This is a genomic window from Scytonema sp. PCC 10023, assembly GCF_963920835.1.
Lineage (GTDB): Bacteria > Cyanobacteriota > Cyanobacteriia > Cyanobacteriales > Nostocaceae > Kalymmatonema.
On sequence record NZ_CAWUDP010000031.1, the window covers coordinates 1 to 57,671 of the forward strand.

A 57,671-nucleotide genomic window follows, 5' to 3' on the forward strand; every position below is an offset into this window, starting at 1 on the left:
CGAAACTCGCGTAGTGAGTTAGAACCCCCTGCATTTATGCATGGGGTATCTCAGAGATATCTGCTGTCTAGCTTGGGCAAAGACGCTGCTGATCAGCTACTGATTACCTTGTTGACGACGAGCACGCATTTCGTCCCGATATTTTTGCAGTTGCTGTTTTTGCTCTGGAGTCAGGACTGCATCAATCTGGGTTTTCTGTGACTGCATGACTTGACGCATTTGGTTTTTCTGCTCTTCAGTCAGATTCAAAGCAGCAAACGCACCCCGCTTTCCCTGGCGGTTTTGCATAGCGGTTTTTAACTGTTCTCGTTGCTGTTCAGTGAGAATTTTCTCCATTTCAGCGCGGGTACTGCTGCGGATTTCTTTGATTTTGGCTTTTTGTTCATCCGTCAGTCCCAAACGTTGCAGTGGTCCCCCTTTTTCCTGAGATTGTGCAACAACTAAAGGTGAAGAGGAGTTCGCCTCTGCTTTGACTGCTAGGGAAGTTGCACTTAAACTGAGGGCGATCGCTGCACCAATGAGTGATAAGTTTTTGAGTTTCATAAAGTACCGCTGGGTTTCTCCTGCTTGATACCACTATCATAAAAATTTAATTTTAAGGGTTACATGAGGAGAAAGTCACGAATACACCCATGACTTTAGTCATGGTCTATACAAGGATATTCATCAGCCAACCTTGAAGTCTTTCGTTTGTTAGCTTATCAATCTCTAATATCAAGTCCGGATAATTAGTTATTATTTATATTTGACCTCTCCCCGCCTTTGACTGGCGTCAAAGTCGCCCCTCCCCTACTAGGGGAGGGGTAGGGGAAGAGGTCACTTATTATAAGTATTCAAGCGAACATGATATAAAATAAACCCTGTTTATCAGAAAAATTAGGTTTTTAGGCTTACCATAAAAACTAGTTGAAATTGGGTATATTTTTGTGACCCGTCCAATTCAATTCAAGAATCATCCTTTTCGATTTCTCCTTTATTTGGAGTGGACATTGCTAGCGTCTGCCGCTTTGACAGCAGCGCTACCATCTCACTCATACCGGTTTCAGGCTAGGTTTCCCGAACTGACAATTTGTAGTCTGACGCTTTTTGGTTTAATGGGCTTAAGATTGCCCACTCGTAACCATATAAATAAAATACTTTACACTGCTGCAGAAATATTCTTAATTTTAATAACTGGCTTTTTTGGAGGAAGAACTGCTCGGCTTTTCCCCTTTCTTTACGTCATTTTAGTGACTCGGAGTTGCTTAATTTTTCAGTTACCAGGTCGCTTGGTAGTGACTGCTTTATCATTTCTTTTATTTTTGATAACATTTAGAAGGCGATTTGCACGCATAGCATTATCACCTGCATCACAAGAGCGTTTTTTGTTTTTTACTTTAAGCTTTGTGCTGGTATTCGGATTAGCTTTATTGTTTGTTTTACTGTTGATGAATGCAGTTTTATCTGAGCGAGAAAGTCGAGAAAAACTAGCAATTGCTAATGAAAAACTCCGTCAATATGCTCTGCAAATTGAAAATCAAGCGACTCTTGAAGAACGCAACCGTATTGCTCGTGAAATACACGATTCATTAGGACACTCTCTGACAGCTTTAAATTTGCAATTAGAAACTGGTTTGAAGCTTTGGCAATCTAATCCAACAAAAGCGCAAGCTTTCTTGGCAAAGGCAAAAGAGTTAGGTTCTAAGGCGCTACAAGATGTGCGTCAATCAGTTTCTACTATGCGTTCTCATCCTTTGCAAGAGCAATCTTTAGAACAGGCGATCGCCTCGCTTGCAGAAAATGTTCAGCGTTCAACTGGTGTCGCACCAATTTGTCAAATTCACTTATCTCACGTCCCAGTTGAAATTAGCACTGCTATCTACCGCATCGTCCAAGAATCATTTACAAATATCTGTAAGTATGCCCAAGCCACAGAAGTTAAACTAGAAATAACCACAACTAAAAACAGTTTGCAGTTGAGGATTTCGGACAATGGTATAGGGTTTGATTTAACGCAAAATACCACAGGTTTTGGACTTCAAAGTATGCGCGATCGCACTATGGCATTAGGAGGCTATTTTAATATTAACAGCGCTCCTGGTTCCGGTTGCAAAATTACAGCTACTATTCCTCTTTCCAGGTTTTTACTAACTCCAGTAGATCATGACTAACATAATTAAACAGAGTAAGCGCATCAGATGCGCTTACCCTGGAGGTTATTGTAGTTTAGATGTATACTTGCCTTCCTCATATTTAATTCTTTAAGGTTTACTTTGTGATTTAGAAGTATTACTAAGTAACCAAGGAACAAGATTAGCTACTGTAGCAGCAGCAAAGGAGAACAGCGCAACAATAGCATCACGGGGTAAAACGCCATCTAGCCAGCTTCGCTGAATTCTGATGACAGGAAAATCTTTATCTAGACCGATTGTTATTTGTTTATCTGTACCGGAAAAGCGGACTTCTAAACCCTGTTTCGGAATAATTTCAAGATTGCGTATTCGTTGAATGTTGAGAGGAATATTTGGATTTTCTCCCATGAGAAACTGATTTTTTTGGATTTCTTTTTCTTCTCCTGCCATGCGAATTTTGCCTGACACGATGGTAGAAACTTCTAATTCATCTTTAATGTCACCATTTCTATCTAAACGTTGAAATTGAACGTTCTCGGTTTCTATTTTGCCTCGGAACCATTTTTGCTTCTCAAAAATTGGAGTTTTTTTTAGAGTAATATACAGACTATTCTTTTGTGTCATCTCTAAGTTAAATTGTTTATTATCTGGATTGTAAATAAATTCTATTGGTGTTTGCTCGCCAGGAGGAGTTTGTAAATTTAACTCTGGAAATTTATAACCTTCTAGAGTAACTTTAATTGGTTTATCTCCTAAATAAATTTCTAGCGTATTCGATTTCTTATCAGGTGCTGCTGTTGATAATCGTTGTAGAGATAAAGCCAGTTGTTGACGAAAAAAGTCATAATTTAATCGAGTTACTTTTGTATTTGGTTGTAGTTGCAGTGAATCCAGGGAAATTTCGCTGTCCAATTTGGGATTTTCAGGAGCGATAATCAATTTACTCTTGCCGTTAGTTAGCTCAACTTTTAGAAAGTCTAATTGATTAAGTTGTGGCAAATATTTACTTTGAAAGTTTCCTGTGAAAGTTACGGTTTGAATACCTTCACTTTCTAAGTTACTAATGTCACGAATTGATTCGAGAAAACGTTTGGGTTGCTTACCATTGTAGGTAAAACCCATTTCTTGAACAGTGATACTACCTTCAAAGATATGATTTCTGGGCAAAATAGCGGAAAAAGTCACAAGACTAAAACAGAGAAGCAATAGCAGAACAAAAACAAATCTTTTTTTCTTGATTAAATATTTTCCCAAAGGCTGCAAGCGCTGGCGAACTTTATTGGCATTTGTACGAATAGAAGCTGCCAATTTGGTCGCGTTTAAATTCCTGTGTCCTCTGAGGATAGTACTGATATTGGGAGATTTTTGCGCCCCTTGTTTCCGATTTCCCATGATTTATCTCAGCCAATTTGGGTTATGTTCAAAAACAATTTGTCTTGGTGGAAGACGGTAGGTGCCTAAATCTCTTTGGTCAATTTTGGCGATATAGTGGATTTCATATCGTCCGGCTGGTGTGTTGCGTCCATCCCAAGTAAAGATGATTTCGCCGCTACTTGGGTTAGGACGAGAAGTTGTGTAGATAGGTTTTTGACCTCCTTTACGAATGATTTTAAAGGTCGTAAATCGAACGCGATCTCGGGAATAAAAGACAAATTCATACTCACCGGAGGTTTGCCCCACTATGACTGGAACATGGACAGGTTGGGAACCAAAATTATATGAAGCCACAGCACGAAGGCTGTTTTCTGGTATTTTTGATTTCCGAAGAATATTAGTATCCCAAGTGAAGTTGAAGCGCGAAGCATTGCCAGATAGTGGAAAGTCATCCAACTGATACTGATAGTTGTCTCCAAAAGATTTCACTCTCACCTCAGGATTTTTACCACCTTTAATCCGAGGAATTTGTAATGTTAGATTATTGTCATAACTTCTAAGGTTGCGAGTAGCAATGGAAATTAGACTTAGGGGAGTTCCGCTAATCGGTTCTACTTTGAGACCTTCGCAACGCTTGGGTGGTTGACGACGGATATAATCAGTAGAATCAGGATTCCCTTCTGGGCAAGAACCTTGTGCGGGAAGATAGCTAAAGCTAAGAATTAACAGGCTGGCAAAGATAATTTTACTGTTCATAATTTCTCTAAAGAACTTTCCAAGTACGCAGTTTTTCTAAAATCACGGACATAGGATAGGCAAAACTTTTTTGTTCGCCTCTTCGTCCAAAGACAATGCCTAAGAGCCGATTTTGCGAGTCAATCACAGGACTACCGGAATAACCAGGTACGAGTACAGGTTGAGATATCTGCATGTTCTGTTTGTCACTGCTGCTGATTTCCCTTGATTCCACAAACCAAAACAAGTTCTCTTCCCTGCTGGCAGAATGACCGATAATACGAGTGGGTATTTTTGGGGTAATTGGAGTTGAGGAGATGGGTAAAGGCTGAATATCTTCTGGCAGATTTCCAATAACTTCCAAAACAGCTAAATCGACTTGTTCCTTGTCAGAGGTCGTTTTCACGAGCTTAGCATCTCGTCGCATTCGGACTCGGTTTTTAGGTGGCATACTGAAAAATTCCACTTGGATATTTTCACCCAATTTATTGCCCTCAAAAATAACATGACGATTGGTGAGAATTAATGTCCGGTTGGCTTTTCGCTGAATTACTATGCCTGTGCCAACTTCAGGTCCCTGACGTTCACGGGTAAAAGATTTCGCACTGATGGGTACCACAATGTGTACCACAGAACGTTTAACGGGTACGCTAGGATCATCCTTAGGTAACCATTGTCTATCATCGTCAACTTTCCCCAGGGCATTAAGTAGGGTATTCCGCAAATTCTCTGTTTCGTTATAGTTGTTACTGGCATAGACGAAACTTGGGTCAATATCTTCTGCCTTGCCAAACTCTACAAGGGCTGCATCTAATTTCACAATGGCTGCATCTAATTTCCCTTGTTGTAATTTCCCTTGTTGTTGGAACGCAAAACCCAAGCCATTATGAGCAAGAGCACGAGATCTGGGTGGAGTTGTGGAACTCTGTTCTTGTAACGTTATGGCTTTTTGGAAGGCGGCGATGGCTGCATCAAATTTTTTCTGGTATCCCATACCAATGCCGAGGTTGTAGTAAGCATCAGCATAGTTAGGGTCAAGTTGAATCGCTTTTTGGAACTTCGTAATGGCTTCTGTAAATTTATTCTGGTCATACAGGGCAATGCCGAGACCGTTGTAAGCATTAGCAAAGTTAGGTTTAAGTTGAATCGCTTTTTGAAAGTTCCTAATGGCTTCATCTAATTTCTTCTGGTCTCTGAGGGCATTACCGAGACCGTTGTAAGGATAAGGATGCTTAGGGTTAAATTGAATCGCTTTTTGGAAAGCGTCAATGGCTTCATCTAATTTCTTCTGGTCATACAAAGCATTGCCCAGACCGGTGTAAGCATAAGCATGTTTAGGGTAAAGTTGAATCGCTGTTTTGTAGGCAGCGATCGCTTCATCTAATTTTTTCTGGTCATAGAAAGCATTGCCGAGACCGTTGTGAGCATCAACAAATTTAGGGTTAAGTTGAATCGCTTTTTGGAAGGCGTCAATTGCTGCATCTAATTTCTTCTGGTCTGTGAGGGCATTGCCGAGACCGTTGTAAGCATAAGCATGGTCAGAGTCAAATTCAATCGCTTTTTGAAAAGCGTCAATGGCTTGATCTAATTTCTTTTGGTCATACAAAGCATTGCCGAGACCGTTGTAAGCATCAGCATAGTTAGGGTCAAGTTGAATCGCTTTTTGGAAGGCGTCAATGGCTTTATCTAATTTCTTTTGGTCATATTTTCTCTGATCATACAAGGCATTGCCGAGACCGTTGTAAGCATCAGCAAAATTACCGTCAATTTGAATCGCTTTTTTGTAGGCGTCAATGGCTTTATCTAATTTCTTCTGTTGCCGCAAAGCATTCCCCAAATTGTTATAAGCGTTGCTATTATTAGGTTCAAGTTGCAGAACTCTACGCCAAATATTTTCAGCTTGAGAGTAATTACCGACAGATTCAGCAGCATTAACTTGTTTCAATAACTGTTCGATACTACTTTGCGCGGCTACCAATCCAGGAGTCACAGCCAAACATAAAGTTAGAACTATAACAAATATTGTCTGATGACGTTTAATTTCCACAGCCAATCTAAATCATCCAAAGACTGATGCTTAAGTAATCAAGCTCATTTACGGGTTTTCCGGTTAACTTATTTTATTTTGTTAAAAAATATACTGCTCAGCCCTTCGGGCAAGGCAGAGGGCATTCGTGAAGAAAATTGTTGAAGGCAAATTGCTTGATACTATTCTGATACTGCTGTAGGTCAACTTCGGAAATATACCCCAGGTGCTTGCGTTCCTACTTGCCATTTGTTTTCAGCTTGGGTTGACAGGGCAAACGCATCTAAATACTGGCAGCCTGACAGGTTATAGTGGGAGGGTGCGGCTCAGGAACACTTTTCTGTTTTGGCGATGCTGCTTTGGTAGTCGCCCCAAGAAGGTGACGAGTGTGGAACGTCCAGCGTAGGCGACGGGTTATATTTACTATCTTAATCGCCTAGCATTAACGAATTTTCTTATTTAATGCACGTTTTCAGAAACTTAATTGGTGAGTTTTGTGTTGAAATAATACAGTCATAGAAAATTTCGGTTTTTGATAAAAGTTGTTTATGTATTCTCCGGAAATAGGAATGATTGCTGTAATTTCAAGCAATTTTACAAGCTACATCAATAATTAAGATGCGTTTGCCCTGCATGATAAAAGTCTTACTTGTAGATGACCAGAGTTTAATTCGTCAAGGATTAAAAGCTTTATTGGAATTAGAACTGGATTTAGAAGTCGTAGGAGAAGCGGAAAATGGGGAAATTGCAATTCATTTCATTGAAGAGTTGTCCCCAGATGTGGTACTCATGGATATAAGAATGCCTGTTATGGATGGTGTTGCAGCCACTCGGGAAATTCAAAAGCGTTTTCCCGGAGTTAAAGTTTTAGTGCTGACAACTTTTGATGATGATGAATATGTGAAGGCGGCGTTACAAAATGGAGCAATGGGTTATTTGCTCAAAGATACACCTTCAGAAGAGTTAGCTGTTGCTATTCGTGCTGTCTACAAAGGATACACTCAATTAGGACCAGGAATAGTTAAAAAACTTTTAACTCAATTTTCTAGTGTAACGCCGACTCAGTCAACGCCTCCGCCACCTAGCTTAGCTGAACTTACTCCTAGAGAAAAAGAAGTTTTGCGCTTAATTGCTACGGGTGCTAATAATCGAGAAATTGCACAGCAACTTTATATTTCTGAAGGGACCGTGAAGAACCATGTCACGAATATTTTGAATCGTTTAGATTTGCGCGATCGCACCCAAGCTGCAATTTTTGCTAATTCTTTTTTGCCCTATTTAAATGACGCTACTTAAAACCTGATAAGCTACTTAAATAATTTTAGACACTCTTCTCTTAAAACGCCTCTTTGCACCTTGATTTTTCTAAAGCTTTTAGCAATCACCTCTTCGCATGATATGTTGATTTGAGATTGATGAACAGAAACTAAATCTTCAATAGAAGCACCATAGACAATTTCTGATATACCCGTCCAAACGCAAGCAGTTGCACACATCGGACAAGGTTCACCAGTGGTATATATGGTATAACCTTCTAAAGAAGGGTTTTGAAGTTGAGCGGTTAAATTGCGAATGACATTAATTTCTGCATGGGCAGAAGGATCGCTGTCTCGCTTCACAGTATTATAAGCTAGGGCAACCACTTGGTTATCTTTGACGATCACAGCACCGTAAGGCGCATCTCCTTTCTTTGCTTCTTCCAGCGCCAAACGCATAAATTCTTCTGAGTTCATATAAGCTTGAGAGGAGAATTTTATTAGTATTAAAAATATACCACATTCAAGAAACCTCCTGTAAAAGTGACTTTTTTGAAAATGAAACCACAGATGAACAGTAAATAAAAGTTTTCCTCTGTCTTCCACCCTCTTGCAGGGGGAAATGAGGGGGGTGCACACAGATAATTAACTCGTGTTAATCTGTGTGCATCTGTGGTTTTAAATATCTATAGCAAACCAGTTTTATTTTTGAAAACATTTAAGTATTTGTAGGGTGGGCAATGCTTCCCAAAACCCAGATATAACCCAGATATAGTCGCCATTGCACACCCTACGTGTATTTCAAAAATAAAATACGAATCCTATATTAATCATACTTTTGCCAGAGGCATCATGAACAGAGTTGACAAGCATTGAATGAAAATTTCCTTCCCTAGTCTCCTTGTCCATTTTCAAGTGAAATCTAATGTTATTGCCTTCAGCAGTGCTAAATCATCAGCCTTGAGGTAAAAATAAGAAATGACAGGCTCAGCACTTGGTACTCATGACTATTGTGCTGCATTTGTTAGACGTGGCTTTTGTGAATTATGTTACTGACCAGAGAAAAAACAGCATTTTACTTGCAAGATCTAGAGACACCAGTAGGTAAATCTGTGAATTTAACCATTGCTGGTCTGGTTTTTCTATCTTCAGTAAGTTTTGTAGTACAAACTTATAAGATTCCTGACAATTTTCGGCTACTTTTAGATGGTATAGACCAGGCAATTTTGTTAATTTTTGCAGCAGAGTACTTACTGCGGCTGTGGAGTGAAGAAAATAAAATTAAGTATTTCTTTAGTTTTTATTCAATCATTGACTTAATGGCAATTTTGCCATTTTTTCTAGGTGCAGATGCTATCAGTTTTATCCGACTGCTGCGATGGTTCCGAATTTTACGGTTAATTAGGTTTCTAGATAAGAAATTTATATTTGGTATTAGTACAGAAGATAGTTTAATCTCTGCACGGATATTATTTACGTTATTTGCAATTATCTTTGTATACTCTGGTTTAATTTATCAAGTAGAGCATCCGGTTAACCCAAAAAATTTCGCTACTTTTTTGGATGCTTTTTATTTTTCCATAGTGACAATGACAACTGTGGGTTTTGGCGATGTCACTCCAATTTCTGAACTAGGTCGCCTGCTAACAGTGTTGATGATTTTAACAGGTATTGCCCTCATTCCTTGGCAAGTAGGTGATTTGATTAAGCGATTAGTTAAAACCGCTAATCAGGTGGAAACCGTTTGTTCTGGTTGCGGTTTGTCTTTCCACGATGCAGATGCTATCTTCTGCAAGAATTGTGGAACGAAGTTGAGAAAAGATTGACTAAAAAAGAACTGAGAAATCAGAACTCAGAAGGTTTTTTGCTTGTGTATTGAGATTGCGATCCACAAGCTGGCAAATAACTGGGTGTAATCAGCTTCTCTAATAAAAATAAGCGGCTATTTGCTAGTTAAGAGTGCGACTGGAAAACTTGACTTAAGTAATATATTATACTTGTATAGTCAGATGCATCAAAAATTTTTACATTTAAAGTTCAAGGAATTTCATTTTTTCTGACTTAAGATAGATGTTAAAATTAATATTATATTGTAAAGGTAGTTTTGCTGTCTTACAAGTGTGATTTCAGCACTTTGCATCTGCCATTTTTATCAGCACCGTCAGGTGACTTGTCAAGATTTTTCGCTCTCCATGAGTTCACCCCACTTGATGGGTGCCTTAGGGGTACTCATGGTTTACTTTTGATTTCACAAGTATCCAGTTTCAGGTTAATGAGGTTAATTATAGATGCTCCTGGCAGATGTGGCGATGAGTAGCACTTACGATCCACGGCTTGTGGCGCTTTCGATAGTGATAGCTGTCCTTGCTTCGTACACCGCTGTTGATTTGGCTGGGCGGGTAACGCTCACTCAGGGACGGGCTAGAGTTGTATGGTTAATTGGGGGCGCGATTGTCATGGGAATGGGCATCTGGTCGATGCACTTTGTTGCTATGCTCGCCTACAATTTCCCGAGACCGATGAGCTATGACGTGTTGATTGTGCTGCTGTCAATATTGCCTGCTATTATTGCCTCGCTTGGCGCACTTTTCCTTGCAAGTCGCCAGTTCTTGAGTCAGCGGCGATTGCTAATTGGTGGAGTGTTAATGGGCATTGGCATTGCGTCGATGCACTACGTTGGTATGTTAGCAATGCGAATGCAAGCAGCGACTCGGTATCAGCCTGTGCTGTTTATACTTTCTATAGTCATCGCTATGAGTGCGTCGATAGTAGCGCTGTGGATTGCCTTTCACCTGCGTTTGCAGATTGGTAAAGGCAGTATACGACCCAAGATTTTGAGTGCGTTCGTGATGGGGGCTGCAATTTCCGGGATGCACTACACAGGGATGGCTGCTGCCTCTTTCACACCAACTCAGGTGAGGAGTGCAGGCACAACAGCAGCCCAGGAAATGCACGGTTCCTTCACTTGGCTGGCTGTGGGCATCGGCATTGCTACGCTGATTATCTTGAGTTGTACGCTGCTCACTGCCTTCATAGATCGGCGAATGGTGACTCAAGCAATGCTCCTCAAACAGCAACAAGCAGAAGCTGAGCGCTCGCAACTTTTTACAGAAGTCACCCTCCGCATTCGGCGCTCTCTTAAGTTGGAAGATGTCCTCAACACAGCCGTCACTGAAGTCAGGAAAGCACTCAATCTAGACCGCGTTATCGTCTACTACTTCAATCCAGATTGGAGCGGCACGATCATCGCCGAGTCTGTAGCAGAGGGTTGGATGAAAACCTTAGGCAAAACAGTTGATGATCCGTTTCGTGAAGACTACATTCAAATGTACAAAAATGGTCGAGTCCGAGCTACAAATAACATTTACGAAGCGGATTTTACAGATTGTCACCAGAAAATTCTAGAAGGCTTTCAAATTAAAGCGAATGTCGTTGCACCTGTTTTACAAGATAATGAGCTTTTGGGTTTATTGTGCGGTCACCAATGTTGTGGACCTCGCATGTGGCAGAAGTCAGAAATTGATTTATTCGGGCAATTAGCCATTCAGGTAAGCATTGCTCTAGAACAAGCAAATCTTTTGCATCAATTGCAACAGGCAGAAAAAGTGCTGCGGGTACGTGACCTGGCGATCGCCGCCGCTAGTAACTCTATCATCATTACAGACCCCCATCAGCCAGATAATCCGATCGTCTTTTGCAATGGCGCATTTGAAACCGTCACTGGTTATTCACCAAAAGAAGTGCAGGGACGTAACTGCCGATTTTTGCAAGGACTTGACACCGATCCAGAGACTATTGAGGAAATACGCACAGCAGTACAACAGGAGCGTGAATGTCAAGTTGTCATCAAGAATTACCGCAAGGACGGTACTGCGTTCTGGTCTGAATTAAGCATTTCTCCAGTGCGAGACGTAACTGGCAATGTGATAAATTTTGTCGGCGTGCAATCAGACATTACCTCACGCAAGCAGGCGGAAGAGGAATTGAAGCGTAGTAAAGAAACTCTCCAACGTCAACTTGTAGAACTTATTAGTGAGGTTAAAGAGGTAGCCGAAGGTAACTTGACAGCTCGAGCTGAAATTACAACCGGTCAAATCGGAATAGTGGCTGACTTTTTCAATGTGATCATTGAAAGCTTGCGGCAAATAGTTATTCAGGTGAAACAAGCTGCCCAACAAGTCAATGTTTCTGTGGGGGAAAACTCTCATGCTATCCGTCAATTAGCAGATGAAGCACTCAATCAAGCTGAAGAAATTACCCGCACCATTGATTCAGTAGATCAAATGAGCCTCTCTATTCAAGAAGTTGCCAATAGTGCTCATCAAGCAGCAGAAGTTGCTCGTGCATCTGCCAATACTGCCTTGGCTGCAGGTGAAGTCATGGAGCTTACTGTTTCTAGCATCTTAAATTTGCAAAAGACAATTACTGAAACAGCCGAAAATATAAAACGTTTCGGTGAATCATCCCAAGAGATTTCTAAAGTTGTGACATTGATTAACCAAATCGCAACGCAAACCAATTTACTATCTATCAACGCTAGTATTGAAGCCTACCGCGCTGGTGAAGAAAATCAAGGCTTTATTGTCGTGGCGCAAGAAGTCGGTCGCTTAGCCGCCGAGTCAGCCGAAGCAACCAAAGAAATTGAATACATAGTACAAAATATCCAATCAGAAACCAACGCAGTCGTCGAAGCGATAGAACAGGGAACGACTCAGGTGGTGGAAAGCGCTTACCTAGTCAAAGACGTTAAGCAAAGCATGGAGCGAATTGTAGAAGTGTCTCGTCAAATCGACGAGTTGGTGGAGTCGATTTCTCTGACAACAGTGTCTCAAGCTCAAACTTCTCAAGCTGTCTCTCTTTTAATGAAGGAAATTACCAAAGCATCGGTTCGCACTGCTGATTCGTCTCGCGTTGTGTCTACGTCTTTAGAACAAACTGTAGAAGTGGCACAGCAATTACAAGCATCAGTTAGTGTGTTTAAAACTGAGGTGTAATTCATCCGACCATCACAGGATTAACTTGCAATTCTCTTAACTTACAAGCCAGCACTACATTTCCTTTATTATCCCACCAGCACAACCAAGGAAGTTCTACTTGAGTGAGGGTGTGGAGTGCGATCGCCTCAGTTACCGCCAATAGATTGAATTTCTACCTCTGCCTGAACCTCTATTTCAACTTGAGCTTCTACAAATGAGGCATAAATCGGAATATTGGCTTGTATGGCTTCAAAACTAACAACTAGAGAGTATGGAACGGTAGCTTCTGGATCATTGTTCCAACCTTCGTGTCCAACAATTGCAATGCAGAATGCTTCTGTTAGTTCAAATGACCTGACAACAGTCCAATCTTTCTGAAGGGTTCCTGCACTTCTGGATACATCTCTAATTATTCCGTGATTATTTTGTTTGCCAAGGGTCCATTTAAAAATTCCCTCTCCCTTCTCGGCATCCTCTGGAGCATCATACTCTTTTAAAATCCTCGCCAGAAAACGTTCTGGATCTTCTCCTTTCTTACTACAATCCCAGTCGAGCCAAGTTGAGAGATATTTTCTGCGATTCCTCCGGGTTCGACGTGGTTGCGCTTTGTAAGAAAGAGTAACTTCCACTATAATCTCAAGTGCCTCTCCCTGAGAACGCAATTCTTCTGGCAGTTTCACTTGGTAAACATGAGCCTGTCTAGCTCTGATACGACGCTCTCCTCTTGTAATTAAAGTAATACGGTTGGGAGAATTACCCAAAGCTCGGTCAAGATTGGGAACGCCATAACCCATTTGGCGAATAATCTGTGTTTTTTTACTGTTATCTTCTGCCTGTGCCCACTCTGTCCATCGGGCTGATTGTACTATTAGCGCACGGTAAAGAAGGCAACTCTCATTAGGCAATTCAGCAGCAAGACGAGCAGCAATATGGCTTACTTTTGGGGCTGCAAAGGATGTTCCAACTTTGTCAGAGGCTATAGCTGGTCCACCACTCAAAGTTGAGCGCACTAATTCGGGACAAACATCTTTAGCGAAAGTAATGTCAGGTGGTGTACCTTCATCTTTTACTAAATCGCCACCATACTCAACTACTTCGGGTTTAATCGTATACCAAATTCCTAACCCAGAGCATGAAAAGGCTGAGGGTTTATCCTTCTGTGAAATAGAAGAATAAGGCAATGCATGATAAGAAGCTGGAGAAATTGAGCCAACAGTTAACGCTTGAAAACTTTGTGCAGGGTTAGCAATTCTACAAGAATCTTCTAAAAGATAATCTGGATATGTTCGATGGGCAGCAAGATGCTCTTGGACAGATAATCTTGTAAATCCTATTTTGCCGTTTAAAGGTAAATTCCCAGCTGCAACAATAAACAGGATATCCTTTTGCCATGTGAGATTATCAATAGCTGCTGCCCAAGCGCTCATATATTGGGTTCGGCAGGGAACAACCCCAGTGATAGAGTGGTTAAAAATTTTCGTTTTTATTTGCCCGTGGTAAAATTCTACAATTTCACCCAAGATAACAGGCGGAAATAGCTGCTTAGGTAGTTTGCAATTAGCATCAAGAACTCTCGCATTTTGAATCCAGCAAACAGCTTTTTCATTTCCGCTACGAGGTATAGTCCTTGGATACAGCACTGCACCAGCTACTCTAGTCCCATGTCCACCATTGCTAACATAATCAGCGGTTTTATAAGTTTCTCCTGGAACCCAAGACCTTGAATTTTGTGAATCAAGTGCTGCTTTTAGAAGAACATGACTTTCTTGAATTCCACTATCTATAACACATACCTTAGGAGCATTTGAATCTGGTGGCTGTAGTTGAAAAGTAGGAACATCAGTATCAGATGAAGCTTCCCGCTCAATCAATTCAGCGAATTCATCCGGTAAACTAACATCAAAAATATAAGGAAAATTGAAAACTAAATCTTTTAATCCTTTACCTGAAATTTGAATGCGGCAGGAAAAACTATCCGGTAACTTTGCCCCATTTGGAATTATTCCCTCTACAAAGGAACTTGTAAGCCTTCCATTATAAGCCTCAACAAAATCTGTCAAATCTTGCTGCCTGTCAAATGCTAAATCATCCCATTCTTCATAAGTTGAATCACGTTTATTTATCCATTTATTAAATCTTTTCGTATATTTTTCATCACTTTCATTGGGCTTTCGGTCGGGATAATTAGGAAATTGTGACTGAGTACCTATACAGGAAATCCCTACATCTACAGTATATATTTGTTCATCTCTAATTCGCTCCCACTCATTAAGTAGTTCTGGTGACAGGATGTACTCCGGTCGTCTAATGCCATCAATAATATCCCAAATTTCTGAAACTTTTTTACCTCCATTTTCTTGCTTAATAAATTTTTCTATCTTTTTTTGTAGTTCACTAAATTCTGGATCGTTGGCAGAAGCACCAATGATATACCCATCTTCTAATTCAGCAATTACCTCAATGCCATACTTTCTCAGCTCCTCTGCATCAAAAGCAATAGGATCAATGCGTAAAATGATTGGTTTAGCTTTTTCAGGAAGTGGAGGCTTTCCTTCTTCCTCTCGTTTGTCTTGAATATTTTGCAAATCAAAGATTAAGGAGTCTAAAGAACTCTTTAGTTTAGTTCCATGTCCCTGACGATTAGCCAAATTTGCAGCAGTTTGAGGATTTTGTTGTCTTGCTCCTGCTTGAGCAGGTTTAGCACTTCCTTCTGTTGTTAGCTTAAGCTGAATATGCGGAAACTGCTCAGAACGTTCAACCATTTAGTTCTCCAGACACCAAAATTTAATTTCAGGACACTTTGATTTCTTTAATAGCTTCTTCTAAGTGTTCCTGAATCACTAACTCCTCCCGCTCAAGAATCGCTCGTTTGGCAGCATCTTGTGCGACCCTCACAGCTTGAGCAGCAGAAAAACCACTCATTTGCTTAATGATCAGGAGCCAGTTGATAGAGCCTACTTCAATTGCAGATAGTGTATCTTTTAGTATAAATTCTAGCTCCTTCTCTCCTGGTTTTGGTACTTCGATCAAGTCGTCAAATCTTCTCCAAAGGGCAGTATCAAGAGATTTATTGAGGTTCGTAGCTGCTACTAAAAGACCAGAAGACGGCTGAAATTCATCTAAAATTTGAAGAAATGTATTTACTACTCGCTTAATTTCTCCTACTTCCTGAGAGTCTTCTCTTGACTTAGCAATTGAGTCACATTCATCCAAAAACAATACACATGGATTTTTTGAGGCATCCTCAAATACAAGTCTCAAATTAGTTGCGGTTTCGCCCAAAAAAGACGATACCATTGCATCAAATCGAACTTTAAGAAGTGGTAAACCTGTATTCCAAGCTAAACGCTCTGCTCCCAGCGTCTTTCCACAGCCAGGAGGACCATACAGGAGAATTTTTTGCCTGTAGCGCAGTCCATGATGAGCAAGTCTATCTCTTGCGGCATACTCACGCTCAATTCGGCGGAAACGTTTCTCAACATTTTCAGGCAGCACCATATGATGCCGCAGTTTATCCCTTGGTATGATAGTTACTAAGGGAAGATTGAATCGCTTACTCGTTGGTAATTCAGTTAAAGCCTGTAAGTTTTCTGGGACTGAGGAAGCTGGTTTGCTAATGTCGGTAGACTTCTGTTTCTGGCTCTTTTTAGTGATATTCTCTAACTGGTCAGCTAAGAGCGTGTGTCCCTTGCTACGCTCTTCCTCAATTACTAGGTATGTAAGCTTATCAATAGCCTCTTGATCTGAACTAGCGATCGCCCTAAAAAATCTCTTGAGAAGCTCTGCTTTCATACTGCCTCTCTGTATAAATAATAGCTTTTTTAGTAATTTTGTACTAATAAAACTTGACGCACAATAAAGTATAACGCGTTGGTTTACAGGAAGCCACCCTCTAGCCGTCTACGCGGTTGATTAAACAAAAAAAAGGCGGGCAATAAAGCCCACCTTGAAAAGAAAGAGAATAGTTTGTTGCTAATTAACCCAACAATTGTTTCGCTTTAGCTAACACATTATCAACACTGAAGCCAAACTTCTCCAGACAGACACCGCCTGGAGCTGAAGCACCAAAGCGATCGATGCTAACAGTATCGCCTTCAGTACCGACGTACTTGTGCCAGCCCAAACTAGAACCAGCTTCTACAGACAAACGCTTGGTAACGGCTTTAGGCAGAATAGATTCTTTATAAGCCGCATCTTGTGCTTCAAACAGTTCCCACGAGGGTAGTGAGACAACACGGACTTTCTTGCCTTCGCTGGTGAGTTTCTCGGCTGCGGTTACGCAGAGGCTCAATTCGGAACCAGTACCAATTAGAATCAGTTCCGGGGTACCCTCGCTGTCAACCACCGTATATCCACCCTTGGTGACGCCCTCAATTGATGTCCCTGGTAAGTTCGGGACATTTTGACGGGTGAACGCCAACAAGGTGGGAGCGTGTTGCTTTGCTTTCTCAATCGCCACTTTGTAAGCGCCAGAGGTTTCGTTCCCGTCTGCGGGGCGAATCACTGTTAACTGAGGAATGGCTCGCAGGGAAGCAAGAGTTTCAATGGGTTGGTGCGTTGGACCATCTTCACCTTGTCCAATCGAGTCGTGAGTCATCACCCAAATCACGCCACCGTGGGACAGGGCGGATAAGCGGATGGCAGCACGCATATAGTCTGTAAAGATCAAGAAGGTAGCGCCGTAGGGAATTAATCCAGAACGATGCAGCGATATGCCGTTACAGATTGCGCCCATACCGTGTTCCCGCACACCAAAGTGGATGTTGCGGTTTTGGTATTGTCCTTTCTGAAAGTCGCCGAAGCCCTTAATCTCAGTTAGGTTGGAGTGAGTTAAGTCAGCCGAACCACCAATGAGCTCTGGTAAAACCGGTGCCAGTTTGTTGAGGCAGGTTTCTGAGTGTTTGCGGGTGGCTACTCCTTTGTCTTCGGGAGTGTAGGTGGGTAGTACCTTATCCCAACCATCGGCGAGTTTACCGCTAATGTAACGTTCAAACTCAGCCGCTTCTTGGGCATACTTGCCTTTGTAGGTGTCAAAGGTTTTGTTCCATTCAGCTTCGTAGTTTGCGCCGCGCTCAATTGCTTTGCGCCAGTGCTTAAGAGCATCTTCTGGAACGACAAAAGGCTCGTGTTCCCAACCCAAGTTTTCGCGGGTGAGTTTAACTTCGTCGCCACCAAGAGCAGCACCGTGAACACCAGCGGTGTTTGCTTTATTGGGCGAACCGTAACCAATCGTGGTTGTTACCTTAATAAAAGAAGGCTTATCGGTGACGGATTTTGCTTCTTCAATTGCTTTGGCAATTCCTTCTAAATCGGTATTGCCATCTTGAACGTGCAGTACGTGCCAACCGTAAGCTTCAAACCGCTTGGAAACATCTTCGGTGAATGCTATGTCTGTAGAACCATCGATGGAGATGTGGTTGTCGTCGTACAGAGCGATGAGTTTGCCTAATCCCAGGTGTCCCGCGTAAGAACAAGCTTCACCAGAAACGCCTTCCATGTTGCAGCCATCACCTAAAATTACGTAGGTGTAATGGTCAACAATCTTGGCATCGGGTTTGTTGAACTTTGCAGCAAGGTGTGCTTCGGCGATCGCCAAACCGACTCCATTGGCAATTCCTTGCCCCAGAGGTCCTGTGGTAACTTCCACGCCAGCGGTCATGAAGTTTTCGGGGTGTCCGGGGGTTCTCGATTCCCACTGACGGAATTGCTTAATATCTTCAATGCTCACGCTGTCGAAGCCTGTCAGGTAAAGCAAGGCATAGTGCAACATTGAGCCGTGACCGGCAGATAGCACAAAGCGATCGCGGTTGAACCACTTGGGATTTTTGGGGTTATACCGCAAAAAGCGATCCCATAGCACAAAAGCCATTGGCGCTGCGCCCATAGGCAGCCCTGGGTGACCAGACTTTGCCTTTTCTACGGCATCAATTGCCAGAAAGCGGATCGAGTTAATACAAACTTCTTCGAGGGTTTGGGTTGCAACAGCCATAATAAGAGATTGTTCTTTACGACGGGTTAGCACTCTTTTGGTTTCACTACATGGGAGGCAAAAAGCGACGACACTGCGCCCTTAGTGGTTCTTGAGGACAGTTCCAAAAAGGGTTTCCCTGTAGAAACTGTCCGGGTGTGGATTTTCCTTGCGAGTTTCCGCTGTGGATATTCCTCAAGGGAAAACTCGCTTCCTTCCTACCGAACTGCTGAGTGGCGGGTTTTGCTAATCAGAGTTGTCATTCGCTTATTGCCGTGTTGCTTGAGATCCCCAATGCAGTATCCTCATCATCCCATTGGTGCTTGTTGCCGGACAAGCGGCATATTTTGGGATTTTTGTTAATGGATTTTGGATTAATTTTATGAGGGAATCCCCCTGTTATCGGTATTGAATGAACTTAATTATCAAGCGAACAGCCCTACACCCGTTCTTCACACCGTTGTTAACTACGTCTGAAGTCAGATACACGCATTTTAAATTTCCAACTTTAGACGTACTTCTTAAAGGCTAGTGTCACATTATGACCGCCAAAACCAAAAGAATTGGATAGGGCAACCTCAACTTTTGCTTTCCGGCTGGTGTTAGGCACGTAATCCAGGTCACAATCGGGATCGGGGTTTTCCAGATTAATTGTCGGTGGAATCTGGTCATTGGCGATCGCTAGTACTGTTGCTACCGCTTCAATTCCACCAGACCCGCCTAATAGATGACCTGTCATTGATTTAGTGGAGCTAATTGGTATTATTGAGGCGCGATCGCCCAAAGCTCTTTTAATTGCGGCCGTTTCCGTCGGATCATTTACTGGCGTACTGGTGCCATGAGCATTGACATAGCTCACCTGTTCTGGCATTAGTCCTGCGTCTTTGAGTGCCAGTTGGATGGCTCTTGCTGCGCCTTCGCCTCCGGGTACTGGAGAGGTCATATGGTAAGCGTCGCAAGTCATGCCATAGCCAACAATTTCTGCATAAATTCTGGCTTTGCGACTGAGGGCGTGCTGTAGCTCTTCTAAAATTAAGATGCCCGCACCTTCTCCCATAACAAATCCGTCGCGGTCTTTGTCAAATGGGCGGCTGGCATGAGCCGGATCATCATTACGAAGCGAAAGTGTCCTAGCTGATGCAAATCCAGCCAAAGACAAGGGTGTAATTGCCGCTTCACACCCGCCACAAATCATTGCTTGGGCATATCCCCCTTGAACCAGGCGAAAAGCATCCCCTATGGCGTTTGAGCCAGCGGCACAAGCAGTGACTGAGCAGGAATTTGGTCCTCTAGCACCAGTGTGAATTGCTGTCAACCCTGCTGCCATATTGGCTATCATCATCGGTATCATGAACGGACTGCAGCGGTCGGGACCACGGTTTAGGTAGATTGTTTGCTGTTCTTCCATCACCTTCAAACCACCAACGCCAGAACCAATAATGATGCCAATTTGTTCTGCGTTTAGGTCATTGATGACTAACTGCGCGTCGCCGAGAGCTTGTTTTGCCGCAGAAACGCCAAATTGAGCAAAGCGATCCATGCGTTTGGCTTCTTTACGATCCATATACTCATGCGGATCGAAGTTTTTTACCTCACCAGCAATGCGACAATCATGACGAGACGCATCGAACAAGGTGATTTCACCAATGCCATTGCGCCCGCTTATCAATCCTTCCCAATATTGGGCTGGTGTATTACCAATCGGTGTAATCGCGCCAACACCAGTGACAACAACGCGTTTACGTATAAAATCAGTCATGACAATAGTTAAGTGGCTCTTGATGCAGGCAGAACAAAATAGTGCTGAGTCATGAATGCTGAGTCCTGAGTAAAGTCCCGAGTTCCAAGCAATGTGTTCCGAGTCATTTTTCTTTACAAATGAGGCAACGCCAGTCGCTACCCTTACGGTCAGCCGCTGTTACGTCTACAATCAAAGACACCTCCGCACAGCGCTGGCTTTTCGCTACTCAGCACTCAGCATTTTTTTAGGCGGATGCGGCAACTTTGTTGTTAATATAGTCAACTGCCTCTTGAACTGTTGTAATTTTTTCGGCAGCTTCATCGGGAATTTCAATGTCAAACTCTTCTTCCAAAGCCATGACCAATTCAACAGTATCCAAGGAGTCAGCCCCTAAATCATTAGCAAAATTCGATTGTGGTGTCACCGTTTCGGCATCAACGCTAAGTTGATCGGCAACAATTTTCTTGACCGTGTCAAAAATTTCCGATTGGCTCATAGATAAAAGTCCTCAACAAGTTGCTATAATCCGCTGTTTATGGGGGATATGTTTTTGAGCATATTGATCTTAACGGAAAGCGCGATCATCCGTACACTGGTCTTGGATTTTCTTTATTGAAAATCTGTATTCCGTTCCATTTCTAAATTTCGATAGAACAACCGCTCCAAGAGCAGTTCGAGAGTAGAACGTGGTAGGCGATCGCTTACACTGTGTAAACTAATGATGTTTTACAACTTTTATTAAATTTTTATGAGGATGTGCATTTTCAGGAGCGATAGCTTTGCTACCAACATTAAATAGTGATGATAAAACAGTTATTGACTAACCAGAATACTATGCTAACCCATACATTAAAATACGCATACTTCCCAGGTTGTGTTGCCCAAGGAGCTTGCCGCGAGCTTCATCAATCAACTGTTGCCCTCAGTCAAGCTTTGGGCATTGAACTGGTTGAACTTAAAAAAGCTGCTTGCTGTGGTTCCGGCACTTATAAGGAAGATTCCCAACTGTTGGAAGATACGGTTAATGCCCGCAATATTACTTTAGCAGAAGAGTTAAATCTACCACTGCTGACCCATTGCAGCACTTGTCAGGGTGTGATTGGTCATGTTGATGAAAGCTTAAAAGAATGCCAAAAAACAAATCCAGCATACGTTGAACAGGTGAATGGCTTGCTACAAAAAGAAGGTTGTTTACCTTATCGCGGAACGACCGAAGTCAAACATCTGCTTTATGCCCTAGTTACAGACTATGGTTTAGAGGAAATTCAAAAACGTGTTACCCGCAAGTTAGCGGGATTAAAATGTGCAGCTTTTTATGGCTGCTATCTCCTACGTGCTCAAAAGTCGATGCCTTATGATGACCCTTTCCGACCCGAAGCGATGGAAAATGTGTTTCGCACGTTAGGCGCAGAACCTATTTATTACAGAGGTCGTACGCAATGTTGTGGATGGCCCCTTTCCAGCTACGCCACGACCCAATCTTTTAAAATGGCGGGGATACATATTCAAGAAGCGCTAGAAGCTGGTGCTGATTGTATGGTTACGCCTTGTCCTTTGTGCCACCTTAACTTAGATTCGCGTCAGCCAGAGGTGGAAAAGGTCATTGGACAGAAACTAGGTTTACCAGTGCTGCATTTACCCCAATTGATTGCTTTAGCAGTTGGGGTGAGTCCGAAAGAACTCGGTCTAGAACGACACATCGTTTCCACCAAACCAGTTTTGGAAAAATTGGGATTTTGAGCAAAAGCTTGTAGGGTGCGTTAGCATTCGCTATCACACCAGTGCCAGGAGTCACAAGTCACAAGTCACAAGTCAGGAGAGAAAAAACTTACATCACCAAGGTTTTAACCTATTTCTAACTGTCTAGTTCTGTCGTCCTGTACTACTCCCTTCCCGGTCTAAGATTACCTATAATAATTTACTCCTCTGTCTCTGTGTCCTCTCTTGGCTCGTGCGGTTAAAAAATAGGTATTCTTCTGGCGGGAAGCGAGTAGTCTTTATAAGACGGTGCGTTACCTCCATTAACGTACCCTACAATTTCACTTCCATAATTTGTCCGTAAAGGTCATTCTGTCTTGTGCGTTCTGGGTTTCTGTATTGTGATCAATTGTTTCGTTGCTGAGTTGGGTTACTGGTGTGATTGTCAACGCTGAAGTAGGTGTCGCTAGTGTATTGTTCTCAATTGTTAAGTTACTTGGTTGGGCAATTGGTGTGAGCGTGAACGCTGAAATAGGTATGGTTTCGTTTATTGATATCAGTACTGTGTTGTGATCAATTGTTGAGTTGGGCGATTCCGCCATTGGTGTGAACGTGAACGCTGAAGTAGGTGTGGTATCGCTTGTTAGTGTCGGTAGTATATTGTTCTCAATTGTTACGTTGCTTGGTTGAACAACTGGTGTGGTATTGCTTGTGAATGTCGGTAGTGTATTGTTCTCAATTGTTACGTTGCTTGGTTGAGCAACTGGTGTGGTATCGCTTGTGAATGTCGGTAGTGTATTGTTCTCAATTGTTACGTTGCTTGATTGGGTAGTTGGTGTCGTTTCGTCTGTTGGTGTCGGTAGTGTATTGTTCTCAGTTGTTAAGTTGCTTGATTGGGTAGTTGGTGTGGTTTCGTCTGTTTGTGTCGGTAGTGTATTGTTCTCAATTGTTAAGTTGCTTGATTGGGTAGTTGGTGTCGTTTCGTCTGTTGGTGTCGGTAGTGTATTGTTCTCAATTGTTAAGTTGCTTGGTTGGGCAGTTGGTGTGATTGTGAACGCTGAATTAGGTGTGGTTTCGCTTGTTGGTGTCGGTACTGGAGTTGGAAGTGGTGTAATTGGAGTAGGTGTAGGTTCTACGGTCGGTTGATTTTGTTCAGAATTTGGTGCCAGAGACGGCGTGAAAGTTGGGGTGGGTGTAACTTCTTCCGCTGTTGGTGTTGGTAGTACAGTTGTCTCTGGAGTGGGTTGTATAACTGTGGGTGCAACTGTTCTCGTCGGTGTCGCGGGTGCAGGTGTAGGTTTTCTTTTTGACTTCTCACGTTTGGGAATGATTGGTTGTTGGTCTTCGATGTTTGGTTCTATCGGTGGATTGACTTTGGGTATAACTTCAGGAAGAGGTGACAGCGGAACAGTGACTGTGGATGGAGGTTCGATAATCACTGATGGTCTGGCGGGCGCTGTGGGTTTCGGTTTGGGAATAGGTGACCGTTTAGTCGTTTTCGGCGCGGTGGTGGATGTTGGTGAGGGTAAGGGTGTGAAACGATGCCAGTTAAACCAAGCGAGTAATCCGCCTGAGGCTACAATTCCAGTCGTGATGACTCCTGTTGGAAACAGCAAGGCTTTTTTATACACACTTTTACCGGAGGGGGAAGTGTTCTCTGACGATACTATATTCATTCGAGTCAGGAGATGGTTAGTATCGTTGGTTGTCGGTAGCGGAGATTGTGTAAAGTTTTTTGGGGAATCGTTTACATTTGGGCGCTGGCTATTTTGAGTTGATGACCAAGATGGAGAATTTTCTAATAAATTAAGATTGTGGCGAGTTGCTGCAACTCCCATCGCGTCATCAAGCGATTCCCGTAATTGTATTGCTTTGGTAAGGTAATCTTTAGCTGTGCTGTTTTCTTCTAAACAAAGGGCACGAGTCCCTAATTGATGCAATGCCCAAGCTTGGGCAACTTTATCTGTTTCGGCTTGAGATGCTTGTAATCCCCGAGACAGGACTTGCTCCCATAAACCCCATTGCTTACTTAAAGCCAATGTCTCTTCCACTGCTTTTACCAAGTGCAAGACATCTTTCCAACGACTCTCTCTAACTGCTATCTCTATAATTTGTACGATCGCATCGGTTTGGGATAACAAAATGTTGGGTTGCTGTTGGTGTCGTTCCGCCCAATTTATAAAGTAGGCGATTGCTTTTTCCACAGGTGCTGTCAACTTCCATTCTGGCGGTAAAAGTTCAACTACAGTCTTACTGACCTGATATCGAGAACCATCAAACTGCACGAAATTACGCCTACGTAATCCCTCAAGTATATTAAAAGCATCAGGAATTTCTGTGATATCAATTATCTGTTCACTTTCAAGCCCAACACCACCCATGACTGTTAATAAATTCAGAATCATTTTTTGTGATGTTGATAGCGATGTGACTATTTGTTGCAGCAGATAGTTACCAGGAGTATCTGTTGATAATAGACTCACAACTTCCGTAAGCGAGCGTCCTTCTTCCAGTATGTTTGCCACTGCTATCTGCACTTTCATCGGATGCCCGTTGAAAATAGTACACAGGGATTTTGCCCCAGCGAGTTCTTCTATATTGAGAGAACGTTGCAGTTCTCTTTCCACTAAAGCCAGAGTATCATTTATCGATAGTCCAGAAAGCAACATTGAGCGCCCCCTTTTTTTCATTCGCCCTTTTGACGAAGCGATCAAAAAGGTACACTGATTAGCCGCATTCATCAGCTCTTCCAATTCATCTTGGATGAGTCCATGATCATCCAGCACCACAAGAGCTTGTTTTTCTTGGAGTTGTTGACGGATTTGGTTATGAGTTGGTTTATAGGGAATGTTGCTTTCATAAAATGCATCCCATATATACTGAAGTAAATCGTCTACATTTGGATGCACAGGAGATAGGCTAATAACACCACTAGGGAAAAGTGATTTGACTTGATTGTTCTGCGCCAAGTTACGCAATAAAACTGTTTTTCCAACACCGGCTGTGCCGTAAAATTCTACCGATTGTCCCGATTGAAAGGCAGCGATCGCTTCTTTGACTGATTCTTGTCGATTCAGTATGGTATCTGAGGGTTCCTCAACTATCAATGGAGTGGAACGCGATCGCCAAGTCAATTTTTCTTCCTTGGTTGCTATACTCGCTGTCGCGCCTTGAGGTGAACCAATCTTTATGATCCAATTTCCAACTTCCAGTTGGTCACTCATTTCCTCCGGAATGTTTGTTATTATACTGTTTTTGCTCATATATTTTTCTTCAGCCAGATTTAGATTACTTTTTCTCTATTAACCGCAACATAGCTATCATTAAATATGCATTTTACATACATTTTTTCATTTAAAGAAATTTTTAAGTATATATACTTAAAAAGTGATTCTACAAAATTGTTTTGCTTTTATGACTTGGTTAACAAACAAAGCGAAGTGCGAATTTAACAGCAAAATGGACAGCTAGATGCTTGCTAATATTGAGTTAAAAATTAGCTTTTCTATGACAAAACTTGAGACTATACGTACAAAGCCTGCAAGGCAAGGGCTATAAATAAAATGAAGAGTCTTAAAAGCCAGATTCGATATTAAGTATGTCAGTAACAATAAATATTGCTAGGCAAAGAATTATAGCAATCCTAAATAATTTGTGAAATCTTTTCTTTGTGTCTTTTACATCTACGTGGTTTGTCAAAAAATCTCACAACTCAAATAGGACTGCTATAGTTGCTATACTATAGTTACTATAGAATTGAAGCACTTTGCAATTATCAGCGATAGCAGTAAAGTGTCTAAGTTTGATAATCCAAAGCATTTTGCAAAGCGAGAAAAAATTCTCAAGCGCAGACAATAAAAACTAGCACGTAAGACCAAAGGGAGCAAAAGGTACAAGTACACAAAAATTGTAGCCAAAGTGTACGAACGGATGGGCTTTATTCACCTATAGGTTAAATCGCCGACTCAGCAAACAAAGCCTGCAAAAGCAGGCTAAGGCGGCGCATCTTCATAGAGAAACGCTATTAGTCGTTACCATTGTTAAATTTACGTTGTAACTGTTTGAGGACTTGATACATTTCTGGTAGGCGGGTGAGAATAGCTGACACCTTCAAGTATTGTTTGTGAGATATGGCTGGACTTCCAGAGACAATTTCTCCTGGTGCTACATCATTATGAATTCCAGTTTTTGCAGATGCGATCGCCCGATCACCAATCTTTACCTGATTGGCAATTCCCACCTGTCCAGCCAAAATAACACCATTGCCAAGTGTCACGCCTCCCGCCATACCAACATGACCTGCCAATGCACAACCAGCACCTATTTGGCAACCGTGACCTATTTGAACCATATTGTCAATTTTGGTATTGCGACCTACTCGTGTTTCTCCTACCGCTGGGCGGTCGATAGCGCTGTTGCAGCCGACTTCTACACCATCTTCTAAAACCGTGTAGCCAGATTGTTCCATCTTCACCCAACCAGTTGAACTAGGAACAAAGCCAAAGCCTTCAGCACCAATAACAGCACCACTGTGAATCACACAATCTGCACCAATGCGAGTCCGTTCGTGGATAGTACAATTAGCGTGCAAGGTGGTGCGATCGCCTATTTTGGCATCTGGATAAATTACGACATTGGCATGAACGCACACATCATTGCCAATTTCTGCTCCCTGCTGAATCACAACATGAGGACCTAGGTACACCTGGTTACCTATTTTTGCTGTCGGGTGAATAACGGCAGTAGGATGAATTTCTGGAGTGGGACGCCAAGGTTGGTAAAACAGCACGATAATTTTGGCAAATAGGAGTCTTGGTTCTTTTGTTGCTATCCAAACAATGCCCCGTTCTTGTGCTTGTGTCTGCAATGTTTCATCTAAAGGCAAAATTAAAGCACTGGCACTGGTTTTGCTAACCATAGAAGCAAATCTTGCTCCTTCAATGTAGCTGAGAGTGCCGCTTGTCGCTTCATCTACTGCTGCTAACCCTGTAATTTCTGGGTCATTATCTTTATTGAAGGAGAAGCTACTGGAGGCGGCGGCGTCACCAAGTTTTTCTAAAATTTCACTGAATTTCATAGTTATTTTTTCACAACTCCTAGATACAGGCAAAATAATTGTCGCTTTTTACTAAAGTTATGTTCTTTGCACATAGATGAATAATATTTCATGCTTAAGAGAAAGTACGGACAGATGCATACAGATAAATTATCTGCGTGCATCTGCGGTTCCAAACACCCTACAAATGTGTATTTACAAAAACTAGGGGGGTAAGGGTGTAAGGGTGTAAGGGGGAAGAATAGGGGGGTAAGGGCTTCGCCCTTAAACCCCTTCTTCTTCCCCTACACCCCTTTGAAAGGCAGGTATTGGTTAAACAAATGACCTGTAAATACCAAGATTGAAAAGTTATAATTACTGCTTCAATAACAAATAATATAAGTTGCCATTGCCGCCAGTCACACCAGCGCGATCGCCAGCTAATTTGCCACTTCCCATAAAATAATCAACTCGTCCTGGTCCTTTAATAGCACTTCCTGTATCTTGGTCAAGCACGTAGCGGTTGACAGTACGATACGCTAGCTTTCCACCCGGAGCAGGATACGGCAAACTGGTGTTAATCAGCGCCAATGCTCCTGGAGGCATAACAGATTTATCAGTCGCAATCGAACGTTCTGCTGTGACTGGCACACGAATACTTCCTGTAGCAGGTGTACCACCAGTTTCTTTGAAGAAGACAAAGCGTTCCCAGCGCGGTAGATAATTACTCATTTCTTTGGGATTTTGCTGGAAATAGTTTAGCAAAACTGGCATCGTCAAACCCTTTAAAGGTAGTTTGCCATCTTTTGCCAGTTGTCCCCCGATGCTTGTCCAGGGGTAATCTGTTCCACCTGCATAGCCAACGGATGTTGTTGTGCCATTAGTTAACTTGAGTTGGGCAGAACCTTGAATTTGAACCATGTATGCGTCTAAACGATTACGAAACCAAAATAACTCCAAACCTCGTAACGGGCTTTTATTGTCTGGCAAACCATCTTTTCCTTCTAACTCAATCCGTTTTGGGTGTGGTTTAGCCCATTTGTCGAAGTTAGGCGGGAGTCGATAAACAGGATATTTATATACTGAGGTGCGAACACGACTGGCGGAATAAACAGGCTCGTAGTAAGCAGTAAACTTCACAGTCCCATTGCCATCGTTCCCGACTGATTTGTAAAAAACAAACTCCCGACTCACAGCAGCTTGCAGTTGTGCTGGTGACTGTGAGCTAACAACCAATTGGCGGAAACGTTGCAAACTACGACGGACGCGCTCAAGGGTAATCTCTCTAATAGGATAATTCTGATACACTGCTATAGCTCTATCAGTTGTTAGGTAACGCAAACTGTTGTCTATTGCCGTCAAAAGTGCGTTGCGGTCGCCAATGCCGTTTCCACCCCAAATTTGTTCATCCCAACCGAGGCAACTGTATGAACTGTTACAAGTTGTTCCTACATCTACTGGTACTAACGATGGCAGAACCTCCTGGGGTTGGCTGGGTTGTGGTGGTGGCAAATTCTCAGGTTGACCTGGGACTGGTATTGGTATTGGTGATAAGTCAGGAACCTGCTGAGCAAAAACTGACCAAACCGGGTTAACAAGGGCAATTCCTAAACTTAATGACACAAAAGCAAGCGTTTTTCTCATGATTTAGGTAAATCTTTCCACACTAGAGCTAAAAATGGGTTCTACCCGGATAGCCACAATCCGAGACGGACGCACTACCATGTACTCACCCTGAATATTTTTGATCGGTACGCTGATGAAGTGAGTAAGCGCGCTGCAGGAGGTGAGAGCAGTGCTGTTTGCTCATCCTCATCCCCTTGGTGCTGTCGCCTATGACGGTTCCCATCCCACAAACAGTTCCCAAGGAAGTAGGAAGCAGGAACTCGCAACCAAAATTTTGGTAATTGCTCAAATTTTGCTAAAATTTAACAATAACTGAGTATTGGCTCATTTTTCATAATAGTCTGGTCGATATAAATATGAGATAGTAACATGATTTTATAAATATTAGTTTACTTAAAAAAGTAAACTAATATTTCAATAAAAACCCCTAAGATTCAAGACGTGCTAACTTAATAATTGAAGCTGAAAAGCTTCCCTGGCAGATAAAACAGCTAGAGGGAAAATAAGCAAAGAGGTAAAAGACGCTGTTAAATCTACATCTGTCTCGCAACAAGGCAGCAACACCCAACTCGAATGATGATATTTCCTCAAATGTAGAGATACAGGGGGCAATGTAACTGAGGAGCGATCGCTTTTAAGAAGAGTGAGAAACTCAGTACATCCCTAGGTAGAATGAACAAACAGAGGAAATAGCTCATCTAGTAGAATGTTGGGTGTTGTTGTCATAAAAAGCGCACCTAGGTGTAAGCTTGTACAAAGTTGAATAGATAGAGACAGTTGAAATAGCGCCTTATGTCAATTATTGCTCTGGGAGCATGGTATCTAGAGAATTATGAGCCGATTTTAGAACTGGAAAAACGCCCGCCGGATATTCGCGTCAATAAAAAAAGCCTACTGAAATCAGGACTAAGAGCGGATTTCTTGGAAGAGAGTGAGCAAGTAAAGAAATCGACTTGGTTTGGGCGCTATCTGGCAGGAGAAAATGTTGAGTTCTATATTGAGGGTAGTGGTGGTTATTGTGTGGCTAATATTGACTTGATAAGCCATGAAATATATTTCACGAAGCAGACTGTGTTAGCGCAGTTAGAACCAACAATTTTTTTATGCCATCAAACTGAATATCCAGCAGCAAGTGAAGCTTTACGAGAGGGGCTGCTTGATAGTTTGGAAATTTTGAACAGGCGATCGCGTTTACCTCTGTCTTTAATAGAGTCCTACCGCCCGAAGGAAGGTTCTCTGCGACTTAGCCGCACAATAATGCGAAAAATTCATAGAAGTTTGTTGTTTATTGCCGACGCCACGCCTGTTGCTAAAACCGACACTAAAGAAACTGCCCAATTGATTCCCAGTCCCCATGTCTGTGTAGAAATTGGCTATGCCATTCAAAGTAAGCGATCCGAGCAAATTCTCCTAGCTCAAATGCAGCGCCTAGACTTGCCGGGGCAGTTTCCCTTTGACTTACCATCATCGCAAATTTTGCAATTTCAAGACACTACAGAACTTAGCCAAATCTTGCCTCAAACAATTGAAACCCAACTTCTACGATTTAAATTATTTGCTTGATAAGCTGTTCTTACATATGAGGCAGATTTCTTCCTGTTTTTTTACTAACACAAAGCCATAGATCCCCGACTTCTTAAAGAAGTCGGGGATCTGAAGAAGGTCAATTTATGCGCTTCCCTCCGGGACGCTTCGCGTAGGCACAAACCACCTCCCGACTTACAAAACAGGCACTTTGCCTGAAAAATTAATTATCATTAACATAAGATCACTAAGCAGTTCCTACTTTTTTTCTTGTCCTTAATCGCTCACAATTATTTTAAAATCTGTACAACGGTAGATGTAAACAAAGTTAATGAAAAGCATAAATGACTTAGGATAGAGAATAAAAATTTTCCAGCAGACAGTAAACATTACCACGCTAGATAGATGCGGTTAAAAAGCCTTCAATGTTAAGAGTCAACCGCTTGCGCCAACAAAATTCAGATCAAATCTCTTCACATTCAGTGGTTGCACAAACTGCAAGTGCAATCACTATATTTGTCGGCTGCTTGGTACTACTTAGCTGGTGCCTCGACCTAGAATTTATCAAGAACTGCTTTTCTTTAAGCATTGTGACCATGAAGGCAAATGCAGCTGTGTGCTTCATTTTGTCTGGCGTGTCTCTGTGGCTGTCTCAAGGGGGAGTAGGGGGAGAAAATACCCCCATCACCTCCTCATCCCCCTCATCCCCCTCATCCCCCTCACTCTTATCCAGGGTGTGTGCAACAACTGTCCTCGTCATTGCTGCGCTCACACTGAGTCAAGATTTGTTCGGCTGGAATCTCGGTATAGATGAATTGCTATTGCGTGACTCGCCAAATGCTTTGATGACATCCCATCCAGGGCGAATGGGATTGAACACAGCAGTGAACTTTTTGTTGATTGGCAGAGCGTTGGAGCTTGTGGGTGAACCAAAAACTCGGCGTAGCTATTGGTATGCCCAGATTTTCGCCCTCATTGCCGCTTTGATGTCTTTACAGGCGATTATCGGCTATGTTTACGGCGTTGATATTCTCTACGGCTTTCCTCCTTACAGTACATCAATGGCGTTACACACCGCACTGGCGTTTACAGTGCTTTGTGTAGGTGTACTGTGGACTCATCCCGATGAAGGGTTGATGCGGATAGTCACGAGCGAAACTTACGGCGGCTTGCTGGCACGTCGGTTGTTACTAGCAGCGATCGCCGTACCTTTAGTACTAGGGTGGTTGATTCTCCAAGGACTAAGAGCAGAATTTTACGAGCCAGCATTCGCGGTTTCGCTGCTTGTCGTGGTGCTGATTGTCAGTTTCTGCGTCTTGATCTGGGAAAGTGTCGCGGCGCTGGAACGCATGGAAATTCAACGCGATCGCGTTAAAGAAGCCCTCAAAGCAAATGAAGAAAAACTCAATAGTTTTGTAGATGCCAACGTTATCGGCATTCTTTTTGGTGACATTCACGGTCATGTCCGCAACGCCAATGACGAATTTCTGCGGATGATTGGCTACACACCAGAGGAGTTACAAGCAGATAAAATCAGCTGGGTTGACATCACACCACCAGAGTATTTACCCCTGGATGAAGAACGCATAGCCGAAGCCAGGGAGAAAGGTGCTTGTACGCCTTACGAAAAAGAGTACATTCGTAAGGATGGTAGCCGCGTCCCAGTTTTAATAGGTTACTCGTTACTAGGCGAAAAGCGCGAGGAGTCGGTAGTATTTATCTTGGATTTGAGCGCTCGCAAACAAGCAGAGCAAGCACTGCGCCAGACCCAAGAAAGATTCCGTTTGGCACTTGATAACATTCCTGATGTCTTTGCTATTTACGATGCTCAGCGGCGGTTGCAGTTTGTCAATACAGCCGCATTGCAGCGCATTAAAAAACCAAAAGAGGAAATTCTTGGACGCACTGACGAGGAAATTTTTCCCTCTGAGGCAACACAAGCTTATCTTCCCACTTTAATTAAGGCGCAAGAAACCCGCACCTTACAAAGGACAGAAGCCACAATCACCTTACCCGATTACGGCACATTCACCACAGAAATCAAATATCTGCCGCTTTTGGATGAAAACGGTGAAATAGAACAAATTCTTGCCTTTACTAACGACATCACAGAGCGTAAGCAGGTCGAGGAAACACTCCGCAATCAGCAAAAATGGCTCGAAGATTTGCTCAACCTCATGCCAATGCCGATGCTGTTGATAGAACCAGGAACAGCAAAGGTCACTTTCGCCAACGTTGCTGCGGACGTTGTGGCTGGGGGCAAATTCCCCAAGGCAGAATCATCCCAAGACTATGGTACTTATTACTACTCCACCGACGCGGCGGGAAATATTATTCCAGCAGAACAGGCTCCAGGCATGCGAGTTGCCCGTGGCGAACGTATTGAGGGATTTGAACTCGACTGGCACACCCCAGTAGGTGTGCGTTCCCTGCTGATATTTGCCGATACCCTAAGCGCAATGCACGGTCATCCAGCGACCTGTGTCTTGGTATTTCAAGACATTACCAATCTCAAAAAGGTGGAAAAAGCGCTTTCATTGGGTTATAGAAGGCTCCAGCTATTATTCAGCACAGCAAGTGATTTACTATCAAGTCAGCAGCCTGTGGCATTGATTGATGGGTTGTTTAGAAAACTCTCGGAACAAATTCGTTTAGATGTTTACTTTAACTATTTAGTTGATGAAGATAAGCAGGTATTGCAACTGGCATCCTATAGTGGTGTGACAGAGGAATTGGGAAAACAAGTTGAGTCGATGAAGTTTGGTGAAGGGGTGTGCGGTACGACAGCACAAGAGCGTCGTTCAATAGCTGTGGAAAATGTGCAGCAATCCACTGATCCAAAAACAACGTTTATCCGCTCTGTGGGGATTACAGCATATTACAGCTACCCTTTAATAGCGCAGGGACGGCTTTTGGGAACTCTTGCCTTTGGCAGCCGTAAGCGATCCAATTTTACTCAAAATGAAATAGGGATGATGCAAGCAGTGTGCGACCAGATTGCCATTGCAATGGAACGCGCTGGCTTGATTGCTTCTTTACAACAGCAAACTGAGCAGTTGAGAGAGGCAAACCGCATGAAAGATGAATTTTTGGCAATCTTGTCCCACGAGTTGCGATCGCCCCTCAACGCTATCCTAGGTTGGGCGCAGCTTTTACGTTCCCGTCGCCAGCTAGATCCAACCAAGGTTGCTAAGGCATTAGAGACAATAGAGCGAAATGCTAGGGCGCAAACGCAGCTCATTGAAGATTTACTGGATATCTCGCGGATGATTAGAGGCAAGTTACGGCTTAATGTCCGCGCTTGCGACCTCGTTGCCATCATTGATGCTGCGCTTGAAACCGTACACTTCGCTGCTGAGGCAAAAGAAATCAATTTAAATTTTTATGTTTTAGATAATGGCTTGGGTAATACTGATGAAAATCCAGAATTTTCTCACACTCAAAATCTAAAATTCGCCGAGGAGCAACCTAATAATTTATCTAATCATTTAAAGTCAAAAATTCAAAAACCCAAATTCTTGGTTTCTGGCGACCCAGAGCGTTTGCAGCAAGTCATTTGGAATCTGCTATCTAATGCCATCAAGTTTACACCCGAAGGTGGTCGAGTAGAAGTGCAGCTTAGGGTAGTCAAAGAAGGTGATAAGGAAAACAACGGACTTGCCTCTCCCTTACTCCCTCACTCCCTCACTCCCTCACTCCCTCACTCCTGCACACCCCACACCCCACAATATGCCCAAATCTCGGTAAGCGACACGGGTATCGGTATTAGTTCCGATTTTCTGCCATACGTCTTTGACCGTTTTCGTCAAGCTGATAGTTCCAGCACAAGATCACATGGTGGACTGGGATTGGGGTTAGCAATTGTGCGTCATTTAGTAGAACTGCATGGTGGTACCATCCACGTAGAAAGCCCAGGTAAAGGTCAAGGTGCTACGTTCACAGTCAAATTAGCGCTACTCAATAATGAAGAAAAGAGGACAAGGGGACAAACGGACAACGGAACAAGCCAACTCATTGGACAACCGCTTGCTGAGTTTGACTCCCAAACCTCAGATCCACATGTTTCGCTTAACGGCGTGCGGGTGTTGGTTGTAGACGATGAAGCTGATACCCGAGATTTTCTGCTCACTGTACTGCAACAGTGCCAAGCCGAAGTCAAGGCGGTGGGTTCAGCACGGGAAGCACTGGATACCATGACACAATGGAAACCAGATGTTTTGGTAAGCGACATCGGAATGCCAGAGGAAGATGGTTATTCTTTGATCCGCAAAGTGCGAGCGATTGAACGTGCTGGAGACATCTCCTCACCGCAGCAAGGCGGAAAGATTCCAGCAGCAGCATTAACAGCATATGCCAGACCAGAGGATAGAATGCGAGCCATTCAAGAAGGTTATCAGCTGCATTTGCCTAAACCTGTTGAACCTGCTGAGTTAGCTACAGTCGTTGCTAGCCTGGTTGGGCGTACTTAACATCTCATATCATGTCCGCTTAATAACTTATAATTATCCGGACATGATATCAAACTTCAAACTAAAAAACTCATCACTGCTAATAGCAGACAAGAAGGATACAAAGGGATAAATTCCTTTAGGTCAAGTTTCATCCCCTCCTTCAAAGGGAGGGGTTCTCACTCTCCCATTCTGCTTTTATAGGAATTTCCCTATACATAAGTTAATTCAATTCTTGCAATATCTGCATCCGAAATAGAGCATTCAAGAGCTGTATTTACAATCAACTTGTCAACAAGGCTAAAAAAACTTTTAAAAGTTTCCTCTGATAGTGTGGCACGTCATAAATGGCACACTGATTTGCATATTCATCTGCCATTCATCTACAATTTTAAGATAATTCAAGGTGCATTTTTCAATTCCAATCAAACTACTAAATAATGTTGTGAAAATTGAAGCATCTCCCATGATTATAACAAAAACATCGGCAAAAACAGCAGTTCAACCACAACAGCTAGATACCATTGAGTTGCATAATTCGCAGCAAGCTTATTTTTTGCAAGAAGTGATTGAAAACTTACAAGATGGTATCTTACTCTTAAATGAGACAGGCGAACTCATTTATAGTAATACATCTGCTTATCGTATTCTTTCTCAACTCAATCAAGACAGTTCCAACTCCAATTTTCTCCCACCTGCTATCTGGCATCTTTGCAAAACATTACTAGACCGTAGCCTTTACCCGAATAAAATCATAATTCTATCTAATGAAATTGTAGTAGATAGGTCAAAAATTTTTCGTGTTAGGGCGAGACGGCTGAACTTAGACGGATTTAATCGCTCTTGCCTATTAGTAATAATTGAAAATAAATGTGAATCTTTAAAGAATATTGCACTAGCTGAAGTTAGAAAATACGAATTGACACCGCGAGAAGCTGAAATTTGGTATCTTTATCGAGCAAAACACAGCTACAAAGAGATTGCTGCTCAGCTTTACATTACTGTAAATACAGTGAAAAAGCACATGAAAAATATTCACGCAAAGCGACAAGCATTTTTAGATTGTGAGAATGAAGATTAGTTAGCATCCATAATTCATTGGCAGGAGGCATACGTCTAAGGCGTCTAAACCCTACTGCGCCTTCATGCATAGGGCGGTAGCCTACGGCACGCCGAACGCATCTACATTTTAGAAACAACTACTATTCATCCAAGAGTACCCTTGAGGGTACTTTGTTGCTATATGAAAATCATTTATCGTGTAATTACTACAGAAACGGGATATTTGGTAGTCATACCAAGTTGAAATTTCAAATGTCATTCTGAACAAAGCAAAGATGCCTAGTTCTTGCGGTTTGCCAAAGGGTATTTGCAAGAGACTATGTTTTTCTACGTTACGTTCAGCGTGACATTTTTATGTATATAGATACACGCACTTTAGTATTTAAAAAATAGGTATTTACTGCAACTAAACAAAAAGCAAGTCGTCAATAAAAAAAAATACATCACATCATGCAGCAGCTTAAGCAAAGAAATACAGAGACGGAATCTAACAATCATGTTAAAATTACTACTCTTAAGCTGACAGTTGAAAACTTGACGCCGCCAAAAGAACTATGTATAAGCCATTTTTGGTTTGGTTTGCATGATGGTAATTTTGATACTTTCGATTTAGAATCTCCTACGAGACAAGGTATCAAACGAACGGCTGAAGATGGCAATCTTATGAATCTAACTCAAGAATTTACAACCAGTGGTTCTGGTATTTTTCAAGGAATCATTGTTGGTCTATTTCGACCATTGGCTCATACCAGTGCGGCTAATACTGTATCATTTACCTTCTCCATTAATACTGAAATAAAACGTCAAATTTACTTCAGCTACAAGGCAGTGATTATTCCGAATGATACTTTTCTTGCTAATCAAGACAAACTTGCTCATCAAATTTTTGACACAGAAGGTAACTTCATTGGTGCTGATTTCATTGTGTTCAGTTCTGAAGTGATTGGTGCAGGTGTTGATGTGAATGATGAATTATCAGCCAATCAAGTAGGAGTTTTCTTCTCAGAGAGATTCAGTACTTACGCAGGCGCTGCTAAAGACACATTCATACATAAGCATATTGGTTATCATTGTATGTTTGCTCATGGCAATGTTACAATTCCAAACTATCAGATAGCTCGTATCAAAATTGAAACGGTGTCTGTATCACCGCAAGACAGAGTTTTTTAAGGTAAAGGCGTATTTTTGCTATGGAGACTTTTTCTGCTAAATTGGATACTTAATATTCCGATTCTTAAGAAGCTTTTCCCGCAATAAGTACGTCCGTACAAATAAAGTTCACTCGTTAGAACTGTCATTAGTCATTAGTCATTAGTCATTAGTCATTAGTCAACAGTCACAAATTATTCTCCCCTGCTCAAGAGCTCCCTTGCTCCCTCACTCCCTCACTCCCTCATCCCCCTCATTCCCCCCGATGCATTGGGGAGCCACAAAGAGTGTGGGGGCGTGGGAAGACAGAGGAAAAACTTTTATTTATTGTGCATCTGTGGTTCATTATTTCTTTGGTGTACCTTACTCCGGGTTGCAAACCGCTATAGTCTAGGGCGCGGGTTTCAGGCGTTTTTACAAATCTTTATATAGCTCGATTTATTTCCGCCTGTCTACTTACGTGACTGTGTATCAAGCACTGTGTGCAGCTAGACAGTGACGCAATACATAATGTCTGCGTCTATACTAAATAATTACTCATTCACAATCAACTCCTAAATATATTTAGGGTCATTCATGGTTCAACCACTTATTGAGTTATTTAAGTTTGGATTTATTACATTTCCTCCTTTCCGGTTGGAACCAGTTTCATCAATTTTTTCTTGGAAAAAAATTCATCTTTTTTTATATTGTACCAATAGAAATTAAGGATTTTTTTGTAGGTTAAGTAGTAGATTGTACATCTGTCGTTTTAAATCTTCGTTACTTTGTACCTGCGTAGTAATCGTGTTGTATCTGTCAATTGTTAGACCATTTTCTTCAACTACTTTTTGATAGCTTTGGCAGTAATTCACAGCAATATCTCTAGCCTTGCCAGGAAGACCACTTAAGCTGTTCTTATTGTTACAAACAATCTTAGGAACTTCGCCGTTACCAATAATTTTTTTGATTTCATCAAAGGCTTGTTGACGCCGTGGCTCCATTGTTAACATAGCTTTAGCGTAACTTCTAAGTTCATTAGGGTTAACTGATTGTGGAGCTTGAGCATCGGCTTTTGAACTCAAAACTAAAGCACTAGAAACCAAACTTGCAGTCGCAATAACGCCTACGAACAAAGATTGGGAAAGTATCCGAACTAGACTAAGTCGGAAAAAGCCATGGTAATATCTTCTCATTTGCTTTATGAAACAACTACAGTCGGGATATGTTAATCACTGTGAATTATTTTAGGAGTGAGAAGTTCCAGAAAACACCCAAACCATCAAATGTTTGTTTTTGTTGTCAAGTTCCTCGACATACTTGACAAAGCTCTATAACTTTAGTCTGTAGTGCTGACATCTCTGAAGCTCCTTGTTTGAGACTAACTTCCAAATCTAACAATATAGGTAAACAGGCAATAAGTTGCTGCACAGAAACAGATTGAATTTCTTTTTGTAAATAGTAAATGCGATTGGGGTTGCCTATCTCCGCAGCTTTGGCAATAACTTGTGAATTGCGCTCACCATTTTCTATCATCAGCTTGACCCACAACCAAGTGCGAAATTGACCAATGAGCGTAGCAACTATTCGCAAAGGAGGCTCACAAGCATTGATCATGTCGGTCAATATCGCTAAAGCTCTAGCTGTGTCGCCTGTTCTGATTGCTGCTGCTAATTGTAGGCTATTTTGAGTTGTATTTTGAACTAACTGAGCGACGGCGTCTGTATCTAAAGCTTGATTGCTACCTTGAGCATAAAGCCGTAATTTCTCTAGCTCGTTGTGCAGAAGGCGTGTATCATTGCCTACACTTTCTGCCAACATCTCTACACTTGAGTGAGTCAGCTTCACTCCTACTGTTTGAGCCGCTTGAGTGACAGATTGCACCAATAGTTCCGTCTTCCAAGGCGGGATTAAAGGAAATTCTCGGAATTGGGCAAATTTTTTCAAAATTTTGGTAGATTTGAGGCGTTCATCTGGTTTGTGACTGCTCGTAAGCAACAAAAATGAATTTTCCGGGATGACTGGCAAAGTTCTTACCAATTCAGATAGCACATTGTCTGAACATTGCTGGCAAAGGGTAGTATTTGCAAGCCATACCAAGCGTCCACCGGCTCCAAAAGGTGGTGTCATCACTTGATTTAATGCCTGAATCGGCGCATCAGGCTGATCGTTTGGCACTACTGTGTAGTTAAAACTTGTCCATAAAGGATCTAGGACGCGATCGCGCACAAGTGCAACCGCCTTTTCTATAGCAAAATCATCCTCACCCCAGTAAAAGTAGACAACCATAGGGAACCTCACTCTAACTAGAATTAACTCTTAACAATCGCTGTGACCCAAACCTAGAGATTGTCATGCATACTCCCTCACTCCCTCACTCCCTCACTCCCTCACTCCCGCACTCCCTCATCCCCCTCATCACCCTACCATCTCAAAAAAGCTAAATACTTTTTAAATTGCTTATTTAATGCGAGTAGTTTTGCCTACAATCAATAAGCGTGGAGTTCGAGGATATGAAGGTTGGACGACAAATATCAAACTTACTTAAATCGTTTAGCGCGGATGACGCTACCAGAAGCGTGTAGAACTCAGATCCAGCATATCCAGGAATCTTCTAAATTTCAGCCCAATACCGAGGGAGCAAGGCAAGCAGAACCTTTTCCTGGCTATACGGTGATTACTCCACCTTGGGAAGAAGAAACAGACAACTCTACTTTCTACGCACGCTTACAGGGTTACCAACAGGAACTTTTACAGCTCAGCGTAAACTCTGATTGGATTGTGCTTGTACCTCCTGCTAGCTTTCATTTGACTTTGGCGGATTTGATTTGGGATAGTGCTTACCATGATGCTTGCGAAAAGAATCCACAATTTGAAGAACAGCTACGCTCTTGCGTTGGGCAAATTTTTGAGCAGTATCAACAATCAATGCAGCGGCAAACTCATCCCATTCGCTGGTTTCTTCAGGGACTCGTAGTGATGCCAAGAGCTGTAGGCGTTTGTTTGGTACCTCAGGATGAAGCCTGTTACGAGCAAATTGTAAAAGTGCGTCGCGCAATTTATCAAAATTCCAACTTAATGGCATTGGGAATTGAACAACATTATCATTTCACGGCACATGTAACATTGGGCTATTTTGGAGAAATTTCACCGAGTCTAGACCGCGATCGCCTTGCTACCATGTTTTCTCAGTTGAATCAGCAATGGACAGAGAATTCCCCACAATTGACCATACATCGTGCCGAACTCCGGAAGTTTGATGATATGACGCGCTATTATCGCCAACCAGACTGGCCAAGTTTAGATTTTAGTGCTTAAACATTCAGTCATCCTCAGTCTCTTGCAGCCTAAAATTTAAAGTCAGAAAATTTTTGATATGCAAGGTAAATAGCTTCTAAAAACACATCTGGGGTGACAGCTTCTGGTATCTTTTCTAAGTGAATCATTGCTTGAATATCCTTAGCTAGTCGCAGAGCTACTGAGGCTCTTGCCTTTGCTACCATTCCACTGCGTCTAAGTAAATATTCCCTAATAACAGCAAAATCCTCAGGTAGTATAGCTGACAAATCGGCTATTTGTAGCAATTGCTCGCTGACAGACTTTGCTTGTTCTGAAATAGTTAAAGTTGTGGATGGAGCAGGTATCTGAGTTTGAATCACTATTGTGCCAGCAGCCAAATCACCCAAACGCTTTTCCTGGTTACTAAACATGATAAGAATTGCCCCGATAAACAGAACTTCGTCAAATAGTCGCAGTAAGGCACGCAGTGTTGCTTGTTGCAGCCCAATCGGTCTACCATCATCTCGCACGACACGAATTTTTACAAAGCGTTTCCCAGGGGTTTGACCTTGCCATAGAGTTTCAAAAAATACAAAATATCCTCCATAAATAGCGAAGCCAATAAGGGATGCGATCGCCAGCAACCAAAAAGCCGCTTGATCGCGGAAAATAAATTTCCACAAATCAGATAGTTGAATGGAAACTGTTGTCCAAGCACTTAAGAACAGTAGCAATATCACACCCAAAACGAGATAGTCAATCAGTAGTGCCCAAGCGCGATTACCAATTCCAGCAAGGGTAAACTCTAGTTCTACACTCTCTGGTGTGCTGAATTTAACACGATTAAATATATCCATAGCAATTTTTTTGCTGGCGTTTAAATCTCATGGTCGCGTAATCTCAAGCCTAATCCCTCACGACGACTCCGTAGGTCATAGTAAACAACAGCTTTAATTGTTTGCCAGAATGGTAAAACGACCGCCCAACTGGCAAAACTTACAGCCAAATTTAACAGAAAAACAATGGGACTAAAAACTGATGAATTTTGTTCTACTAAAGGTGCAAAAATCAACTGAATAATAGTGGTAAGAATCTGAACAATAATTTGAAGAGGTAGTGTAATCAAAAAGGCAACTAAAGAAATAAAAAGAACCCGCCAAACAGAACCCTGAGTCAACTCCCAACTTCGAGCAATTGTTGACTTACCATTAACATTATCTTCAACAGCAAGCGGTACATCCACCACAAAAAACCGCATTAAAAACCATAAAAATGCTATTAATATAATAAGAGCGACCACTACAGAGAGCACGGTTACACCTGCATTTCCTTGCTGAGCTATCCCGCCAAATGGCACTCCCAATAAATAAAAAATAAAACCTAACATCAAACCTAAAATTACAGCTAAAATTCCAGCTAAAATTACAGCACCGATATAAATCCCCACTATCAAAAGAAACATCAACAGTATCGTAATAAAAAACTGCCACAACCGAGAATTGACAAAACGCTGACCAGAAGAAATACTTTCAGGTTGATTCACCAATTCACCAAAAGCCAATCGAGAAATCAGTGCTGATAAAGCATAAAACTTTGCCCACCCATAAAATGGAACAAGTAGCCATACATAAGCTTGCAAAGCGAGTAAAAAATAATCCTTAAGATGAGAGCGATATAACCGTAATCCGGCGTTGACAACATTTCCAAGACTCAGAGGTTGTATTGGACTCGGAGAACCAATATTATATGACATGATGTCTAAGTCTCTCTTATAAAGTAGGGCGATAAATGTGAGGCTATTTTAGGATAAGTTAATACTTAGTATTCCTAAAAGTCATGAATATTCAACGATGGGTCGCGCGGCGAGAACTAAATTGGCAGCGATTGGATGCCTTATTAAGGCAGGTAGAGAAAAAAGGACTAAAGTCTTTACAGGCAGCAGAAATTAGAGAATTAGCAAGTTTATATCGTTCAGTAGCCGCAGATTTGGCTCGCGCTCGTACTCAACAATTAGGTAATGTTTTAGTAGAAAATTTACATTTATTAACAAATAGAGGTTATAGCCAAATTTACCAAGGTTCACGACGACAAGAGTGGCAAGCCGTAGTGCAATTTTACAAATGGGGATTACCAGCCGTAGTGCAACAGACATTCCCATATACAGCGACTGCCATTGCCCTATTTTTAGTAGGAGCGATAATTGCTTGGTGGTATGCGTGGCAAGATCCAACTTTTCTGTCAATTGTAGTCCCAGAAAAACTGATCAAATTGGTACGAGACGAGCATAAATTGTGGATGGGGTCTATTGTCGGCATTGAACCCCTAGCGTCTAGCGGTATCATGATTAACAACCTCTCAGTATCCTTTGGTGCCGTTGCTGGTGGAATCACCGCAGGAGTTTTTACAGCCTATTTGATGGTTTTTAATGGCTTGTCGATTGGTGCTATTGCTACCTTGGTGGGTCAAAATCATCTTGCTTATCCTTTTTGGGCATTTGTTTTTCCGCATGGTTCTCTAGAATTACCAGCCATCTTTTTTGCAGGTGGTGCAGGTTTTTTACTTGGAAAAGCAATTTTATTTCCTGGTAAATATCGGCGTGTAGATGCACTGAAATTTTACGGTTCTCAGGCAGTACAGTTAATATTTGGTATTGTACCAATGTTGATTATTGCAGGTATTATTGAAGGCTTTTTCTCTCCTCATCCTAATGTTCCAGAACCTATTAAATATATTGTTGGGACGGGATTATTTATATTATTGGTGGCTTATTGTAGTCGCAAGCTTACAGCAGTGAACAGTGAAACCTGATAACTGATAACCCTTCGGGTATGTCCTTCGGACACGCTACGCGAACGCCAGTCGCCTAGGTCGGGAGACCCTCCTGCAGCGCTGGCTCACTGATAACTGATAACTGTTAAAGCAAATTCCGTGCTTTGATTTGCAAATATTTATCTACTAATTGATCTGTCAGTTGATTAGCTGGCGCATCTAACACCAACACACCTTTGTGTTTGAGTTGGGCAAACGCGACTTGTCGTTGCGCTAATAAATCTAAGGCGACAGCACGGGTATAGGCAGCTGTCACCCCCCCTTCCCCCTCTTTCAAAGAGGCGATGGTAGTATGTGCCAAATGGTCAACTAGAGGATCGCGTAGGGTGACGCAAAACGACAAATAACGAGGTGTAAGCCTGGAAAGCGCAGCTATAAGTTCACTAGAGGCAGTCATATCAACTAAATCGGTAATCACCACCACTAGACAACGCCTAGTTTGCTGCTGCACAACACTTGTAACTGCCCCTACGTAATCAGATTCTAATAAGACTGGTTGAATGGGAGTTAGGCGGTCAATGAGGCGGCTCAGCTGATGTTGACCGCGTTCTGGAGGAATCCATGTATGCATTTGTCGGTCAAAGACGCCTACACCGACGCGATCGCCCCGATGTAATCCTGCCAAAGCCAAGGATAAAGTGGCGTTCAAACCCCAATCAAATCGCTGCAAACCTTGCACTGTTGCCGTCATCAACCGTCCCCGATCCAATAAAATGAGTAAAGTTTGCTCTTGTTCGCTTTGGAGTACCTTCACTAACGGCGGTGTACCATAAGCGCCAGTACGACGGGCAGTTGCTTTCCAATCAATAAACCGCAAATCATCACCAGCGCGATAGTTCCGGAGTTCAGCAAATTCTGTGCCAATATTAAATTGACGAGATTGGCGGTTGACTCCTGATGATTGCAGCACCAGACGAATTGAGAGCGATCGCAACCCCACTAAATCTGGATAAACTTTTACTTTCAAACTTTGAATAATTTTTCTATCATCCCAGGCTAATCCCCATGGACCAAGTTGTCTGACTTGAATATCTCCCCAAGAAAACTCTCCGCGCTGTGTGGGGTGGACGGTATAAGTTAATTCTTGAGTACTGTGACTAGGAATAGTGGCACGTAATGCGGGGACAGACACTCCAAAACTAGTTGGGTAGTCATCGCGGATTTGAATGATCGCGTTGGCATTCCCCGATGTTACCTTGAGTAAAATGAGATTATCTCGTCCATTGGACAATCGCGACGGTATTTCGCGTGTCATCTGCACGCGATGTTGTCGGACTTGCAAACCATCCACAACCATCAATCCCAGCACGGTAACATCAAACAGCAAAGTTATAAATAAACTTGTCCCAATGCTGATAAATAAGGCTAAAGTTGGGGCGATCGCAATTCCCAGTATTAATAGAAAGTAAACTCGTCTAGCGGGAACCATTTGTTAAAGGATAAAGTTATGAACTCTAATTTTGTTTAGCACGAACGATAATGGTATTGACATACTCCCCAACCCTGAAGGGCGGGGATTCTAGGCTCAGACAGCGATTGCAGGCGGTTTAAATCCCCAACTGAAACTATCTTTCATTTTGAATTTTGAATTTTGAATTTTGAATTGTTAACGCGGTACTGGCACTTTATTGAGTATCGACGCAATCACCCCATCAATTTGCACACCATCTAACATCGCCTCTGGTCTTAAGATAAGGCGATGACGTAGCAGTGATGGTGCAACTGCTTTAACGTCATCTGGAGTGACAAAATTTCGTCCACCTAGGTATGCTGTCGCTTGTGATGTCTGTAACCAAGAACCAGCAGCACGAGGAGATGCTCCCAAAGCTAAATCGGGGTATTGTCGCGATGCTTTCACCAATGCCAAGAGATAATCAATGATTGCTTCAGAAATTTTAACTTCTCTGACGACTTGTCGCGCTTGCAAAATTTCAGGGACTGTTGCCACTGGTTGTAAACGGGCAATATCTAAGCGTCGTGCTGCAAATCCTGCCTGACGATTGAGTAACATTTGCTTTTCAGCAGCTTGGTCAGGATAATCTACCACTAGTTTGAAGACAAATCTGTCTAATTGTGCTTCTGGTAAAGGATAAGTACCCTCAAATTCCAAAGGATTTTGCGTTGCAATCACCCAAAATAACTCTGGTAACGCCAAACTTTCACCGTCCAGCGTCACCTGCATCTCTTCCATCGCTTCCAACAATGCTGCTTGTGTTTTGGGGGGAGTCCGGTTGATTTCATCTGCAAGCAGCACTTCGGTAAAGACTGGTCCTTTTTTCAAGCTAAAACTGCGGGTGTTTAAGTCAAAAATATTTGTACCAGTAATATCAGATGGCAGCACATCTGGCGTGAGTTGAATTCGACGAAAATCGGCTTGAATTAACTGTGCCAGTACTTTCACCAAGAGTGTTTTCCCTGTTCCTGGCACTCCTTCCAAAATAACGTGTCCACCTGCAAGTAATGCTATCAAAACCTGCTGAATGAGGGTGGATTGACCAACCACAACTCGATTAAGTTCTTGACTGAGGCGATTTAAGACAGGATTGGTTTCGCTCATTATTGTCATTTATATATTAAGTTACCAAGGCGCAAAGACGCCGAGAGACTTTGTAGATTTAAATTATGGATTTGACAGGCAAAACAAGATGCTTACCTTTGCATAGAAGGTAAGTGTTAATTTTGAATCTTAAATTTTGAATTTTGAATTAAGCGAAGCTTTTGCCATTTCCCCAACCAGCTTAACAGTTCTGGTTCACTCATGCGGCGTTTTTGGGATTGTCGTTTTAACACCTCTTCGAGTTCTGTAGCAGAAACGCCTGTTTGCTGTATCCAAGCATTTACTATAGTTTGGTCATCCAACAATTCTTGTCCCAATCCTAAAGCTTTCTGTAGTTGTCGTTGTTCTGCTTTTCCTAGCATCTCCACAACAAAGTCGCTGGATTTAGCTTTTTGTAAAACTCCTGCCAAAGCTTTGATGTAGGCTTCACTGTTGTCAACAACTTGTGTCTTTAACGCTACTGGTTTACCAAAGCGGCGATTTTGTGACCAAATGAGTACCAACAGTAGTAGAAGTAGTTGTAGGAACGCCGGAAAGATAGGAGTTTTAGTGAAATAACTTAATAAATTTCCTTCGCCTTCTCTTTTTCTGACACTAGGTTCTTTGTAACCGTGTATGTATTCATCTACAAATAATACATGCTCTTTTTGGCTCACTAAATCTGATAAATACTGAAAATTACTTTGCTCATCTTGGTAGGCATTGGCAGCTAAGTAGGGAGTTGTAGAAAAAATAGCTTTTCCTTTACCGTAATTTTTTTCCCACACAATAGCACCAAAGCGATCGCCCAAAGAAACCTTTTCTTGAGCTTTGATCTGTCGCCGTCGTCGCGTCTGTATTTTGACATCTCCAACTGGAGATTTGTGCATGGTGGTAAACTCTGCTGCTGTCACGCTATCGCGCACACCCAAAATAATCAAAGTATTGCCTTTTTCTAGCCATTTTTTCTCTTCACTATCCAGATCAGGCTGTGTCAATTGGCTGTTGATTTGTAATAGAGTGGCACGTTTTTCTGTATTTAAATCACTAAAAGGCTTTTGCCAGCGCTTGATACCAGTTTTTTGCTTTTCCATATAAGCATACCAAGCGCCGTAACCATCGGGAGCGCGGTTGTAAGTGGAACCACTATTGATGTTGCTGCTGGTTGGAGCTGCAAAGAAGCTAAGTATTACCATAACTCCCAACGCGATCGCCCCAATCCAAGCCAGACGGTTTGAGCGTTTCATGTGTTGGAAATCTCCTGATACGCTTGCTGACAATGCTCATAATTGTCTGCCGAAATTTCAGCATTGCCAAAACACAATTGCTCGTGAGTGATCATCAAAGTCTCATAAGGCTGTATTGAAGTTGTAAACATTTGTAGTAATTGTAGATATTCTCCATCTGTACGGCTGGATTTGTGAGGGAGAATTCCTTGCTCATGCAAGTGCTGCAACATCGCGAAGTAAAGACAGCGGCATGCTTCGTGGTAATTACCTTGATGAGAAAATTCTTGCGATCGCAAGAGCCACTGAGCTACAGATAGTTCACTTTCTGCAATTTTGAAATGAGAATTAGTGGAATTGTGACCAGCAAGCCTTGAGTTCAAATAAGGGCGGAGTTCTCGCCATAAACGCCAACCAACCCAAACTAAACATAAGCCTAGCGAAAGCCAAAAAATAAAGTTCAGCAACTTCAGCACCCAGTCATCAATTGACCATTGAGGTGACAACTTTGGCAAAGCCCAATCAAATCTGGATAACTGGTATTCAAACCATTCTCCAACTTGTTGTTGAATCTGGGAAACTTGCCAACCCCAGCTTGTTTTTTCAAAAGCATCTGCAGACATAGTACAGGTTATGAATTATGAAATTTTTCAACATTTAGCACTCATAATTCATCATTTTTACCGTTCTTTTGTACCATTACCCACCCAACGACAACAAGAAGCGCACCCACGGCAAGAAATCCCAAATCCCAAGCCAACTGATGCGGTCCTGGTTTTACATGATGGATGCCAAGAATATGATGGTCAATTACTCCTTCAACCAAGTTGAACAAACCAGCACCCATCAGTATTGACCCAAAGTAGATGTTGGATGACCAAGGAACATCTTCACGCCGTCCTGCCCGCCACAGCAACACCACTCCAATCACAGTCATTATCCAATCAAAGGCGTGAAATAAGCCGTCCCAAACTGTATTGACATCTATATTAGAGATTGTGGTCATAGGTCGAACATTGCTCAACATATGGTGCCACTGAAGAATCTGATGCAGTACAATGCCATCAAAGAACCCACCAAGACCCAAACCAAGGAAAATTCCAGCAACAATCAACGGGGCACGTTGGTTGCTCTTTTCACTCTTCGCCTCCATCATCAACCTCTCAAACACACTTTTCTATCACGATAGAACTCTATTTTGAAAGCAATCTTCTGCCTTTAGACAAGTACTGTGGTGGAATTCAAAGCAAACCACTTCTTGCTAGTATCTACCGTGATGATGGATATTGATGTATAAAACAGCAATTTTGAAATGACTATTTACTTTTACAAGGTTTGGCAGCCCTATGGGTGTTTTTCCAATTTTTCTCCTCATGGAATCATCATGCAGGACATCTATTGGTCAACAGTTGAGCATTATTATCAAGCTCAAAAGTTTGTTGGAACCTCAGATGCGGTCATTATACCTCTGATCCATAATGCTGAGACACCAGAACTCGCTGCGGCATTAGGACGCGACCCCACACACCAAATTCGTCTGGACTGGGAGGAGGTCAAAACTCAAGTGATGCGAGAAGCTGTACTCAAAAAGTTTCTTACGCATACCGATATTAGAGAAATCCTTTTAACCACGGGTGACAACCTGATTGTAGAAAACTCGCCAACCGATTATTTCTGGGGTTGCGGTGCAGAGAAAACGGGTCACAATCATCTTGGTAAAGTCCTTATGAGTGTGCGCGAAGAAATCCGCAAGTTACCATCTTTGTCAGTCATTTTTGATTAATTTACCGCTCCTGTGCCTATATTTTCACAAGAAATTAGGTGATTTCATTCAAATGGGGGATGACCATTTTCCCCCAGACACTTGGTAGCTGCACCATTGCTAAATCTAAAAGTCCGTTAAATATTCGACAAACTCTTAGATTTTTGTATTTGAATTTCTTGATTTGGAAACAAATTCATTCTCGACGTCATTTTAAATATATAGAACGAACCAAGCAAAGAAGTTTTTAGCACCAACGCCGATATTGTCAGGAAAATGCTATTTACAGGTTGGAAAATTGCAGCTTGTAGACGCTTTTTTGATCGCTTTTCCTTGCCTAATAACAAAACTATATAAAAGCCTTGTTAAAAAAATGGCATCGAAAGCTTAACATCCACAGCATGACGTTTGCTAATGCGCTCCTTAAAGACCTGTTTGAGCGCAGCTAATTGAGTATCGGTAAAAGTCGTTGCTGTTTTAGGAGAAATGCGGGCGAAAAACTCTTGTACAAAAGGGTCAGTTTTAGAAGAATCTTTGGCGAAACGGTTTTGAGGCATATTGTTTTCCTGTCACTAGGAGTACGCTTTAGAACATAGGATTGTGTTCAGAATCCCAACAATCTCCGTCTCTCCAAGTTCTACCGGTGTGTTCACATTCAAACTTATTATGAAGCCAGGGAATTGATGTAGGGTAGGGCGAAGTAGGTACGGAAGTCAGTAAGGAAAATAAAAAGGAAAAAGTCGTGAAGCTAGAAGTCAGTAAGATAATCAAAAATCCTGTGAGGAACACGATATTACCAGGAGTCCAAAGAGGATATACGCTTTTTTCATATTGCAAGCGCTGTTTCAAGCCACGTTCCGAACCAGCTAATAACACCAAATAAAATCGTAGTCCTGGAATGGGAACGGAAACTCGCAAGTCTAGAGGATGACGACCCCAATTACGAGAGCCAAAAACCTTTTTGATGGCTTTTAGTTGCTCTTCTGTGAAAGTATCAGTGATTTCCGGGGGAATTTTAGCAAATAGTTGGTCAAAAACAGGATCAACGTGCTCCAGACGTTTCATGACTTGCGTGTTTTACTAACTGTGACTGAGCAAGATACAAAGTTTAGTTTTTGCTGAAATTCCTACTAGCATAACTGCTAATATTTAAAATTATTATTAAATTTTAATTTAGAGGAAAATCTGAGTTTTGCAAATATTTTTTAATACTTAACTAGAAAAAAATGACAGTATCGCTATGGCAAAGTTAACACATCAAGTATTAAGTGCTTATGCTTGATGTGCGGCAATAATGTTGTATATATGCTTGCCGTTGCCTTAAGAGTTAAGGAGTAGGTCAACATAACACAAATCTACAAATTTGTCTTAAATAGATTTACTGAAAACATCAGTTGACCCTCGCTTCGCTCAAATTCGCTCATTCGCTCATTCAAAATTCAAAAATAATTAAGAAATTTTGAATGAAAAATTTTAGTTAAATTTGAGTAACGGTTTCAAGCCCCTTAATTTTATTAATGGAGGGATAAAAATGCTTTGCAACAACAAATCAGAGCCCCCGGATGAATCCGTGGGGTTCAAAATGTTTGAACGAGCGAATGAGCGAATTCCCCGAAGGGGTGACGTATGGCGACTTACTACGAGTGCAATGCTATACCGAACTTATAAATTAAGTATTTATAAATATTCTGAACAATGGCATTGACACCTAATAGCAATTTGAAAAAAGAATGCGACAGATACACACTGCTAAACCCTGGTTATCTTAGGCTTTCTTAATGCCGTACCTTATGAATGAGCGTTCTTAGTGAATTGGTATAACGGAGGGTGTGGGGAACTGCGGAGAGTAAGGAAGAAAATCTTAGTAATTAAATGACACAACGGGGGAAACTCCAACGCCATGCAGCGCTGAACCCCTCACGCACTGCATGCTTGTATTGCACTCTGGCGATTTACAACCACCGCAAGGCGGAAGTACAAACAAATTGACTTAAAAAGCTGGTAATTTTGTGCTGCTTGCGATTTAAGCTAGAAGTGATTAACAGTGTTCGCTCATAACCATTGGTAAATAACGAGACTTTGCCAGTGGTTATGTAGTATTTTTTTGGTGCAAGTCTGTCTTTTGGTAAATCCCATGAAACAGCTCCTCAACCGAGTCTATGGCTGGAAAAAACGCATCCAACGGCTACTTCTGCCCTCAGTGATGGTCATTCTAGCTTCTTTACTATTTGCCACATCCGCTTCGGCGACAGGTGTATATGAAATACCAACTATTACAAGTGGGGAACATACCTGGGTGGTGGATCAAGCTGAAGTGATCAGCCGTCTAAATGAAGGCAAGATTAGCAGCACCCTGGAAAATTTGGCAAATCAAACCGGAAATGAAGTAAGAATTGTCACAGTTCGTCGTCTTGATTATGGTGAAACCCCTGAGAGTTTCACCAAGGCATTGTTTGAAAAATGGTTTCCCACAAAGGAAGCACAGGCAAATCAAACGATATTGATGATTGACACTGTCACGAACGGTGGAGCAATTATCACTGGCGATAAAGTCAAGTCTTTACTGCCAGATGAAACCGCTGTTAGTGTTGCTTCTGAAACCTTAACGGCACCATTGCGGAGTGGTAACAAATATAACCAGGCGTTTTTAGATGCAAGCGATCGCCTAGTCGCGGTGCTATCTGGCGAACCAGATCCCGGACCACCCCAAATCGCCGACAATGTGCAGGTAGAAGGCACGTTTAAGAAGGCAGAAGAAACTGATAAAGGTAACGCAACGGCTTGGGTGATCGGACTTTTAATTGCCGCCACCATTATCCCAATGGCGACTTACTACATCTACCAGGTGTTTCAGCCATCTTCTAACGGTTAGTGGTTAGTAGTGAAAAACAACTAACAAATGTACAGACGCGACGCCAGAGCCGGCACGAGGGAGACCCTCCTGCAGCGCTGGCTCGCCATGGCGCGTCTGTACAACTAACAACTCCCAATTAATCTTGCACATACTCTTGTCCTGTCAGTAAAGCAATCTCAGCTCGGACAAACTCTCGACCTAAATAAGCCGCATGGTTTAACTGAGTCACAGGAGGGGGCTCTTGTTCTTCAAAAATTTTCACAGACAGTTCCTTTGCCGTTCTCCCACTAAATACAGTCGTGTGAGTGCGTTCCACCTTTCCCCGTGCTGGAATCACCTTTCCAGTTTCCGGATCAACAGCCAAACCACGTTCATCAATCACATTTGTGAAATGCTTGGCATAAATTAATCCCTCCTCTCGATTCAAATAAATAATGAAATACCCACCGGGATCAAGGTCAATATGACGCCCAGAAAGTTTATCGTCAATCGCTGCCAAGCCTTCAACACTCAAATCCATAGTCACCATAGAAATCAACTTGCTTTAGGGGTTTTTCACCTCTCCTCAAGTGTAATTCTTATCTTCCTGGGCGTTCTAGCCTAACGGCATGCCCAGTCGCAAAGCGCCCCGTGAGGGATAGGCGTAAACAAGCATTTTGGCGCTTCATTTTAATCGCTTCTATTACTAAACGGCAACTCCGCATTTATTGCCGAAATTTCCTGCTGTTCTAACTCATTAACCTCACTAATGTAATTGCGCAAAATTTGTGCCAAACGATTATTGTAAAAGCGGTGCAAACTGTGATTGGGAGCAGCAGGGAAACCGCGACGCTTTTTGTGGCGTCCGCCAGCACCAGGGTCAAAAATTTGGATACCGTTGGCTATTCCCCACTCTACAGGTGCATAATAGCAAGCATCAAAATGCAAGCAATCTATCTCTTGGAAAGAACCCCAGTAGCGTCCATACATCCTGTCGCCCTTAAATAGACAAAAAGACATCCCCACTGGTTGACGATGATCTTGCTCGCTGTATGCTGCAAAAAACACAACTCGATGGCGGTAATGGGTGTGTAGCTGTTCAAAAAACTTTTTCGTTAAGTACTTGCTACCCCACCAGCCAAATTTGTCACAGGTATCAGCGTAGAACTCATACATCAAAGGAAACAGCGACTTGGGAATTTCATCCCCAGTAAGCGCTTGTAGTTTCAAACCAGCTTTTTCCACTGCTTTGCGTTCGCGCTTAATGTTGCGACGCTGGTTGGCGTTGAACACTCCCAAGTAGTCATCAAAAGTGTTAAACCCAAGATTTTCCCAGATGTAGCTGTGGTGTAGCCAAGTTGTGAAGCCGTGGCGTTCCAAAATCGGACGCCATTCGGGATCTACATAGAGAAAATGACAGCCAGAGATACGGTGTTTGGTACAGAAAGCATCAATTTCATGCACCATCATTGCCGTGATCTCATCTTCATCTTCTCCTGGCGCAATCAAGAACCGATAGCCTTCAGCCGGGGTAAATGGAGTCATTCCCAGCATTTTCGGGTAATACTCCACACCAATCCGTTGTGCTAAGTCTGCCCATTGGTGGTCGAAAACAAATTCGCCATAACTATGTCCTTTCAGGTATAGTGGGGCAGCAGCAATCAGCGTTCTGTCTCGCCATACAGTTAAGTGATTCGGTAACCAGCCAGTCTTAGCTGTAGCGCTTTGGGAGGTTTCCAGATTTTTCAGCCACTCCCACTCTAAAAATGGGGTTTTAAGTGGCAATGCTAAAGCATCCCAAGCATTTTGGGGGACTTCAGCAATTTTATTAATCCAAGCAACAGAATGGCGAGGCTTTAGTTGTTCCACCATTGGAGGTTTCAAAGATACAAAATTTAGCACAAGCTTTATTTAGGGTAATCTAATCTGTCGGTCGTTGCAGCCGATAATGCAGAAAGACTTCCATCTCTATGGTGTGAACTTCCATAAGTTGCAGACGCTTAGCAAACTCGGGTAAAAATCCGCTACCTTCTACTGGTGTGGGTGCGGTAGAACCGCCTAAAATCAACGGACAGATGGTGAGCCAAAATTCATCGATTAAATCTAATTCCAGCATGGAAGCGACTAATTCACCACCGCCCAAGACAGCTAAGCGTTTTATGCCCAAAGTTGTTAAATGTTGTAAGGCTGCAAGAATGTCAACTTTTGCTGTTGGTGTTTCAAAAACCAAAATTTGCTCAAATTCTCTGCGTCCTTTCCAAAAAAGCACTCCTTGTGTTGTCGTCAGCAACCAACGATTGACTGGCTGCTGAAAGAAGCGCATTTCCGGATTCAGGTTGCTAGAATGTGTAATTACTATATGGACTGGCTGGGGGGGCTTTCCTGCCTGAGTTCGTTGTTGCAGCAGTTGTGGATGCGTTACGGTTAGTGTCGTACCGTAGGCGCGGAGTGTACTAGCACCGAATAAAACAGCATCAGCTATGGCAATTTGCTCTTCCAGGTGTGCTTTATCAGTTTTGGAGCCAAACCGGGCTGGCGATCGCCTAACATCTGTTATCTTGCCATCTGCACTCATCGCCAAAACTACAGTAGTATGAGGACGGTGTTGTACCATTGGGTAGGTTTGTTATTTTTTATGTTTTTTGTATAGAATATTAATTTTCAAAAATAGTGATGCTGGAAACCTCCCATCTCCCAATTTCATCTTTAATATTCATATGCAACAAGATATGCAACAACGGTCGTAGCAGGTACTTTCTATGAGTGTTTGTATCCTGGGCTTCTTTTCGATATTAAAGTATTTTATATTTTTAATATGGTGATGAAATAAGGATTTTTCGCTCCTCAATGACACTCGCTGCTCTAATTACTTAGAGTTGCTGTTTTGGATGGCACATACCAAGAGAGACAGCCGATGGCTAAACCCCGTCAATCATCATTTCGTCGGATTTTAGTATCGAAAATTTTGCTTTTGTCGGTTCCAGTATTATTAATAGGGGAGATTGTAGCCTATAAAAACGCACGCTCTAGCTTGCTAGAAACTGCGCGTCAAAATTTAACAGAAAGTGCCATCATCAAGGGGGAAAAGATTGTAGAAGCAAGCGCTGCTTTAAAAACCAACTTACTAAGTGCAAGTCAAACAACGGTCCTCCAGTCAGGTTCACGTAGTGAGATACAACGATTTCTCAACCAGCTAGCACGACAACTACCAAGGCAAATAGACTGCATTCAACTGACAAAGCCGCAAAGTGGTGACATCGTTGCCAGTACTTGCGGCGAGCAACCCATCGGTGAATTCAAATCTCCCATACCCAGTGATGGGGTTAATGTCGAGGTAACATTACCACCAAAGATAGGAACAACTGGTAGGAGAGATTTACGAAATCAACTGCAATTACTGTTCTCTGCTCCTGTCTATGATACTATAGAAGGTTTACGTTATGCCTTGATTTTCCGAACAACAATACTACAAGAAAAAATCAAAACTAAGCCTGGTTTGCTAACAGGCTCTACGATAGTTATTGCTGATGATGGAACAATTTTGTCACATCCAATTGCCAGCCGTATTGGCACTAATATCGAGCAACATGGAGATGCTTCTCGACTCAAAAAAATTGTGACAACGGCTCTTGCAGGCAAGCAGTATTTTCTCCATTTCTTTTTTGAAAATCAGGATAAAGAATTACTTGCTGGTTATACTGCTATTCCCAGTCCCATAAAACAAGGACAACAGAAACAATGGGTTATTATAGCCGTTACACCTTTGGAGAATGCTTTGTATGGTCTTAGGGGAATCAAACTCATCCTCCTTGTTTTAACATCTGGCTTGATTGGCGCAAGTGTTTTGGCGTCGCTGTATTTAGCTCGTTACTTAGCACGTCCTGTAGAACAATTGCGAGACTACGCTATAAATCTTCATTTAAATCAATCAGCAGAACCGATTCCTCACAACTTTAAAATTAGAGAGTTTAACCAATTGGCGCAAGCACTCGAACAAATGGTTGAGCGATTGAAAGCTTGGGCAGAAGAATTAGAAATAGCATGGAAAGAAGCAAAAGCCGCCAACCAGGTAAAAAGCCATTTTTTAGCTACGACTTCCCATGAGTTGAGAAACCCGCTAAATATTATCATTAATTGCGTTCGTCTGGTTAGAGATGGTATGTGCGATGACCGCGAAGAAGAATTAGAGTTTCTCAAGCGTGCCGATGATACAGCTATTCACCTGTTAGGCATTATTAATGATTTACTTGACATTTCCAGAATAGAAGCAGGCAAGCTCTCAGTCGTCTTGCAACCTATTGACCTTCGACAAGTCCTTAAAGAAGTTATTAATATACAATCAGTGAATGTTCAACAAAAAGGCTTGCAGTTGAATATTCCTCAGTTGAATGAGTCAATTCCAGTTAATGCTGATGCCGCAAAGCTCAAACAAGTGCTTATTAATGTCATCGGTAATGCAACTAAGTTTACTGATGAGGGAAGCATTACAATTTCTACAGACATTCAACGTAGTCATGATAAATCTGAAGTTCTTGTCTCTGTTACAGATACAGGGCTAGGGATTGATCCGGCTCAACAGCAAAAACTCTTTCGTCCTTTCGTGATGGTGGAGGATTCAACTTCACGTAAGTTTGGTGGTACAGGACTGGGACTTGCAATTTCACGAAACTTAATTGAACTTATGGGAGGTACCATCACTCTCAAGAGTGCAGGTCTTAGCCAAGGCACAACAGTGACCATTACTTTGCCTTTAATTGATGCCTCATTGTTACCTGGTTCAGGAAGGCAAGAAAATTCAGGAAATCTCAGCATTTCCTCTGGAGATCAAGCAGCAAGAGGAATGAAGCAAACAGCAGAAGAAGTTGCTCTGAAAAAAAACCGTTTCCCATCTTCTGTGAACAAAGAGTTAAAGAATTCAAAATTGAATATCCAAAATGCAAAATAGTAGAATTTCAGGGCTCATTTGCATCAAGAAAAACGGGTTTGCCGCCGTTATTGAGAGATTCTGTCAAAGCAGCAAGAATTTGTACTAACTGCGTTCCTACCCAGCCAGATGAAACCTGTGAGGGAGTATTGTCAAGCACACAGGTCATAAAGTGATTGCACACCCGCCGTAAAGGTTCGCCTGTTTCTATTTCCAGCACTTGTTGCCTTTGATTCACAGGAATAAATCGGTTTTCTTGACGTTCAAACTCACCATGTAGTAGCGTCAAAGGTGATGTGGGAGACATTTCATCAAAAATCAGACTACCTAGGCTTCCGACAACTCCAAGCCGTCGTTGTTTATCGGGATTAAGCCAACACAGGTGAATGTACGCTTGAAAGTTATTCGGATAAGTCAGCGTCGCCCAGATTAAGTCGGCTAATCCTTGGTTTTGAGGTGAGGAGGATGAGGGAGATGAGGGGGATGAGGGGGATGAGGGGGATGAGGGAGATGAGGGAGTGAGGGAGTGAGGGAGTGAGGGAGATGAGGGGGATGAGGGAGATGAGGGAGATGAGGGAGATGAGGGAGATGAGGGGGAATTACTACCTACCCAGTCCCCAGTCCCCAGTCCCCAGTCCCCAGTACCTGCTCCCGGTTGCAGCCACACCGTACCCGTTGCTTGCACTTTCACAGGTATCTGATTTAGCCAAAAATTGAAAATGGCAATATCGTGAATGGCTAAGTCCCACAGCGCATCAACATCTTGGCGGACTGGTCCTAAATGGGTACGGGTAGCGTATCCGTAGCGTAAATCACCTAATTGACTCGTCTGAACGACAGCTTTCCCTCGTTCAACGACTGGGTGAAATAAGTAGGTGTGGTCAACTATCAGTTGTCGTTGCTGTTTTTCTGCAAGCAGGCACAGTTCTCGACATTCTGCTGAGTTGAGAGTTAAAGGCTTTTCTGCTAAAACGTGGTAACCCCAATGCAAGGCGTCAGTAATTAAGGAGTAATGCGTGCTAGCAGGAGTAGCAATAACTACTGCTTCTAAATCCGTTACTTGCTGTATCGAGTGCCACTCGCTTGTCAGTAGTACCTTGTCATCTAAGTGATGCTGCTGTTTCACCTCTGCTAGACGTTGTGAGTTCGGGTCTATGACCGCTACTACCTCAGCTTGCGGATGTTCCAAAAAATTCCGTAGCAAATGTACGCCCCAACGTCCAACGCCAACAACAGCAATTTTAATTTTCTTAGTCATTAGTCATTAGTTATTAGTCATTCGTCATTAGTCATTCGTCATTCGTCATTAGTTATTAACAAATGACAAAGGACAATTAACAGATTTTCAACTAACCGTTACATAAAGTCTACCCAAAGCTAACCAAAACTGGACAATTCTCGGCAAAGATAACTTGTACCAATTGATTTGCTTGAGATTTCCTTTACTTCCTGTTTCAACCTGGAGATGTCGGCATCAACCAGTCCACAGGCTATCACTGTCTAACTGACAGCTTTGCTCAAATTCATTGCAGCGTTTAAGTCACGGTCGATTGTGAAACCACAGTGACCACATT

General features: G+C 42.3%; 45 protein-coding genes (1 of these 45 running past the window's edge). 15 read left to right on the forward strand and 30 right to left on the reverse strand.

What is annotated here, in order from left to right; all coding sequences use genetic code 11:
• Positions 1-96: 96 nt before the first annotated feature.
• Positions 97-543, reverse strand: coding sequence for a Spy/CpxP family protein refolding chaperone (locus tag ACM0OZ_RS19480; RefSeq protein WP_414584475.1), 447 nt, complete (start codon positions 541-543; stop codon positions 97-99).
• Positions 544-926: 383 nt separating this feature from the next.
• On the opposite strand from ACM0OZ_RS19480, the gene ACM0OZ_RS19485 reads away from it, so the two are divergent.
• Entirely contained in the window at positions 927-2,150 is a 1,224-nt protein-coding gene (locus ACM0OZ_RS19485) for a sensor histidine kinase (RefSeq protein ID WP_414584476.1), read from the forward strand.
• Positions 2,151-2,240: 90 nt separating this feature from the next.
• On the opposite strand, the gene ACM0OZ_RS19490 is transcribed toward ACM0OZ_RS19485, so the two are convergent.
• The 3 genes from ACM0OZ_RS19490 to ACM0OZ_RS19500 form a co-directional block, all read right to left on the reverse strand.
• Positions 2,241-3,419, reverse strand: a complete 1,179-nt coding sequence (locus ACM0OZ_RS19490) for a hypothetical protein (RefSeq protein ID WP_414584477.1) — start codon at positions 3,417-3,419, stop codon at positions 2,241-2,243.
• 87 nt (positions 3,420-3,506) lie between these two features.
• Complete coding sequence (locus ACM0OZ_RS19495; protein WP_414584478.1) at positions 3,507-4,241, reverse strand: hypothetical protein; 735 nt, start codon at positions 4,239-4,241, stop codon at positions 3,507-3,509.
• A 7-nt stretch (positions 4,242-4,248) separates the two neighbouring features.
• Positions 4,249-6,267: a tetratricopeptide repeat protein gene (locus ACM0OZ_RS19500; RefSeq protein WP_414584480.1), complete on the reverse strand. Its 2,019-nt coding sequence runs from the start codon at positions 6,265-6,267 to the stop codon at positions 4,249-4,251.
• 612 nt (positions 6,268-6,879) lie between these two features.
• Here ACM0OZ_RS19500 and ACM0OZ_RS19505 point away from each other — a divergent pair.
• Positions 6,880-7,542 (forward strand): response regulator transcription factor, encoded by a 663-nt coding sequence (locus ACM0OZ_RS19505; protein WP_414584481.1) that lies wholly within the window; start codon positions 6,880-6,882, stop codon positions 7,540-7,542.
• Between the two features lie 11 nt (positions 7,543-7,553).
• Here ACM0OZ_RS19505 and ACM0OZ_RS19510 read toward each other — a convergent pair whose 3' ends face one another.
• Positions 7,554-7,979, reverse strand: coding sequence for a nucleoside deaminase (locus tag ACM0OZ_RS19510; protein WP_073633764.1), 426 nt, complete (start codon positions 7,977-7,979; stop codon positions 7,554-7,556).
• Positions 7,980-8,548: 569 nt separating this feature from the next.
• Here ACM0OZ_RS19510 and ACM0OZ_RS19515 point away from each other — a divergent pair.
• Both ACM0OZ_RS19515 and ACM0OZ_RS19520 read left to right on the forward strand, forming a co-directional pair.
• Positions 8,549-9,328, forward strand: a complete 780-nt coding sequence (locus ACM0OZ_RS19515) for an ion transporter (protein ID WP_414584482.1) — start codon at positions 8,549-8,551, stop codon at positions 9,326-9,328.
• Between the two features lie 462 nt (positions 9,329-9,790).
• Positions 9,791-12,496, forward strand: coding sequence for an MHYT domain-containing protein (locus tag ACM0OZ_RS19520; RefSeq protein ID WP_414584483.1), 2,706 nt, complete (start codon positions 9,791-9,793; stop codon positions 12,494-12,496).
• A 1-nt stretch (position 12,497) separates the two neighbouring features.
• On the opposite strand, the gene ACM0OZ_RS19525 is transcribed toward ACM0OZ_RS19520, so the two are convergent.
• The 6 genes from ACM0OZ_RS19525 to acpP all read right to left on the reverse strand — a co-directional run bounded on the left by ACM0OZ_RS19525 (position 12,498) and on the right by acpP (position 20,683).
• Positions 12,498-12,638 (reverse strand): hypothetical protein, encoded by a 141-nt coding sequence (locus ACM0OZ_RS19525; protein WP_414584484.1) that lies wholly within the window; start codon positions 12,636-12,638, stop codon positions 12,498-12,500.
• The gene (locus ACM0OZ_RS19530; RefSeq protein ID WP_414584485.1) at positions 12,625-15,240 is read right to left on the reverse strand and encodes a S8 family peptidase; all 2,616 of its coding nucleotides are present in this window, start codon (positions 15,238-15,240) and stop codon (positions 12,625-12,627) included. Before ACM0OZ_RS19530 ends, ACM0OZ_RS19525 begins: the two co-directional genes overlap by 14 nt.
• Positions 15,241-15,268: 28 nt before the next feature.
• A complete protein-coding gene (locus ACM0OZ_RS19535; RefSeq protein ID WP_414584486.1) occupies positions 15,269-16,270 on the reverse strand; it encodes an ATP-binding protein in 1,002 nt (333 codons plus the stop codon).
• 184 nt (positions 16,271-16,454) lie between these two features.
• A complete protein-coding gene (gene tkt, locus ACM0OZ_RS19540; RefSeq protein WP_414584487.1) occupies positions 16,455-18,467 on the reverse strand; it encodes a transketolase in 2,013 nt (670 codons plus the stop codon).
• 487 nt (positions 18,468-18,954) lie between these two features.
• Positions 18,955-20,205: a beta-ketoacyl-ACP synthase II gene (gene fabF, locus ACM0OZ_RS19545; RefSeq protein WP_414584488.1), complete on the reverse strand. Its 1,251-nt coding sequence runs from the start codon at positions 20,203-20,205 to the stop codon at positions 18,955-18,957.
• Between the two features lie 226 nt (positions 20,206-20,431).
• The gene (gene acpP / locus ACM0OZ_RS19550) at positions 20,432-20,683 is read right to left on the reverse strand and encodes an acyl carrier protein (protein ID WP_414584489.1); all 252 of its coding nucleotides are present in this window, start codon (positions 20,681-20,683) and stop codon (positions 20,432-20,434) included.
• 338 nt (positions 20,684-21,021) lie between these two features.
• On the opposite strand from acpP, the gene ACM0OZ_RS19555 reads away from it, so the two are divergent.
• Entirely contained in the window at positions 21,022-21,927 is a 906-nt protein-coding gene (locus ACM0OZ_RS19555) for a CoB--CoM heterodisulfide reductase iron-sulfur subunit B family protein (RefSeq protein WP_414584490.1), read from the forward strand.
• 299 nt (positions 21,928-22,226) lie between these two features.
• Here ACM0OZ_RS19555 and ACM0OZ_RS19560 read toward each other — a convergent pair whose 3' ends face one another.
• The 3 genes from ACM0OZ_RS19560 to ACM0OZ_RS19570 form a co-directional block, all read right to left on the reverse strand.
• On the reverse strand, positions 22,227-25,148 hold the full coding sequence (locus tag ACM0OZ_RS19560; RefSeq protein WP_414584491.1) for an NB-ARC domain-containing protein: 2,922 nt from the start codon (positions 25,146-25,148) through the stop codon (positions 22,227-22,229).
• Positions 25,149-25,909: 761 nt separating this feature from the next.
• Positions 25,910-26,962 carry a UDP-3-O-(3-hydroxymyristoyl)glucosamine N-acyltransferase gene (gene lpxD / locus ACM0OZ_RS19565; protein WP_414584492.1) on the reverse strand — a complete coding sequence of 351 codons (1,053 nt, stop codon included), beginning with the start codon at positions 26,960-26,962 and terminating at the stop codon, positions 25,910-25,912.
• Positions 26,963-27,295: 333 nt separating this feature from the next.
• Complete coding sequence (locus tag ACM0OZ_RS19570; protein WP_414584493.1) at positions 27,296-28,564, reverse strand: murein transglycosylase A; 1,269 nt, start codon at positions 28,562-28,564, stop codon at positions 27,296-27,298.
• Positions 28,565-28,715: 151 nt separating this feature from the next.
• Between ACM0OZ_RS19570 and ACM0OZ_RS19575 the strand changes: the two genes are divergently transcribed.
• From ACM0OZ_RS19575 to ACM0OZ_RS19595, 5 genes are all read left to right on the forward strand, one after another.
• Positions 28,716-28,862 (forward strand): hypothetical protein, encoded by a 147-nt coding sequence (locus ACM0OZ_RS19575; protein WP_158054767.1) that lies wholly within the window; start codon positions 28,716-28,718, stop codon positions 28,860-28,862.
• Positions 28,863-29,338: 476 nt separating this feature from the next.
• Complete coding sequence (locus ACM0OZ_RS19580) at positions 29,339-30,109, forward strand: hypothetical protein (RefSeq protein ID WP_414584494.1); 771 nt, start codon at positions 29,339-29,341, stop codon at positions 30,107-30,109.
• 386 nt (positions 30,110-30,495) lie between these two features.
• On the forward strand, positions 30,496-34,539 hold the full coding sequence (locus ACM0OZ_RS19585; RefSeq protein WP_414584495.1) for a PAS domain S-box protein: 4,044 nt from the start codon (positions 30,496-30,498) through the stop codon (positions 34,537-34,539).
• Between the two features lie 445 nt (positions 34,540-34,984).
• On the forward strand, positions 34,985-35,599 hold the full coding sequence (locus tag ACM0OZ_RS19590) for a LuxR C-terminal-related transcriptional regulator (protein WP_414584546.1): 615 nt from the start codon (positions 34,985-34,987) through the stop codon (positions 35,597-35,599).
• A gap of 431 nt (positions 35,600-36,030) precedes the next feature.
• The gene (locus tag ACM0OZ_RS19595) at positions 36,031-36,750 is read left to right on the forward strand and encodes a spondin domain-containing protein (RefSeq protein WP_414584496.1); all 720 of its coding nucleotides are present in this window, start codon (positions 36,031-36,033) and stop codon (positions 36,748-36,750) included.
• A 683-nt stretch (positions 36,751-37,433) separates the two neighbouring features.
• Here ACM0OZ_RS19595 and ACM0OZ_RS19600 read toward each other — a convergent pair.
• Positions 37,434-37,904, reverse strand: coding sequence for a DUF4168 domain-containing protein (locus ACM0OZ_RS19600; RefSeq protein ID WP_414584497.1), 471 nt, complete (start codon positions 37,902-37,904; stop codon positions 37,434-37,436).
• A gap of 106 nt (positions 37,905-38,010) precedes the next feature.
• The gene (holA, locus tag ACM0OZ_RS19605; RefSeq protein WP_414584498.1) at positions 38,011-38,997 is read right to left on the reverse strand and encodes a DNA polymerase III subunit delta; all 987 of its coding nucleotides are present in this window, start codon (positions 38,995-38,997) and stop codon (positions 38,011-38,013) included.
• A 231-nt stretch (positions 38,998-39,228) separates the two neighbouring features.
• Here holA and ACM0OZ_RS19610 point away from each other — a divergent pair, with 231 nt between their 5' ends.
• Positions 39,229-40,026, forward strand: coding sequence for a DUF1868 domain-containing protein (locus ACM0OZ_RS19610; RefSeq protein WP_414584499.1), 798 nt, complete (start codon positions 39,229-39,231; stop codon positions 40,024-40,026).
• A gap of 29 nt (positions 40,027-40,055) precedes the next feature.
• Here the strand turns inward: ACM0OZ_RS19610 and ACM0OZ_RS19615 are convergent, their stop codons facing one another.
• Together ACM0OZ_RS19615 and ACM0OZ_RS19620 are read right to left on the reverse strand one after the other, a co-directional pair.
• Positions 40,056-40,844 carry an RDD family protein gene (locus tag ACM0OZ_RS19615; protein WP_414584500.1) on the reverse strand — a complete coding sequence of 263 codons (789 nt, stop codon included), beginning with the start codon at positions 40,842-40,844 and terminating at the stop codon, positions 40,056-40,058.
• Positions 40,845-40,864: 20 nt separating this feature from the next.
• The gene (locus ACM0OZ_RS19620) at positions 40,865-41,740 is read right to left on the reverse strand and encodes a DUF975 domain-containing protein (RefSeq protein WP_414584501.1); all 876 of its coding nucleotides are present in this window, start codon (positions 41,738-41,740) and stop codon (positions 40,865-40,867) included.
• An 83-nt stretch (positions 41,741-41,823) separates the two neighbouring features.
• Here ACM0OZ_RS19620 and ACM0OZ_RS19625 point away from each other — a divergent pair, with 83 nt between their 5' ends.
• Positions 41,824-42,795 carry a stage II sporulation protein M gene (locus ACM0OZ_RS19625; RefSeq protein ID WP_414584502.1) on the forward strand — a complete coding sequence of 324 codons (972 nt, stop codon included), beginning with the start codon at positions 41,824-41,826 and terminating at the stop codon, positions 42,793-42,795.
• Between the two features lie 106 nt (positions 42,796-42,901).
• On the opposite strand, the gene ACM0OZ_RS19630 is transcribed toward ACM0OZ_RS19625, so the two are convergent.
• The 5 genes from ACM0OZ_RS19630 to ACM0OZ_RS19650 all read right to left on the reverse strand — a co-directional run bounded on the left by ACM0OZ_RS19630 (position 42,902) and on the right by ACM0OZ_RS19650 (position 47,731).
• Positions 42,902-44,245 (reverse strand): DUF58 domain-containing protein, encoded by a 1,344-nt coding sequence (locus ACM0OZ_RS19630; protein WP_414584503.1) that lies wholly within the window; start codon positions 44,243-44,245, stop codon positions 42,902-42,904.
• 177 nt (positions 44,246-44,422) lie between these two features.
• Positions 44,423-45,373, reverse strand: coding sequence for an AAA family ATPase (locus ACM0OZ_RS19635; RefSeq protein WP_414584505.1), 951 nt, complete (start codon positions 45,371-45,373; stop codon positions 44,423-44,425).
• A 116-nt stretch (positions 45,374-45,489) separates the two neighbouring features.
• A complete protein-coding gene (locus tag ACM0OZ_RS19640; protein WP_414584506.1) occupies positions 45,490-46,599 on the reverse strand; it encodes a DUF4350 domain-containing protein in 1,110 nt (369 codons plus the stop codon).
• The gene (locus tag ACM0OZ_RS19645; protein ID WP_414584507.1) at positions 46,596-47,201 is read right to left on the reverse strand and encodes a DUF4129 domain-containing protein; all 606 of its coding nucleotides are present in this window, start codon (positions 47,199-47,201) and stop codon (positions 46,596-46,598) included. The genes ACM0OZ_RS19640 and ACM0OZ_RS19645 overlap by 4 nt, the downstream gene beginning before the upstream one ends.
• Before the next feature lie 41 nt (positions 47,202-47,242).
• Positions 47,243-47,731: a DUF2243 domain-containing protein gene (locus ACM0OZ_RS19650; RefSeq protein WP_414584547.1), complete on the reverse strand. Its 489-nt coding sequence runs from the start codon at positions 47,729-47,731 to the stop codon at positions 47,243-47,245.
• Positions 47,732-47,890: 159 nt separating this feature from the next.
• Between ACM0OZ_RS19650 and ACM0OZ_RS19655 the strand changes: the two genes are divergently transcribed.
• Entirely contained in the window at positions 47,891-48,361 is a 471-nt protein-coding gene (locus ACM0OZ_RS19655) for an NADAR family protein (protein ID WP_414584508.1), read from the forward strand.
• Positions 48,362-48,705: 344 nt separating this feature from the next.
• Here ACM0OZ_RS19655 and ACM0OZ_RS19660 read toward each other — a convergent pair whose 3' ends face one another.
• Together ACM0OZ_RS19660 and ACM0OZ_RS19665 are read right to left on the reverse strand one after the other, a co-directional pair.
• Positions 48,706-48,897 (reverse strand): hypothetical protein, encoded by a 192-nt coding sequence (locus ACM0OZ_RS19660; RefSeq protein ID WP_414584509.1) that lies wholly within the window; start codon positions 48,895-48,897, stop codon positions 48,706-48,708.
• Positions 48,898-48,925: 28 nt separating this feature from the next.
• The gene (locus ACM0OZ_RS19665) at positions 48,926-49,405 is read right to left on the reverse strand and encodes a hypothetical protein (protein WP_414584510.1); all 480 of its coding nucleotides are present in this window, start codon (positions 49,403-49,405) and stop codon (positions 48,926-48,928) included.
• Positions 49,406-50,474: 1,069 nt separating this feature from the next.
• Between ACM0OZ_RS19665 and psb32 the strand changes: the two genes are divergently transcribed.
• A complete protein-coding gene (psb32, locus tag ACM0OZ_RS19670) occupies positions 50,475-51,212 on the forward strand; it encodes a photosystem II repair protein Psb32 (protein ID WP_414584511.1) in 738 nt (245 codons plus the stop codon).
• Between the two features lie 118 nt (positions 51,213-51,330).
• Here the strand turns inward: psb32 and ACM0OZ_RS19675 are convergent, their stop codons facing one another.
• The 3 genes from ACM0OZ_RS19675 to ACM0OZ_RS19685 form a co-directional block, all read right to left on the reverse strand.
• Entirely contained in the window at positions 51,331-51,714 is a 384-nt protein-coding gene (locus tag ACM0OZ_RS19675) for a DUF4346 domain-containing protein (RefSeq protein ID WP_073636100.1), read from the reverse strand.
• 149 nt (positions 51,715-51,863) lie between these two features.
• On the reverse strand, positions 51,864-53,045 hold the full coding sequence (locus ACM0OZ_RS19680; RefSeq protein WP_414584512.1) for a GNAT family N-acetyltransferase: 1,182 nt from the start codon (positions 53,043-53,045) through the stop codon (positions 51,864-51,866).
• Positions 53,046-53,094: 49 nt separating this feature from the next.
• Entirely contained in the window at positions 53,095-53,787 is a 693-nt protein-coding gene (locus ACM0OZ_RS19685; protein ID WP_414584513.1) for a RibD family protein, read from the reverse strand.
• Positions 53,788-54,087: 300 nt separating this feature from the next.
• Between ACM0OZ_RS19685 and ACM0OZ_RS19690 the strand changes: the two genes are divergently transcribed.
• Positions 54,088-56,118, forward strand: a complete 2,031-nt coding sequence (locus ACM0OZ_RS19690) for an ATP-binding protein (protein ID WP_414584514.1) — start codon at positions 54,088-54,090, stop codon at positions 56,116-56,118.
• Positions 56,119-56,125: 7 nt separating this feature from the next.
• Here the strand turns inward: ACM0OZ_RS19690 and ACM0OZ_RS19695 are convergent, their stop codons facing one another.
• Both ACM0OZ_RS19695 and ACM0OZ_RS19700 read right to left on the reverse strand, forming a co-directional pair.
• Positions 56,126-57,355, reverse strand: coding sequence for a Gfo/Idh/MocA family protein (locus ACM0OZ_RS19695; RefSeq protein WP_414584515.1), 1,230 nt, complete (start codon positions 57,353-57,355; stop codon positions 56,126-56,128).
• 242 nt (positions 57,356-57,597) lie between these two features.
• Positions 57,598-57,671 carry the 3' portion of an RNA-guided endonuclease InsQ/TnpB family protein gene (locus tag ACM0OZ_RS19700; RefSeq protein ID WP_414584516.1) on the reverse strand. 1,012 nt of this gene lie beyond the right edge of the window, so only the last 74 of its 1,086 coding nucleotides appear in the window; the start codon falls outside the window, past its right edge; the stop codon is at positions 57,598-57,600.

What these genes read in the sequence shown, in the direction of transcription:
- ACM0OZ_RS19480 (WP_414584475.1), bottom strand. Translation starts at nt 543, where the DNA reads ATGAAACTCAAAAACTTATCACTCATTGGTGCAGCGATCGCCCTCAGT.
- ACM0OZ_RS19495 (WP_414584478.1), bottom strand. Translation starts at nt 4,241, where the DNA reads ATGAACAGTAAAATTATCTTTGCCAGCCTGTTAATTCTTAGCTTTAGC.
- ACM0OZ_RS19505 (WP_414584481.1), top strand. Translation starts at nt 6,880, where the DNA reads ATGATAAAAGTCTTACTTGTAGATGACCAGAGTTTAATTCGTCAAGGA.
- ACM0OZ_RS19510 (WP_073633764.1), bottom strand. Translation starts at nt 7,979, where the DNA reads ATGAACTCAGAAGAATTTATGCGTTTGGCGCTGGAAGAAGCAAAGAAA.
- ACM0OZ_RS19515 (WP_414584482.1), top strand. Translation starts at nt 8,549, where the DNA reads ATGTTACTGACCAGAGAAAAAACAGCATTTTACTTGCAAGATCTAGAG.
- ACM0OZ_RS19520 (WP_414584483.1), top strand. Translation starts at nt 9,791, where the DNA reads ATGCTCCTGGCAGATGTGGCGATGAGTAGCACTTACGATCCACGGCTT.
- ACM0OZ_RS19530 (WP_414584485.1), bottom strand. Translation starts at nt 15,240, where the DNA reads ATGGTTGAACGTTCTGAGCAGTTTCCGCATATTCAGCTTAAGCTAACA.
- ACM0OZ_RS19535 (WP_414584486.1), bottom strand. Translation starts at nt 16,270, where the DNA reads ATGAAAGCAGAGCTTCTCAAGAGATTTTTTAGGGCGATCGCTAGTTCA.
- tkt (WP_414584487.1), bottom strand. Translation starts at nt 18,467, where the DNA reads ATGGCTGTTGCAACCCAAACCCTCGAAGAAGTTTGTATTAACTCGATC.
- fabF (WP_414584488.1), bottom strand. Translation starts at nt 20,205, where the DNA reads ATGACTGATTTTATACGTAAACGCGTTGTTGTCACTGGTGTTGGCGCG.
- acpP (WP_414584489.1), bottom strand. Translation starts at nt 20,683, where the DNA reads ATGAGCCAATCGGAAATTTTTGACACGGTCAAGAAAATTGTTGCCGAT.
- ACM0OZ_RS19555 (WP_414584490.1), top strand. Translation starts at nt 21,022, where the DNA reads ATGCTAACCCATACATTAAAATACGCATACTTCCCAGGTTGTGTTGCC.
- ACM0OZ_RS19560 (WP_414584491.1), bottom strand. Translation starts at nt 25,148, where the DNA reads ATGAGCAAAAACAGTATAATAACAAACATTCCGGAGGAAATGAGTGAC.
- lpxD (WP_414584492.1), bottom strand. Translation starts at nt 26,962, where the DNA reads ATGAAATTCAGTGAAATTTTAGAAAAACTTGGTGACGCCGCCGCCTCC.
- ACM0OZ_RS19570 (WP_414584493.1), bottom strand. Translation starts at nt 28,564, where the DNA reads ATGAGAAAAACGCTTGCTTTTGTGTCATTAAGTTTAGGAATTGCCCTT.
- ACM0OZ_RS19580 (WP_414584494.1), top strand. Translation starts at nt 29,339, where the DNA reads ATGTCAATTATTGCTCTGGGAGCATGGTATCTAGAGAATTATGAGCCG.
- ACM0OZ_RS19585 (WP_414584495.1), top strand. Translation starts at nt 30,496, where the DNA reads ATGTTAAGAGTCAACCGCTTGCGCCAACAAAATTCAGATCAAATCTCT.
- ACM0OZ_RS19590 (WP_414584546.1), top strand. Translation starts at nt 34,985, where the DNA reads ATGATTATAACAAAAACATCGGCAAAAACAGCAGTTCAACCACAACAG.
- ACM0OZ_RS19595 (WP_414584496.1), top strand. Translation starts at nt 36,031, where the DNA reads ATGCAGCAGCTTAAGCAAAGAAATACAGAGACGGAATCTAACAATCAT.
- ACM0OZ_RS19600 (WP_414584497.1), bottom strand. Translation starts at nt 37,904, where the DNA reads ATGAGAAGATATTACCATGGCTTTTTCCGACTTAGTCTAGTTCGGATA.
- holA (WP_414584498.1), bottom strand. Translation starts at nt 38,997, where the DNA reads ATGGTTGTCTACTTTTACTGGGGTGAGGATGATTTTGCTATAGAAAAG.
- ACM0OZ_RS19615 (WP_414584500.1), bottom strand. Translation starts at nt 40,844, where the DNA reads ATGGATATATTTAATCGTGTTAAATTCAGCACACCAGAGAGTGTAGAA.
- ACM0OZ_RS19620 (WP_414584501.1), bottom strand. Translation starts at nt 41,740, where the DNA reads ATGTCATATAATATTGGTTCTCCGAGTCCAATACAACCTCTGAGTCTT.
- ACM0OZ_RS19625 (WP_414584502.1), top strand. Translation starts at nt 41,824, where the DNA reads ATGAATATTCAACGATGGGTCGCGCGGCGAGAACTAAATTGGCAGCGA.
- ACM0OZ_RS19630 (WP_414584503.1), bottom strand. Translation starts at nt 44,245, where the DNA reads ATGGTTCCCGCTAGACGAGTTTACTTTCTATTAATACTGGGAATTGCG.
- ACM0OZ_RS19635 (WP_414584505.1), bottom strand. Translation starts at nt 45,373, where the DNA reads ATGAGCGAAACCAATCCTGTCTTAAATCGCCTCAGTCAAGAACTTAAT.
- ACM0OZ_RS19640 (WP_414584506.1), bottom strand. Translation starts at nt 46,599, where the DNA reads ATGAAACGCTCAAACCGTCTGGCTTGGATTGGGGCGATCGCGTTGGGA.
- ACM0OZ_RS19645 (WP_414584507.1), bottom strand. Translation starts at nt 47,201, where the DNA reads ATGTCTGCAGATGCTTTTGAAAAAACAAGCTGGGGTTGGCAAGTTTCC.
- ACM0OZ_RS19650 (WP_414584547.1), bottom strand. Translation starts at nt 47,731, where the DNA reads ATGGAGGCGAAGAGTGAAAAGAGCAACCAACGTGCCCCGTTGATTGTT.
- ACM0OZ_RS19655 (WP_414584508.1), top strand. Translation starts at nt 47,891, where the DNA reads ATGACTATTTACTTTTACAAGGTTTGGCAGCCCTATGGGTGTTTTTCC.
- ACM0OZ_RS19660 (WP_414584509.1), bottom strand. Translation starts at nt 48,897, where the DNA reads ATGCCTCAAAACCGTTTCGCCAAAGATTCTTCTAAAACTGACCCTTTT.
- ACM0OZ_RS19665 (WP_414584510.1), bottom strand. Translation starts at nt 49,405, where the DNA reads ATGAAACGTCTGGAGCACGTTGATCCTGTTTTTGACCAACTATTTGCT.
- psb32 (WP_414584511.1), top strand. Translation starts at nt 50,475, where the DNA reads ATGAAACAGCTCCTCAACCGAGTCTATGGCTGGAAAAAACGCATCCAA.
- ACM0OZ_RS19675 (WP_073636100.1), bottom strand. Translation starts at nt 51,714, where the DNA reads ATGGATTTGAGTGTTGAAGGCTTGGCAGCGATTGACGATAAACTTTCT.
- ACM0OZ_RS19680 (WP_414584512.1), bottom strand. Translation starts at nt 53,045, where the DNA reads ATGGTGGAACAACTAAAGCCTCGCCATTCTGTTGCTTGGATTAATAAA.
- ACM0OZ_RS19685 (WP_414584513.1), bottom strand. Translation starts at nt 53,787, where the DNA reads ATGGTACAACACCGTCCTCATACTACTGTAGTTTTGGCGATGAGTGCA.
- ACM0OZ_RS19690 (WP_414584514.1), top strand. Translation starts at nt 54,088, where the DNA reads ATGGCTAAACCCCGTCAATCATCATTTCGTCGGATTTTAGTATCGAAA.
- ACM0OZ_RS19695 (WP_414584515.1), bottom strand. Translation starts at nt 57,355, where the DNA reads ATGACTAAGAAAATTAAAATTGCTGTTGTTGGCGTTGGACGTTGGGGC.